Genomic DNA, 55284 nt, shown 5'->3' with positions numbered 1-55284 from the left:
CCCGCCAGCCGCCCACCGAGCGCACCGGCACCACCCCGGGTGTTAAACCGAGCTGGAGCGCGCGTACCAGCACCCAGATCTCCACGGTCAGGGCGGCAAATGCCACCAGTGCCCCCAGCGGGGCGGCGGCGAGGGCCATCAGCACGGTGGAGACAGAGCCAGGCGCGAGTTGGGTAGCGCCTGCCACCACGGTCGCACCACCAGACAGGGCCAGGATGGGCACGAGTCCAAGGAGTAGGGAGGTGAGATAGTACACCGGCACCCAGCGGGCATTGCGCGGCGGCGGCGAATCCGGGAAGTCATCCTTCGGCTTGCCCACCTTTCGGGCCGGCGAGCCCGCCCAGCGGGACCACTTCTTCACCTTCTTATCGCCGGTCACACACGATCCCGGCTCCACCTGGGCGCCTTCGGCGATGCGGGTGCCCGGCAGCAGCACCGAACGGGCGCCCACCCTGGCATAGGCGTCGATGCGCACCGGGCCCACGTGCAGGGTATCGCCATCGAGCCAATAGCCGGATAGCTCTACCTCCGGCTCCACACAGCAAAAATCGCCGAGGCGCAGCAGCCCCGTGACGGGGGCGGGGGTGTGCAGGTTCACGCCCTTGCCCACGCGGGCGCCCAGCATGCGGGCGAAGCTCACCGTGAACGCCGCCGAGGAGATCGACCGGGCGCCACAGACATCCGCTACTCGTTCCGCCGCCCAGATGCGCAGGTGCACACTCCCGCCGCGCGGATAGTCCCCGGCCGTGATGCCGCGGGTGAGCAGCCGAATGATGCCGGCCGCAAGCGGCAGTCGTCCCAGCGGAGTGAGAAAGACCAGCGCGCACAGCAGCGATAGCTGCCAGGGCACCGGCACCGCCCAGTCCACCAGCGGCGTCCCGCTCGGGAGGGAGAGGAGGGTATTGATAATGAAGAGCCAGCTCACCCACTGGGCGGCCCGCAGCGCCATCACCGGGATCTGAATGAGCTCTTGGGCTAGGCGGCTGCGGCGAGACACCGGGGCGCAGGCGCGCCGGGAGCTGGTGTCCTCCGGCACCGGGGTGCCGAGGCTGTCGAGATAATCGGCGAGCGCCCCGAGGCGCGGCCGGTCATAGAGATCCCGTACGGACATGGTGGGGATGCGTTCACGGATCCGGCCCACTAGGGTGGCGGCGGCAAGCGAGGTGCCGCCTAAGGAGAAGAAGTCCGCCTGCGGCCCGTCCACGGCCACGCCGAGCACGTCTACCCACACGGTGGCGAGCCAGCGCTCGGTCTCGCTCATGCCCTCGCTATGCACGGTGGCGCTCGGCAGCGGCCAAGGCAGGGCGCGCTTGTCTACCTTGCCGGCGGTGGTGACGGGCAGCTCCTCCATCACATGCATTCTGGGCACCAGCGCGGCGGGCATGAGCTCGGCGAGCCGTTGCTGCGCCCGCGCCATATCGAATCCGGCGGCGGGATCGTCGAGGGAGACATAGCCCACCAGCACGGAATCACCGCCTCCGGTCTTTTGCACCACCACCGTGGAGGAGCGCACATTCTCCACGCTGGACAGCCCCGCATCCACTTCGCCGAGTTCGATGCGGCGGCCGCCGATTTTCACCTGATCGTCTATACGGCCCACAAAATACAGGCCGTCTTCTTCTAGGCGCACGTGATCGCCGGAGGCATAGGCCCGCTCCCAGCCGAGGGCGGGCAGCGGGGCGTATTTTTCGGCGTCCTTGGCTGGGTCGAGATACCGAGCCAGCCCCACGCCGCCGATGATGAGCTCGCCCACTTCGCCGACAGCCACCGGCTCGCCAGCGCTATCGACCACCGCCAGATCCCAGCCATCCAGCGGCAGCCCGATACTCACGGGCCGGCCGGGTTGGAGCTGGGTGCCGCAGGCCACCACCGTCGCTTCGGTGGGGCCATAGGTATTCCACATTTCGCGCTGCGAGGTGGCGAGCCGCTCGATGAGCTCCTGGGAGCAGGCTTCGCCGCCGACGATGAGCAGGCGCACATTATCTAAAGCCTCATCCGGCCACAGCCCAGCGAGGGTCGGCACGGTGGAAACCACGGTGATGCCGCGGCGAATCAGCCACGGCCCGAGGTCCATTCCGGAGCGCACCAGCGAGCGCGGGGCCGGCACGAGGCAGGCGCCGTGCCCGAAGGCCAGCCACATTTCCTCGCAGGAGGCGTCGAAGGCCACCGAGAGTCCAGCCAGCACGCGGTCCTCGGGGCCGAGCGGGCCGCCCGGGGAGTCCACAAGGAACCAGCGGGCCTCGGCGTCCACGAAGGCGGCGGCGCTGCGATGCGTCACGGCCACCCCCTTCGGGGTGCCGGTGGAGCCGGAGGTGAAAATGATCCACGCATCATCGTCCACGGTGGGCGGGCCGGGCGGATAGGCCTGTGGCAGCGGCGTGACGAGTCGCAGGCCCGCGGCGTCGATAAGCGCATCGATATGCGCCTCGCCAAAGACCAGCGCGGCACGCTCGGCGGGATCATCGGCGTCCACCGGTACGTAGGCCGCGCCGGCCAGCAGCGTGCCCAGAATGGCCACATAGAGCTGGGCGCTTCCCGACGCCATCTGGATGCCCACCCTGGCGCCGCGGCCAATACCGAGAGCCTGCAGCTGCTCGGCGGTGGCACGAACCTCGGTCATGAGCTCCGCATAGGTGAGTACGGTGCCGTCGTCGATAGCGGCAGCCTGCGGATGGGCGGCGGCGGTGGCGCTGAGGATATCAATAAGTGTGCGCGCCTCGGGGGCGCGCACACGGGCACTATATTGGGGCAGCAACACGCCGATTAGTCCTCGTCGGAGGCCTCGGCGGCCATGATGGCCTTGGCCAGTTTACGGAGGTGCTTGAGCTGCTTATTCGTGGATTCGTCCAAGGCGCGATCCTCGGCTGCAGCCATGATCTCGGCGAGGTGATCGCGGGCCTTAGTGCCCTTCTTGGTGGTGGTGACGATCTGGCGGCGGCGATCCTGTTTATCGCGCTCGCGCTTCACCCACTTCTTTTCTTCGAGGGCGTCGATGAGCCGCACCATATCGGAGGCGTCCATGGAGAGGATGTCGCAGAGCTTGGACTGGCTGGAGGCGCTCGCCGTGGCGAGACAGCACAATACCCAGTACTCCCGCAGGTTGGTGTTTTCTTCCTGCAGCGCCGCCTCGACCTCGTCGCGGGTGCGTCTGCGGAGCCGTTCTAATTGAAAAGAGGGGGATTCAAGCAACATCTGGGGGAGGTCAGGATGTATGGCCATAGCCACAAGTGTAGCCAACCGAACCTAAAAAAGGGCGCATAGCAGCAAAAAGGAGCCGGCCCGCCCCCTTCGATCTCCACTTCGAAGGGAGGAACCGACTCCTCATACCTGATCCTAGACAGATCACATCTGTCATACAAGAATGCTCTACTTGCCGTAGCGCTCCACGGAGTCCTGCAGGATCTTCTCGGCCTCGGCCTTGTTGCCCCAGCCGGAGCCCTGAACTTCCTTATTAGGCTCGAGATCCTTGTAGTGCACGAAGAAGTGCTCGATCTCCTCGCGCAGGGACTGCGGCACATCCTCGATATCCTGGATGTCGTCCCAGCGGACATCGTCGATCACGCAGAGCAGCTTGTCATCGCCGCCGGCCTCATCGGTCATCTTGAATACGCCGACGGGGCGGGCTTCCACGATCACGCCGGGGAATACGGGCTCGGGCAGGATCACCAGCGCGTCCATGGGGTCGCCATCCTCGCCCAGGGTGTGGTCAATGAACCCATAGTCCAAGGGGTAGGCCATCGGGGTGAACAGGTAGCGGTCTAGGTACACCTTGCCGGACTCGTGGTCCACCTCGTACTTATTGCGGGAGCCCTTGGGAATCTCGATGGTTACTTCAACAGACATGGTGTGAGCTGCAGCCCCTTTCGGCTGGAAACGTTCGGGTTGTTCATACTGCGACCCTCTGGAGGGTCTGCTCCTATCGTAGCGTGGCCTATAATCGCTCGGGTACGTGCGGCGGATAAGAGTGCGCATAGGAGTTAAAGGGAAGAGATGTCTGCGAAGGCGAAGAGTTCTAAGACGTGGTGGGTCACCTCCATCGTTGTGGCCGGCGCCGCGGTGGGCTCCATCGCTGGGGTGGGCATCGATGCCTATGTGACCGAGCGCGGTCTCAGCCACCCCGAGGTGGTGAGCGCGCACGCCGTGACGGGAAGTTTCCGCGCCGCCGAGCCGAGCACCGAGGTAGACAATGGGCAGCTGGGCGCCCAGGTGGCCGAGCTAGCCAGCGATCCGCGCCTGGGCTCTTTCGCCGGGGTGCTCACCGACACCACCACGGGCGAGCAGGTGTGGTCGCTCAACCCCGATGAGCAGATGCGACCGGCCTCCGCCACCAAGCTGCTCACTGCCGCGGCCGCGCTCATCGCGCTGGGCGAGGATGATCGGCTCAGCACCACCGTTCACGATGCTGGCGAGGGCACCGTGGTGCTCAAGGCCGCGGGCGATGTGATGCTCAATGACGCCATGCTCGACCAACTCGCCGCGCAGCTCTCCGGGGTTCCGGTGGAGGCCGTGGCCATGGACACCTCCGTGTGGCCGGAGGAGGAATTCAGTTCGAAGTGGAATAAGAGCGATATTGGTGGCGGCTATATCGCGCCCATGCAGCCGATGATGCTCAATGGCGCCCGCATGGGGGCCGACTCTGGCGATGTGCCGCGCTCCACCACCCCGGCGGAGGATGTGGCCCACGTCCTGGCGGAGAAGCTGGGCGTGGAGTTTGTAGGCACCGCGGAGGCCACCGGCCCGACCTTGGCGAGCGTGAGCTCCGAGCCGCTGGCGGTGCGGCTGCACACCATGATGGTGCATTCGGACAATGTGATGGCCGAGGCCTTTGGTCGGGAGGTGGCGGTGCACACCGGCTATCCCGCCACCCAGGATGGCTCCCGCGACGCCACTCTGGCGGTGCTGGCGGAGCACGGTATCGACACCAGCGGTATGGATATGGTGGACAATTCCGGTCTGTCCCAACAGAATGCCATCTCCACGGCCGCCTTCGCCCGGGTGCTCACCGCGGTGGCCAGCGACCCCGTGCTGCGACCGCTGCTGGATACCTTGCCGGTGGCCGGCGGCGAGGGAAGTCTCAGTTCCCGTTTCGGCGGCAGCCCCGGCGAGGGCTGGGTGCGCGCCAAGACGGGCACGCTCACCGATACCGCAGCGCTCGCGGGGCTGATCCCCGCCGAGAATGGCCATAGCTATGCTTTCGCGTTCATCTGCAATGATGCCTCCATCCTGCCGGCGCGCGCCGCGATGGATGAGATTGCCTCCTCGATCCGTTCCTTCTAGCCCATGCCCACCCACATCGGCGAGATTCCCCTGCCGCGGCGCAGCCCGCACTTTCTTGCTTGTCGACGCCACGTCCGCGCCTTCACCACCCCCGTGGCGGCCATTGGTCTCTCGGGCGGGCCGGACTCGCTTGCCCTCGTGGCGGCCGCCATCGCCGAGGGGGTGCAGGTGCGGGCGATCTGCGTGGACCATCAGCTACAGCCCAGCTCCCGCGAGGTGGCGGAACGCGCCGCAGCCACCGCTCGCCGCATGGGCGCGAGGGCCGTGGTGGTACCCGTGACGGTGGATGCCCGCGCCGGTGGGATCGAGGCGGCGGCCCGGCGGGCCCGCTATGCCGCCCTGCAGCAGCACGCGGATTCCTGGCCGCTGTGGGTGGCTCACACCCTCGATGATCAGGCCGAGACGCTGCTGCTGTCTGCGCTGCGCGGCCGGGTGACGGGCATGGCGGCGCGAGACCGCCACGTACAACGGCCCTTTCTCGGCCTGCGCCGCGCCGATACCGAGGGCGCCTGCGCGGAGCTGGGCTTATCCCCGTGGCAGGATCCGCAGAATGCGGATACGGGGCTGCGTCGAGTAGCGATCCGCTCTGCGGTGCTGCCGCTCTTGGCTGAGATCACCGGCTCGGATATGGCGCCTGCCCTCGCCCAGGCCGCCGCCACCGTGCGCGAGGATGCGGACTTTCTTGCTACTCAGGTGCCCGAGATCGACGCCGAGGGGGTGAGCGTGGCGCTGGCCACCGAGCCGCGCCCGCTGCGAGTGCGGGCCATTATTGCGTTCTTGCGCCAGCACGATGCAGCCGTCTCAGCGGCGATCATTGACGCCGTCGATGCGCTCTTGGTGGATTGGCATGGCCAAGGTGGGGTAGCGGTGGGGAAAACATCGGAGGGGCTACGATTGGTCGTGCGCCGAAAAAGTGGCACACTCGTCATGGACGAATCCCCCTAATTAGCAGCTAGGAACCATCATGGAATCTGCCAAGGACATCGCCGTTCCCGCGGGCAAGTATCACGACGACATCGAAGACGTGATCATTGACGAAAACACCCTGCAAGCACGCATCCGAGAGCTCGCCGACATGGTGAGCAAGGAGTATGCCGACATTGAGGATGACCTCGTGCTGGTGTGCGTACTCAAGGGCGCGGTGTATTTCATCACCGATTTCTCCCGCGAGCTCTCCATTCCCGCGCAGATGGAGTTCATGGCGGTCTCCTCCTATGGCAACTCTGTGTCCTCCTCCGGCGTGGTGCGCATCCTCAAGGATCTGGACCGCGATATCGCCGGCAAGCACGTGCTCATCGTGGAGGACATCATCGACTCTGGGCTCACCCTCTCGTGGTTGATGAAGAACCTCAGCAACCGCCAGCCCGCCTCCCTCAAGGTGGTCACGCTTTTGCGCAAGCCGGAAGCTGTGTCCGCCAAGGTGGAGCTTCTCGACGTCGGCTTTGACATCATCAATGCGTTCGTTGTTGGCTATGGCCTCGACTATGCCGAGCGCTATCGCGATCTGCCGTATATCGGTTTGCTCAAAGAACGCGTGTATAAGGACTAAACTCAAAGACCTCATATGAAGAACAAAAAGATCCTCAATATCGGGCTCATCGCTGCGGCTGTGCTGGTGGGGCTGTTCCTCATCGTGCAGCTCACGGATGATACCCGCTCCTACCGCGAGGTAGACACCTCCGTGGCGCTCACCCAGCTCACTGACAAGAACGCCAAAGAGGTGCGTATCGATGACCGCGAACAGCGGGTACTCATCGAGCTGAAAGAACCCATCTCCGTGGACAAAACCGAGGGCGTGGAGAAGGTCCAAACCCAGTACCCGGCCCGCACCGCTCCGGAGATCTTCGATCGCGTCACCAAGGCCGAGCCGGAAAAATTCACCACTAAGGTCACGCGGGATTCCTTCATCGGTTCGATGCTGACGATGATGCTGCCGCTGTTGCTCATCTTTGCCCTCATCATGTTCTTCTTCAGCCGCATGCAGGGTGGCGGCATGGGTCCCTTCGGTTTCGGTGGCTCCAAGGCCAAGGAACTCACCAAGGACATGCCCACCAACACCTTCGAGGATGTGGCCGGTGCGGATGAGGCTGTGGATGAGCTCCACGAGATCAAGGACTTCCTGCAGGATCCCAGCATCTACGAGAAGCTGGGGGCAAAGATTCCCCGCGGCGTGCTGCTCTACGGCCCGCCCGGTACTGGTAAAACCCTGCTGGCCCGCGCCGTCGCCGGCGAGGCTGGGGTGCCTTTCTACTCCATTTCCGGCTCCGACTTCGTGGAGATGTTCGTGGGTGTGGGCGCCTCGCGCGTTCGTGACCTGTTCAAACAGGCCAAGGAGAATAGCCCCTGCATCATCTTCGTCGATGAGATCGACGCCGTCGGCCGCCAGCGCGGCGCCGGCATGGGCGGCGGCCACGATGAGCGCGAGCAGACCCTCAACCAGTTGTTGGTGGAGATGGACGGCTTCGGCGACCGCCAGGGCGTGATCCTCATGGCCGCCACCAACCGCCCCGATATCTTGGACCCGGCCCTGCTGCGTCCGGGGCGCTTCGACCGCCAGATCCCGGTGACCAATCCAGACTTGAAGGGCCGCGAGAAGATCCTCGAGGTTCACGCCAAGGGCAAGCCCTTCGCCCCCGATGCTGATCTCAAGGCGCTGGCCAAGCGCACCGCCGGTATGTCCGGCGCGGACCTGGCCAATGTGCTCAACGAGGCCGCCCTGCTCACCGCGCGCGTGGGCGGCAGCGTGATCACCGCCGATGCGCTCGAGGAGGCCACCGATCGCGTGATCGGCGGCCCGCGACGCTCCTCCAAGGTGATCTCCGAGCAGGAGAAGAAGGTCACCGCCTATCACGAGGGCGGCCACACTCTCTCCGCGTGGGCGCTGAAGGATATTGAGCGCGTGTACAAGGTGACCATCCTGGCGCGCGGCCGCACCGGCGGTCATGCCATGACGGCCCAAGAAGACGATAAGGGCATGTACAACCGCAAGGAGCTATTCGCTCGGCTCGTCTTCGCCATGGGTGGGCGCTCCGCCGAGGAACTCGTCTTTGGTGCCCCCACCACGGGCGCGTCCTCCGATATTGAGCAGGCCACCAAGATCGCCCGGGCCATGGTGACCGAGTACGGCATGTCTCCTGAGCTTGGCCTCGTGAAATACGGGGAGGAACAGGGCGATCCCTTCGCCGGCATGGGCCGCGGCGGCTCAATCGAATACTCCGAGAAGGTGGCCGCCACCATCGACGACGAGGTGCGCTATCTGCTGCGCAAGGCGCACGAGACGAGCTACCGCATCCTGCGCGAGCACCGCGACACCCTCGATGCCCTGGCCTATAAGCTGCTGCAGAAGGAAACCCTGCGCCGCCCCGATCTGGAGGCCTTGTTCACCGATATCGAGCCCCGCGGGGTGGAAGAGGTCTTCCCCTCCGAGGACATCGACTTCCCAGCTCAGCTCGACCGCGAACCGGTGAAGACCCCCGTGGAGGAGGCCATCGAGCGCGGTGAGGAACCGCCGCGGCCGTTCTCTCTCCTCGAGGCGTCGAAGGCAGCGAGGGCGCGTCGTGAAGCGGAGATGGCCAAGCGCCAGCAGGAGCTTTCTCCCGTCGCCCCCGAACAGGGCCCGTGGACTCCGAAGTCCGGCTCTACCCCCAACTACGGCACCCCGCCGCCGAAGGGCTGGACCGTGCCGGGGTGGCCGCAGCAACCAGAGCAGCAGCCCGACCCGCAGAAGCAGCACCCGGGTGTGGAAAACTACGGCGAGAACACCGAGGTCATTGGTTTCCGTCTGCCGGAGCGTGAGCGCCCCGATGAGGACGAGCACTATAACGGCAGCCACCGGGCGCAGGAGTAATAAGCGATGAGCGAGCACGAGTTTGATGCCGACCGCATTGAGCGTGCGGTGCGCGAGATCCTGATCGCTATCGGTGAAGACCCGGATCGTGAGGGCCTCGCCGCCACCCCAGGCCGGGTGGCGCGCGCCTATGAGGAGATCTTCGCTGGGCTGCGCGAGGATCCCGCCGACGTGCTAAACACCACCTTTGATGAGGGGCACCGAGAGCTGGTGCTGGTGCGCGATATTCCTATCTATTCGATGTGCGAGCATCACCTCGTGCCCTTCTATGGGCGCGCCCACATCGGCTATATCCCAGGTGCCAGTGGCGCCGTCACCGGCCTGTCCAAGCTGGCCCGGCTGGTGGATCTTTATGCCAAGCGCCCGCAGGTGCAGGAGCGGCTGACCACCCAGGTGGCCGATGCCCTCGTGCAGAAGCTGGGCGCGCACTCGGTGATCGTGGTGATCGAGTGCGAGCACATGTGCATGGGGATGCGCGGTATCCGTAAGCCCGGTGCCATGACCACTACCTCGGCGGTGCGTGGCGGTTTCCAACGCTCCGCCGCCTCGCGCGCCGAAGTCCTCAGCCTGATCCGCGGATGCTAGGAATACTGTCATGACCACCCTCGCTTCCCTTCGTCACCCGCACCGTTCCACGGTGATGGGCATCGTGAACGTCACCGAGGATTCTTTCTCGGATGGCGGCAAGTATCTCGACCCCGAGGTGGCGGTGCAGCACGCCCGCCGGCTCGTGGCCGAGGGCGCGGACATCATCGACGTCGGCGGGGAATCCACCCGCCCCGGCGCCACGCGGGTGGATCCCGTGCTGGAACGTGAGCGGGTGGTTCCGGTGATCGCGGCCCTGCACGCTGCGGGGATCAAGACCTCCGTGGATACTATGCGCGCCAGCGTGGCCGCGGCTGCCGCTGCGGCGGGGGTGGATCTGATTAACGATGTCTCCGGCGGTCTCGCCGATCCGGAGATGCGCGCCGTGATGGCCGAGACAAACCTGCCGGTGTGCCTCATGCACTGGAAGGCCGCGACCTTCGGCAATGCCTCCGGCGCCGCGCATACCCCGGGCAGCGTGGTGGAGGATGTGCGCCGCGCGCTCGCCGAGCTCACCACCGCCGCCATCGACGCCGGGGTGCAGCCGGAGAATATCACGGTGGATCCGGGGCTGGGTTTCGCTAAAACCGCCTTCGATAACTGGCAGTTGCTGCACAACCTGCATGTTTTTACCTCCGGCGAGTTCCCCGTGCTGGTGGGGGCGTCCCGCAAGCGCTTCCTCGCGGCCATTCGCGTCGGCCGTGGCCTCGATTCCGCGCCGGATCCGGCCACGGCTGCCGTCACCGCGATCGCCGCGCAGCAGGGTGCGTGGTGTATTCGCGTGCACGATGTGGCGGTATCGCGCGATGCCGTGGATGTGGCCCAGTTGTGGAATCACCCCGGCGATGTGGAGGAGGGCTAGTGGCTGATCGCATTGAACTCACTGGGTTGGAGGCCACCGGTTATCACGGGGTCTTCGACTTCGAGAAGCGCGAGGGCCAGCGCTTCATCGCCGATATCACCTGTTGGTTGAACTTTCCCCGTGAGGACAAGCTCGCCGGCACCGTGCACTATGGCGAGCTCGCTGAGCTGGCCCACGCCGTGCTCACCGGCCCGCCCGCCGATCTCATCGAGACGGTGGCCTCCACGATTGCCGAGCGCGCCATGGACACCTTCCCGCAGTTGCATGCCATCGAGGTGCGCATCCATAAACCCGAGGCCCCCATCGATCTGCCCTTCCGCGATGTGGCCGTGGTGGCTCGTCGCTCCCGGAGGAAGTAGGTGGCCATGCGTGCGGTGATCTCGATCGGCTCGAACACGGGCGCTTCCCGACAGCATCTGGCCAGCGTCCTTCACGAGTTCGAGGAGGAGCTGGTGGCCTGCTCCTCTCTCTACGCCACCCCGCCCTGGGGTGTGGAGGATCAGCCGGACTTCCTCAATGCCGTGCTCATCGTGGACACCGATTCCTCCCCGCGGGAGTTGCTCGCCCGTGGCCAGACCCTTGAAGCCCGCGCCGAGCGGGTGCGTCTGCGCCGGTGGGGCCCGCGCACCTTGGACGTAGACATCGTGGACATCGACGGCTTCAGCAGCACGGATCCCGTACTCACGGTCCCGCACCCTTATGCCCATCAGCGCGGCTTTGTGCTCATTCCATGGCACGAGATCGCTCCCGACGCCGTCCTCGGTGGTAGCTCCGTGAGCGCGCTTATCGACGCTCTCCCGGCCGCCGACCGCGCCGCCATTACTCCGATCGATAAGGTGATCGCATGAAACGCACCCGCATTTCTTTGCTGCTGGCTGCCGGCGGCTTCACCGCGCTCGCTGGGGCGATCCTGACTTGGGGCCGTTATGGCTCCTTGGTGACCGTCTCGGCGACGGCTTCGGTGACGCTCTGGGCGATGGCGCTGATCTGCGTGGTCTTGGGCAGAAGGGTGCGCGAGAACGTCGATCACAGCAATATCGGCATGGACCGCTCCCAGCTCAACCCCACCACCGCGGCGCTGTGGCTGGTGGTGGCGAAGGCCTCGGCGTGGACCGGCGCGATTGTGGGCGGCTGGTATGTGGGCATGGCCACGTTCGTGGTTCCCAAGGCCGCCACGCTCACCGCCGCCCAGAATGATCTGCCGGGGGTCGTGACCTCCGCCGCGGCGGGCGTGGCTTTGGCCGCCGCCGGAATATATCTCGAGCGTGGATGCAGCGTGCCGCCCTCAGCAGATGGAGAACCCGCCTGACGTGCCGCGCGGGCTCAGCCCACGAGAAGGTAGTTTTAGGTAGATTAAGGACTCATGAGCTCCCCCACCCCTCCTGAAGAACAGCAGCACGCCGAACAAAGTGACAAAGGCCAGATCGCGCTGATCGTGTTGGTGGTGCTGGCACTTGCCGCCAGTTTGCTCATGTTGTTCATGAACAATGACGCGATGATGAAGCTGGCCGTGCTCGCCGCCCTCTGGGCCGCGGTGCTGGGCTTTTTCCTTGTGTTCCGCTATCGCAACCAGGTTGAGGAGGCGACTGCGGCGCTAAACGTGCAGCGGGATCTTTATGAGGAGAAGTTGGAGCGCGAGCGCGCCGATCACCGCGCCGAGCAGCTGGAGATCGAACAGGATTATCTCGAGGCTCTCCGCGAGGAGCGCGACGAGAACATCGCCATTATGCGGGAGCAGCTCGATATCGTGCGGGAGCAGCTGGAGCGGCTGACTGGTCAGGTCTACTACGAGCCGACGACGCTCAGCGCTGCCGCCGAGCGCATCCACGAGATCGAGGAAGCCTCCAGCATCCGCTGGGATCCGCAGCCGGAGCGGCCAAGCAGCTCCTTGCCCTCTGATGCGGAGACCACCGTGTTCGATCGCGTTGAGGAGACCCCGGAGCCCGAGCCTGCACCGGAACCGGAACCGGAACCGGAGCCGGAGCCGGAGCCGGAGCCCGAGCCGCTGTGGGAGCCCGAACCAGAACCGGAACCCAAACCTAAGCCCGCACCGGAGCCCGAGCCCGTGTGGGCCCCTGCCCCCGAGCCGGAGCCGGAGCCCTCGCACCATGGCCGCCGCCGCGCCGATGAGCGCAGCGGGTCGGTGTCTGTGGCTGATCTGCTGAAGAATTTCAATAAATAATGGCTTTTGAACCTGGTGCAGCACGGGTGATCGATTCCCCCGAGATGCTGCGCACCTTCGCTTCCGCTATGCGTAAAACGGGCCGCCCCGTCGTGCTCGTGCCGCTGAGTGAGTCTTGGGCGCCACAGCATGTGGCCTTGGTGCGTGCCGCGCGCACGGTGCCGCGTGCCGTTGTGGTGGTAGTGGGGGACTGCCCCGAAGAGCATGCCCGCGAGCTGGGCGTGGATGCCCTCGCCGCCGAGCTGGCCCCGCCGGCGCTGAGCGTGCGCCTCGATGCCCCGAGTCTTGAGCCGCTGGAAGCGCGCCTGTCTGCGATGCTTCGCCTGCTGGTGCTGGTGAATCCGCATCAGGTGGTGCTCAGCGAACGCGATTTTGAGTTCATGCTGCTCACCCAACGCCTGATCTCCGAGTATGGTTTCGCCACCGCGGTGCGCGGGGTGCCGCCGACTCGTTCCGCTGCGGGCGTGGCTCTGCAGCCCGCCCTGGCCGAGCTGTCTGCGGAGCAGGTTGATCGGGCCACGGTGCTGTCTGCGGCCCTGCTGGCTGCCACGCACCGCGCCGAGGAGGGCGCCGCAGCGGTGCTCGCCACCGCCCGCGAGATTCTCTCGGGGATGGACGTGGAGTATGTGGAGCTGCGCGATGCCCGCACCTTCGGCCCAGCCCCCGAGCGCGGCGAGGCCCGCCTGCTCGTGGCCGCCACTATTGACGGGGTGCGGCTCATCGATAATGTCGGCGTGCCCGTCGGCATCGGGTTCAAGAACCTCAGCGAGGACTAAACACGGAAAAATCGGTGTAAAATCTATAAGGGTATATTCACCTTCCTCTTTCTAGGAGTTACCCATGGATTCCTCCACCGTCGCCCTTGGCGTGCTGAGCGATCTTCCCATCGCCCGCGAAGCCACCACCTCCCGCGTCCTCGTCAATAACGAGCACCTGCGCACTGTCGTCTTCAGCTTCGACGCCGGCCAGGTCCTCACCGAGCACGCCTCTCCCCGCGCCGTCGTCGTGCAGCTTCTCGACGGCCGCCTGAGCTTCACCGTTGCCGGCGAGGAGCACGAGATGCACCCCGGCGACGTGATCTATCTCGCCCCCAATGAGCGCCACGCCCTCGAGGCCCTCGAACCCTCCCATATGAGCCTCGTGATGGTGGATGTCAATGCCGCGTAAAGGGCCCGCCGAAAAATACCTGCAAGGGCACTGGCTGCTGGCCAGCATGGGCAAGCGCGTGCTGCGCCCCGGAGGTATCGAGCTGACCACCCGCCTCATCGAGGCCGCGCAGCCCACCTCCTCCGACCGCATTGTGGAGCTCGGGCCCGGAGTGGGGCGCACCGCCGAGATACTGCTGGCGGCACATCCTCGCAGTTACCGCGGCGTGGACCCTAATCCCGAGGGCAGTGCCCAGCTGGCCGAGGTGCTGCGCGGCCACCCCGAGGCCGAGCAGGTGGTGGCAGATGCCCGCTCCCACGAGCTGCCCGATGGCTCCGCCGATCTGGTGGTGGGGGAGGCCATGCTCACCATGCTCAGCACCGAGGATAAAAAGGCAGTCATGGAGCGAACCTATCGTCTCCTTGCCCCCGGTGGCCGCTATGCGATCCACGAGCTCGCCGTCTCGGGCGACAATGCCACCGAGGTGTCGCGGGAGATTTCGCGCAGCATCAAGGTGGGTGCGCGCCCACTACCGGCTGAGGAATGGCAGCAGCTGCTGGAGGAGGCCGGCTTCGAGGTAGTTGCTACCGACACCAGCCCCATGCGGCTCTTGGAGCCCTCCCGCATCATCGCCGATGAAGGACTTGGTGGGGCACTGCGCTTCTTCTTCCGTGTGCTACGTAACCCCACTGCGCGGCGCCGTATTATGCAGATGCGCTCGGTATTTCGGCGACACCGTGAGCAGCTCTCGGCGGTGGCTTTCGTGGCACGCAAAGGCTGCTAGGCTAAGCATTTGTGACGCAAGCGAATTCTCATCCTGTTGTGGTCGTCGATTTCGGCGCCCAGTATGCACAGTTAATCGCGCGCCGCGTGCGCGAGGCGAATATTTATTCCGAGGTGGTGCCCCACACAGCCACGGCTGAAGAGATCAAGGCCAAGAACCCGGCCGCATTGATTCTCTCTGGTGGGCCCTCCTCGGTGTACGCCGAAGGAGCACCGCGGCTCGATTCCGACATCTTTGAGCTCGGCCTGCCGATCTTCGGCATCTGCTATGGCTTCCAGTACATGACCGCCAGCCTGGGCGGCACCGTGGCAGCCACTGGCGCCCGCGAGTATGGCCGCACCGATCTCACTGCCACCGAGGGCGTGCTTCACGCCGGGCTCGAACCCACCCACAAGGTGTGGATGAGCCACGGCGATGCCGTGACCGAGGCCCCTGCGGGTTTCGCCGTCACCGCCACCACCGCCGGTGCGCCGGTTGCCGCATTTGAGAACGTCGATAAGCGCATGGCCGGCGTGCAATATCACCCCGAAGTCATGCACTCGCCGCATGGCCAGGAAGTGCTCGAACGCTTCCTCACGGAGATCGCTGGGCTGGAGCAGAACTGGACCGCCGAGAACATCGCCACCGAGCTCATCGACGCCGTCCGTGAACAAGTGGGCGAGCAGGGCCGCGCGATTTGCGGCCTCTCCGGCGGCGTGGACTCCGCCGTCGCCGCCGCGCTCGTGCAGCGCGCCATCGGCGATCGCCTCACCTGCGTGTTCGTAGACCACGGGCTTTTGCGCGCCGGGGAGCGTGAGCAGGTAGAGCAGGACTTTGTGGCCGCTACCGGCGCCAAACTGGTGACCGCGCACGAGGCCGATGCCTTCCTGGGCAAGCTCAAGGGCCTCACCGATCCGGAAGATAAGCGCAAGGCCATCGGCCACGAGTTCATCCGTTCCTTCGAGCGCGCCGTCGCCGGTGTGCTGGAGGATGCCCCCGAGGGCTCCAGCGTGGACTTCCTCGTGCAGGGCACCCTGTACCCGGATGTGGTGGAGTCTGGCGGAGGTTCCGGCACCGCCAATATTAAGAGCCACCACAACGTGGGCGGTTTGCCCGATGACGTGGAGTTCCAGCTCGTCGAGCCGCTGCGCCTGCTGTTCAAGGACGAGGTGCGCGCGGTGGGCCGCGAGCTGGGCCTGCCCGAGGAGATCGTGGGCCGCCAGCCCTTCCCCGGCCCCGGCTTGGGCATCCGCATTATCGGTGAGGTCACCGAGGATCGCCTCGAGACTCTCCGCAAGGCGGATCTCATTGCCCGCACCGAGCTCACCGCAGCCGGTCTTGACGCTGAGATCTGGCAGTGCCCCGTGGTGCTGCTGGCCGATGTTCGCTCGGTGGGCGTGCAGGGCGATGGCCGCACCTATGGCCACCCGATCGTGTTGCGACCGGTCAGCTCCGAGGACGCTATGACCGCGGACTGGACCCGCCTGCCCTATGACGTGCTGGAGAAGATCTCCACCCGCATCACCAACGAGGTGGAGGACGTCAACCGCGTGGTCTTGGACGTCACCTCCAAGCCCCCAGGAACTATCGAGTGGGAGTAACGGGCTCATCGTCCTTCGGGACGATCACGCCTGTGCTCAGCGCCACGAGCCGCTTCCTTCCGCAGTGAAGGGGGCGGTTTTCGTGTTCTCTATTCAGTTTTTAGGGTGTGTCAGGCCTAGAAGGGGGCGGGTTCGTTCCGGTCGAAGGGAACGGTGCCGGTGGCGGCCATGACGCGCTCATTCTTATCGCGCTTGGCCTTTTTGCGATTCGTCATTCGGTCGTCCAAGCTGACGCGGCGCATCTTGGCGGAGACGCCCTCTGCGACGGAGCAGGAGATCTCGCCACTCTTAGAGCGCCAGGTGGTGGTGCCCTGCGGATCGACCGTGACGGTGTATTCGCCGAGGGTCTTCATGTTGTGGTGGCGCTTGCATAGTGGCTGCAGGTTCCATGTGGCCGTCATGTCACCCTCCTGCCATTCGGCGATGTGGTCGATCTCGCAGCGATTCGCGGGGACGGCACAGCCGGGGTGGTTGCAGCACCCATAGCGGGCGATGACTTCATGCCGCTGCGCCTCGGTGGGCTGGTAGCCGGGTTTCTCCGAATCGGAGAGCAGCTGGAGGTGTGTGATCCAGTTGAGGATCTCCTCCGTGGCCAGATCCCCCAGCCAGCCGGTGGTGGGGGTCCAGGCGCCCTTGTTGAACCAATCCCCGTAGACGTGCATGACCACGTCGAGGTCGATGGTGTTGAGGATGAGCCCGAGCAGCCCATCGGCGCGGGTGCGCCCGTGCGTCGCCGCCTTAGTGATGGCTTCGGCGACGAGAGTGCCGCGATGGACGTCCAGGTTGGCGGTGATGGTCACTGTGTTGCTCAGCGGATTGTGGTTGATGTCTACCCACTCGCGCTCCTCTCGCTGGGGATCAGGCTCATCTGTTTCTGCGGCCGGCGGGTCGATTATGCGCAGTATCTCCGCGATACGCGAGCTCAGCCAGTAGGGGCCTTTGAGGGCTTGGTGGTCGACGCGGGGGAGTATCCGGTCCAGAAAGCGCACCTCGAATTCCGCGATGAACTCATCCTCTATGGCCTCGACCGCGTAGGTAAAGGCCCACAGATGCGCGTCGTTGAATACTGGCCGGGAGTTGAGAAAGGCGGCGACTAAGGGGAATCGTCTGAGCGTCCGCGCGAGGTCGAGGTGTTTGAGAATATAGCCGTCGGTGCAGCTAAAGCGTTTCGCCATGTGGGAGCAGAAGGCGTCGTAGTGCTCCTCATCGACTTCGTACTGTCGCAGTAAATGCAGGGCGAAGCGGATGCGGCGAGCATTCTCGGCCAGGGGGTCGAACTCGCTCAGCCCCAGTTCGGTGCTCAGCGGGGAATCAGCCTCCCAGTGGCGTTCGTGGCAGAAGCGCCGGGACTCATCGGCCATCCGTTGTCTCACTGAGCTATAGCCAAAGATGCTTCGGTAGTGCTGATCGTCGGGGAGGGGAAACGCTGTGGGATCTATCATGTGCTGTCCTTGTGTCGGGTGGTGGTTTTGGTGGCCTTAGTATGTCATCCACACTGGACACTTCATTGCACTTATTCGAACACGCGTTCTAGTCAAAAAACGGAAAACAACGCCCTAAAACAGGGCTCACACAGCACAAACGCACGCACCATCCTATTCGAACGCTAACCGCTATTGTGCACACTCTCCGTCGCTGCCTAACACCAGCCGCTGCGGCTCGAAAGGGGAGAGGAATTCCTAGTCCGCGGCGTCGGGAAGCGGGTGTCACATCACGCTCAGATCCATTCCCACGGCAGTCGCGGCAGCAAGCTTGTCGACGCTACCCTGCACAATCTCATAGTGCAGGGCAGAAAAGCGGGTGGGAGGTGTAGCTGTCGCGCCGGGCGGCCGGCAGCTGCTGAATACTGAGGGCGGAGTCCACGAGGCTGGCGCGCGCTCCGATTAGCGCAGCACCCTACATACAGCCTCGACCTGGTCGGGAAGCCGTGCATGGTGCACCGCAGGTAGTTCGACCACGCGCCCGAGCCGCGAGGAATACTCCGGCACGGTTGTGTCACGAGTGCTGATTATGGACACCACCTCTACCCCAGCGGGGACCACGGGCGAGAAGGGCTGCATGATGTCAACGAAGCTGCGTCCGAGGAGGCGGGCGATGATGGCTTGGCTCCACCGCGGCTGCGGCGGCACTCCGCGCCAGCAGGCCCCGAGGCCAATGATTTGGCCAATGCGTCCCCGCAGCTCGGGGCAATCGGCGGCGAGGAGCCCCACCAGCCCGCCGAGGGAATGCCCGATGATGTCGAGCTGCGAGTGGGCGTCGATAAGCGTGCTGCGCACCTCGTCGACGCACTCCATGAGCGATGTGGTGCCACGGCGACCATACTCGGGGACGATCACGCGGCGGCCGCGGGCATCGAGCGCGGCGGCGAGGTCGGCGAAGTTGCCGGGCGAGCTGAGCGTGCCATGCAGAAGCACCACGGGACGGCCCGTGCTGTGCAGCTCAGGGAGGCGCCCGCGCCGCGGAATCAGATGTCGAAGCATGCCTTAAGCATGTGCTCTCACCCCCGCTGCGGGCAAATGAAATGGGAATGTCCTGTGGAGGGGTTAAGCTGAGTGGGCCTAGAATCCACGCTTTATATAGGGAGCAAAAACTTATGGCTCGTGTAGTTGTGAACGTGATGCCCAAGACGGAAATTCTCGATCCCCAAGGACAGGCCGTGGTGCGCGCACTCGGGCGCCTCGGTGTTGAGGGAGTGAAGGATGTGCGTCAGGGCAAGCGCTTCGTGCTAGACGTTGAAGACACCGTGACCCCTGAAGATCTGGAAAAGGTGGCTGAAAAGCTGCTGGCCAACACCGTGATCGAGGACTTCGAGGTCCTCGGCGTTGAGGTGGTGTAAGTGAGCGCGAAGATTGGTGTCATTACTTTTCCTGGCACGCTCGATGATGTCGATGCGGCCCGCGCGGTGCGTCTCGCCGGCGCTGAGGCCGTGAGCCTGTGGCATAAGGATGCGGACCTGCGCGGCGTGGATGCCGTGGTTGTGCCCGGCGGATTTTCCTATGGCGACTATCTCCGCTCTGGGGCGATTTCCGCGCTGGCGCCGGTGATGGAATCCGTGATCGAGGCGGCCACAAAGGGCATGCCCGTGCTGGGAATCTGTAACGGTTTCCAGATTCTTACAGAAGCAGGTCTGCTTCCTGGTGCACTCACTAGGAACCAGGGCCTGCATTTTCATTGTGTCGATACCTACCTTGAGGTAGCGAACGCCGATACGGCCTGGACCTCCACGCTGCGCGAGGGGCAGAAGATCCTCATCCCCGCAAAGCACGGTGAGGGCCGCTTCCAGGCCAGCGCGGAAACCATCGCGCAGCTGGAAGATACCGGCCGCGTGGTGTTCCGCTACACCGATAATTTCAACGGATCCATGAACCGCATTGCGGGAGTGTGCTCGGAGAATGGTCGCGTGGTGGGCTTGATGCCGCACCCAGAGCACGCCGTGGAGGAACTCACCGGCCCCTCGCTCGACGGGCTGGAGCTGTTCCTTTCCGCTATCGGACGAGTCGCTGCCTAGGAATAAGGGGAAGTACTACTTATGACGTTCAATGACACAGTGGCCGCCGCCACCAAGGATCCCCACGCCCCGCAGCCCTATGCGGAACTTGGTCTGAAGGATGACGAGTACCAGCGCATCACCGAGATCTTGGGCCGCCGGCCCACCGACGCCGAGCTGGCGATGTACTCGGTGATGTGGTCCGAGCACTGCTCCTATAAGTCCTCCAAGGTGCATCTGCGCTACTTCGGCGAGACCACCACCGAGGATATGGCCTCCAAGATTCTCGCTGGTATCGGCGAGAACGCCGGCGTGGTGGACATCGGCGATGGCAATGCCGTGACCTTCCGCGTGGAATCCCACAACCACCCCTCCTATGTGGAGCCGCACCAGGGCGCCGCTACCGGCGTGGGCGGTATTGTCCGCGACATTATGGCCATGGGCGCCCGCCCGATTGCCGTGATGGATCAGCTTCGTTTCGGCCCCGCCGATGCCCCGGACACCCAGCGCGTCCTGCCCGGCGTGGTGGATGGCATCTCCCACTATGGCAACTGCTTGGGCCTGCCCAACATTGGCGGCGAGACCGTATTTGATCCCTCTTATGCTGGCAATCCCCTGGTGAATGCGCTCTGCGTGGGCACCCTCAAGGTGGATGACCTCAAGCTCGCCTTCGCCTCCGGCAAGGGCAATAAGGTGATGCTCTTCGGCTCCCGCACCGGCCTCGACGGCATCGGCGGCGTCTCCGTGCTGGCCTCCGACACCTTCGAAGAGGGCGCCGAGCGCAAGCTCCCTGCGGTGCAGGTGGGCGACCCCTTCGCGGAGAAGGTCCTCATCGAGTGCTGCCTTGATCTCTACAAGGCGGGCGTGGTCGTAGGCATCCAGGATCTCGGTGGCGCCGGACTCGCCTGCGCGACCTCCGAGCTGGCCGCCTCCGGTGACGGCGGCATGACCATCAACCTGGATGCCGTGCCGCTGCGCGCCGAGAACATGACGGCCGCGGAGATCCTGTCCTCCGAGTCGCAGGAGCGCATGTGCGCCGTGGTCCGCCCCGAGGACGTGGAGCGTTTCCGCGCCATCTGCGAGCACTGGGATGTCACCTGCGCCGAGATCGGCGAGGTCTCCGACGGCGAGCATCTCGTGATCGAGCACCGCGGCGAGGTCGTGGTGGACGCCCCGGCGCACACCATCGCCAATGAGGGGCCCGTGTACGAGCGCCCCTTCGCCCGCCCAGACTGGCAGGATGAGCTGCAGCAGCAGCGGGAGATTCCGCAGGCCGATAACGCCGCCGTGGCCCGCGAGGTGTGGCTGCGCATGGTCGGCTCCCCGGCGCTGTGCTCCCGCGCCTTCATCACCGAGCAATATGACCGCTATGTGCGCGGCAATACCGTCCAGGCCCGCAACGCCAACTCCGGTGTGCTGCGCATCGACGAGGAAACCGGCCGCGGCGTGGCCGTCTCCGCCGACGCCTCGGGCCGCTACACCAAGCTCGATCCGAATACCGGCGCTCGGCTGGCGCTCGCGGAGGCCTACCGCAACGTGGCGGTCACCGGCGCCCGGCCCATCGCCGTCACCAACTGCCTCAACTTCGGCTCCCCCGAGGATCCGGCTGTGATGTGGCAATTCCGCGAGGCCGTGCACGGGCTTGCCGATGGCTCCCGTGAACTGGGCATTCCCGTCTCCGGCGGCAATGTCTCCTTCTACAACCAGACCGGCACCGAAGCCATTTTGCCCACCCCGGTGGTCGGTGTGCTGGGCGTGATCGACGATGTCGCCCAGTCCATCCCGGCGCACATCCCCGCCGACGCCGCCCCCGGCACGCGCCTGCTGCTGCTCGGCGAGACTAAGGAGGAGCTGGGCGGATCCATCTACCAGCAGGTAGTGGCCGAGGCTCTCTCCGGCATGCCGCCGAGCGTTGATCTCACCCGCGAGCAGGCCCTCGCCGAGTTCTTCCACGGCTCCACCGATATCCTCGCCGCCCACGATCTCTCCGAGGGCGGGCTTGCCCAAGCCATCGCGGAGCTGGCCATTCACTCGGGTCGCGGCATGCAGCTCTCGCTTGTCGACGTCGCCCCGCAGCCCACCATCGCACTCTTCTCGGAGTCGGCCTCCCGGGCAGTGATCGCCGTGCGCGAGGAGGACTGCGCAGCCGTGACGGCCCGCGCCGCCGAGTGCGGGGTGCCGGTGACGGAGCTGGGCGCCACGGCAGACACTGACACCGTGGACCTCGAGCTTCCCGGCGGAGAGCACCTCCAGGTAGCGGTGGCCGAGCTGGAGCAGGCGTGGACCTCCACGCTGCCCGATCTTTTCGGCCACGCCGCTGGCGCTAACTCCGTGGTCTAACAGCGCCCCCTGAACCTGGTATCAACCATATGGTTGATACCAGGTTCAGTCTTGTGCACGATGTGCGCTCACCTGCGTCGATGCTGAACTTGAGGGCATGGATGTCACTCGTAGTTTTCGCAGCGCCCGGAATAGCTGGATCAGCCTCGCCCTCATCGCTGGGCTGATCGGTGTGTTCTTTGCGGTGCTCGGCGGCGCCGAGGCCTCGCATGCTCGGCAGGCCGCCCCCAGCGATTCCGAATCCACCCAGGTGGTCCAGCTCCTAGAGCACTTCCCCGGGGCCGATGAGGACACCGTGCTGGCGGTGGTGCAGCAGCGGGATCGCTCTCCGCTGAGCGAGGCGGATCTGCTGGCCGCCGCGCGCGCCATCCCAGGCGCCGAGCAGGCCCGCCCCCTGCTCAGCGATGATGCCCGCGCGGGGCTCATCACCCTGCCGGTGCCCGCCGCCGAGAGCGGCACGGAGATGAGCACCTATCTTGCGGAGCTGCGCGCCGATATCTCCGCCGCGGCCCCGCAGCACCTCGATATCGCCATCACCGGCGGTGCCGCCTTTGGCGCCGATGTGGCCGCTGCCTTCCAGGGCGCGAATATCACTCTGCTGGCCGTGACCGTTCTCATCGTCGCCCTGCTTCTCATCTTCACCTATCGCAGCCCCGTGCTGTGGCTCATCCCGCTATCCGTGGTGGCTCTCGCCGATCGCGTGGCTGCGGTGCTCACGGCCTGGATCGGCGCGGAGTTCGGCCTGGAATTCGATGCCGGTATCGTCTCGGTGCTGGTATTCGGCGCCGGTACGAACTACGCCCTGCTGCTCATCTCCCGCTACCGCGAGGAGCTGGTTCGCCACGAGGATCACCGCGCTGCCCTCTCCGCGGCGTGGACGCAGTCCTTCCCGGCGATCGCGGCCTCTAATCTCACCGTCGTGCTCTCCCTGCTCAGTCTCGGCCTCGCCGTCATCCCCGGCACCCGCGGGCTGGGGATTGTTGCCGCGGTGGGCATTCTTCTCGCCCTCGTGGCCGTACTCGTCGTACTGCCTCCGGCACTATCGCTGGCCGGCCGAAAGGCACTGTGGCCGAGGATCCCCCGGCCGGGTGATCCCGCCGCCGAGCCCCGGATTTATCGCCGTGTGGCCACCGCCGTCATGCGCCGTCCCTTGGCGGTGCTGCTGAGCGGAGTGGTGCTGCTCGGCGGGCTCTCCGCCGGGCTGGCATCGATCACGGTGGGGCTGAATCAGATGGAGAAGTTCCGCACGGAGACCGAGTCCGCTGCCGGTTTCGCCACCCTCGCGGAGCACTTCCCCGCAGGCGAGGCCCAGCCGAACTTCGTGCTCACCCGCGTCTCCCATCAGGACGAGGTGCTGGCCACCATCAACCGCCTCGACGATGTCGTGCGCGCCATGCCGCTCGGCGTCTCCACCGATGGCGAGTGGGCGAGGATCATGGTGAGCACCGACGCCGCCCCCGGCACCCAAGAATCCCTAGATTTTGTGCGATCGCTGCGCACGGCCGTGCACACGGTGCCTGGCGCCGCGGCGAAGGTCGGTGGCGAACAAGCCACCGAGGTGGATGCCCGCGCCGGCACCGTCCGCGACCTGAGGCTGCTGGTGCCGGTGATCCTCGGCATCAACCTGCTGGTGCTCACCCTACTGCTGCGCTCGGTGGCAGCGCCGATCTTCTTGGTCCTCAATGTACTCAGCGCTGGCGCCGCCATCGCCGTGGGCAGCTGGATCTCCAGCCTGGTGTTCGGCGTCTCCGCTCTCGACCTCTCGGTGCCGCTGCTCTCGTTCCTCTTCCTCGTGGCCATGGGCATCGACTACACCATCTTCCTCGCCCACCGCGCCGCCACGGAGCGCGCGCTCCATGGCACCCGCGAGGGCATGGTGGAAGCCATCAGCCACACCGGCGTGGTCATCACCTCCGCGGGCGTGGTGCTGGCCGGCGTATTCGCGGCCCTCGGGGTGCTGCCGCTGGTGACCCTGGGCCAACTGGGCATTATCGTGGGCTTCGGGGTGCTGCTGGATACTATTCTCACTCGCACCATCATTGTGCCGGCCGCTGTTGGCGTGCTGGGCGATGCCACCTGGTGGCCCCGCCGCGCCCCCACCGCCGAGGAAGGAGAAACCGAGTATGTCTGTGCAGCTAACGCCAGCTAAACACCCGTTTGGGGCGCGGAGTTCCTCGCCCGCCGCCATTCTCGTGGTGGGGGAGACGATCACTGCCGGCATCTTGGTGATCGTCGGCGCCCTCGGGGCGCTGCGCGAGGCCTCCCCGCTGCTTATTCTTCCAGCCGTTATCGCCTTCTGCGCCGCCTTCGTGCTGCTGCACCGCCCCCGCCTGCGGCTGGGCGTGTTGTTGCTGCTCTGGGCGGGGCTGGTGTGCCTCAGCTTCTCCTTTACCTGGGTTGCCTTCGTTCTCTTCCTGCTCGCCGGGCACTATCTGCGCTTTCCGCTGCTGCCGGTCTATGCCCTGCTGGTCCTGGCCGGGGTGTGGGGCGCGACGTGGGCCGATAAGGATCAGGTGGGCGTGCCGCAGCTGCTCGGCCCGGCGATCGGGGCCGTGGTGGCTATCGGTATGAGCCGAGGCTATGTGGAATTGTTGCGCATCCTCAACGACCTCGAGCGCGCCCATAGCGAGATGGCCTATTTGCAAGATGAGCTGGCCGCCACGCAGCGCGAGGCCGGAGCCATGGATGAGCGCACCCGCATCTCCCAGGACATCCACGACACGATCGCCCAAGGGCTGAGCTCCATTCGGCTGCTGGCCCAGCCCTCTCATCCCACTCCCGCTGCGGAGAAGCTGGTGCTCATCGAGGAGGTCGCCACGGAGAATCTGGCGGAGGTGCGCCGCATCGTCGCCGATCTGGCCCCGCATGGCTTGGAGAGCACCCCGCTGGCCGTGGCCTTGCAGACCATGGTGGATGGGCTGGCCGCCGGCAGCGGCATCGACGCCGAGCTCGAGGTGCACAGCGCCGCGCGGTTCAGCGACCCGATTGATATCGCGCTGCTGCGGGTGGCCCAATCCGCGCTGGCCAATGTGCGACTCCACGCCGCCGCCTCTCGGGTGCGGGTCAGCCTCGATAGCGATGAGGAGCAGGTGCGTATGGACATCGTGGATGATGGCGTCGGATTCGATGTCGCCGCGTGGGAGCACAGCCGCGCCACTACCAGCTTCGGTCTGAGTTTTATGCGCTCGCGCCTGCAGAAACTGGGCGGCGGGCTGGATATCGAGTCCACTCCGGGCGAGGGCACGGCCATCTCCGCCTGGGTGCCGCTCTAAACTACACAGCATGACCATTGCCGTTGCGCTTATCGACGATCACCCCGTGGTGCGCTCTGGACTCACGGCGATTCTCAACGCCCAGCCGGAGATCCATGTTGCCGCCGCGGCCGGGAGCGTGGCTGAGGCACTCGCCGCTATCGACGCCGCCCAACCCGATGTGGTGCTCTGCGATCTCCGCCTTGGAGCCAGCGATAGCGACGGGGTCGAGGTGATCCGCGGCTGCACCCAGCCCGTGGTCATCCTGTCCACCTATGACCGCGAGCGCGATATTCGCGCCTGCCTCGACGCCGGTGCCGCAGGCTATCTGGTAAAAGACGCCCCCGTGGATACCATCGTGGAGGCCATTCGTGCGGTGGCCCGCGGCGAGGTGTATGTCCAAGCCTCCCTCGCCGGGGCGCTACTGAAGGCCCCTGCCCCCGCCCAGCTCACCGAGCGGGAACGCGATGTGTTGCAACTGGTGGCCACCGGCGCGAGCAATAAGGAGATTTCCACGCGGCTATTTATCTCCCAGGCCACCACTAAGACGCATCTGGTGCATATCTTTAACAAGCTGGGGGTGGATTCCCGCACCCGTGCCGTGCACGTAGCCACGGAGCGCGGGCTGCTCTAGGCGGTGCTAGTCCACAAAGGCGCGCCCCTCGCGCAGCACCAGCGGGTGGGGGCTGTACTTGGCGCGGAGCTCGCGCAGGGTGGTGGCGTGCTCGGCTAGGCGCACATCGTCCTCGGTGCGTGGCTCGAATTGCCGGGCGGGCAGCACATTATTGTCGAGGTCGCTGGCCACATAGGTGAAGGTGGCGTGAATGGCCTGCTGCAATTGTTCTCGGCCGCCGCGGGGATCGCCGCTGCGCACATGCACGGACATCTGCATGCTGCGGGTATCGGTGCGCATCAGCCGCGCATCCACCTCGATGAGATCGCCGATAGAGATCGGCCGGTAGAAGCGAATCCCGCCGGCGTAGACGGCGATGGTGCGCTGCCCCGACCACTCCATAGTGCAGGCCGTGCCCGCTTCGTCGATCCATTCCATCGCGGTGCCGCCGTGCACATTGCCGCCCCAGTTCACATCGGTGGGCTTGGCCAAAAAGCGGGTAATCACCCGCGGCGCATCGCTGGGGCCGTCATAGTTCTGCTTCTCCATCTCCGCCTCGATGGCGTGGCGCAGCTCGATGCGCGAAATGGCGGCCTGTTCCACCCGCTGCTCGTCCTCGGTGGCGGCGTGAAATTTCGGCACCGAGGTGGCGGAGCCGGTCTTGGGGTCTTTGGCGACGAAGATCACCAGGCAGTCGCAGGCGCGGGAGAAGTGGCCATCGCGCGGATCCGCGGAGAGCACCTCGTTTACAATGTGCATCGAGGAACGGCCCGTCATGGCGATCCGGGAACGCACCTCCACCACGTGGCCGGAGGGGATGGGGCGGTTGAAGTGAATATGGCCCACATAGGCGGTCACACAGTAGGTGCCCGACCAGCCCACCGCGCAGGCATAGGCGGCCTTATCGATCCACTCCAACACGCGGCCGCCGGAGACACCCCAGTTGCCGGCCATCACCACATCGCTGGGTGCGGCCATAAACCGTAGTGTGACCTCGGGCGAGGGGGCTCGATTGGCTGCGGATTGATCTCGTTCAGACATAGGTGTGTTCTCCGGGGGACGGGGCTAGTAGCTCATAGGCTACCAACAGTTAAGCTGGGTCACACTATGCCGAAAAAGATTGATCCCGCCGAGATGCGCGCCGCCCTGCGCGAGTATGAACAGCGGATGGATAGCCCGAATGTCCCGCGCGCGCTGGTTGCCCGCGCCGTGCGGTTCAGCGCCCGCACCGTGGAGAACTGCGCCCCGGGCCATAGCGTGGAACTGCGGGTGCCGCCCTTTGTCGCGGTGCAGTGTATCGAGGGGCCGCGCCATACCCGCGGCACCCCGCCCAATGTGGTGGAAATGCGCCCCGAGGTGTGGCTGCGTCTCGCCATCGGGCGCAGCACTTGGGAGCAGGAGCTGGCTGAGGGCAATCTCAGTGTCTCCGGTACCCGCGCCGGGGAATTGGCCCATTGGGTGCCGCTGATCTAGAGCGCGACCAACAGCCCTGAAACAAACATTGGGCGCGCGGGCCGGGTGCTGCTCTGCGCCCCCGCGTGGGGCTAAATATTCGCCATGCCGCCGGTGAAACAACTACGATTAACCCACGTGGCTATTAGAAACCAGCCCCTATCCGCTTTCGATGATCTCGGAGAACACGAGCCGCGCGAAGAGTGCGGTGTGTTCGGTGTTTTCGCTCCTGGGGAAGAAGTCGCCAAGCTCACCTACTACGGCCTGTACGCGCTGCAGCACCGTGGCCAAGAAGCCGCCGGTATCGCGGTGGGTGACGGCGATAATGTGGTGGTGTACAAGGACCTCGGGCTCGTTTCCCAGGTCTTTGACGAGGGCGCCCTCGACGCCCTGCGCGGTAATCTGGCCATCGGCCATACCCGCTATTCCACCGCCGGCGGCGCCTGCTGGGAGAACGCCCAGCCGATGTTCCGCGTCGCCCCGAACGGCACCGACGTGGCCCTCGGACACAATGGCAACTTGGTGAACTATCTCGAGTTGCTCCAGGAAGCCACCGAGAAGGGCTTGGTGGACCCTGCGACACAGCCCTCCGACTCGGACATCATGTGCGCCCTGCTCGCCGAGGGCATCTCCGAAGAGGTGTCGCTTGTCGACGCAGCCCTCAACCTTCTGCCGCGCATCACCGGCGCCTACTGCCTGACGTTTACGGACGGCCATAAGCTCTATGCCGCCCGCGACCCGCATGGTGTGCGACCGCTCTCGATTGGTCGCCTCGAGCGGGGCTGGGTGGTGGCCTCCGAAACCGCGGCCCTCGATATCGTCGGTGCTTCTTTTGTGCGCGAGGTCGAGCCGGGAGAGTTCATCTCCATCGACGATTCCGGTATCCGTTCCCATCAATTCGCGCCCACCAAGCACAAGGGCTGCGTGTTTGAATACGTGTATTTGGCCCGCCCTGATTCCCTGATCCGCGGCCAGTCGGTGAACGATACCCGCGTGGGTATCGGTGCCGCGCTGGCGACGGAGCACCCGGTGGACGGTGATCTGGTGATCCCGGTGCCGGAGTCCGGCACCCCGGCGGCGGTGGGCTATTCCTATGGTTCGGGCATTCCCTTCGCCCAGGGGCTGGTGAAAAATGCCTATGTGGGCCGCACCTTCATCCAACCCACCCAGACCATTCGCCAGCTCGGCATCCGGCTCAAGCTCAACCCCTTGAAGCATGTGCTGGCCGGCAAGCGGCTGGTGGTGGTGGATGATTCCATCGTCCGCGGTAATACCCAGCGCGCGCTCATCCGCATGCTGCGCGAGGCCGGCGCCGCCGAGGTGCATGTGCGGATCGCCTCTCCGCCGGTGAAGTGGCCGTGCTTCTACGGCATTGACTTCGCCTCCCCCGGCGAGTTGATCGCCAATGGCACCGGCGCCCGCACCATGGAGGAGGCCGTGGACGTGATCTGCACCGCGATTGGTGCGGATTCGCTCGGCTTCGTTTCTATCGATCACATGGTGGAGGCCTCGAAGCAGAAGCGCGAGGATCTCTGCTGTGCCTGCTTCGATGGCGAGTACCCGCTGGGTATGCCGGCCGGAAACCCGAACACCGCGCTCGTGGAGGACATGCAGCGCAATCTGAAGAAAGTGACCACGACATGACCGATCACGCTCCCTCTGATGGCGCATCCTATGCAGCAGCTGGGGTGGATATCGCCGCCGGTGACCGCGCGGTAGAACTTATTGCCCCCTTGGCCAAGAAGGCCACCCGTCCCGAGGTGCGCGGCGGCATCGGCGGTTTCGCCGGGCTCTTCGCCCTCGGTAAGTATGAGAAGCCGCTTCTTGCCGCTGGCTCCGACGGCGTGGGCACCAAACTGGCCGTGGCCCAGGCCATGGACAAGCACGACACCATCGGCATCGATTTGGTGGCCATGTGCGTCGATGACTTGGTGGTCTGCGGCGCCGAGCCGCTCTTCCTCCAGGACTATATCTCCGTGGGCAAGGTTGTACCGGAGCATATCGCCGCCATCGTCAGCGGCATCGCCGAAGGCTGCGAGCAGGCCGGCTGCGCCCTGCTCGGCGGCGAAACCGCAGAGCACCCTGGGGTGATGGACGAAAAGGAATACGATGTGTCTGCCACCGCCATCGGCGTGGTGGAAGAGGAGGAGCTGCTCGGGCCGGAGCGGGTCCGCGATGGCGATGTCATCATCGGCATGGCCTCCTCGGGCCTGCACTCCAATGGCTATTCCCTGGCCCGCTATGTGCTGCTGGAATCCGCTGGGCTGCCGCTGGATCAGGAGATCGACGAGCTCGAGCGCACCCTCGGCGAGGAGCTGCTGGAGCCCACTCGGATCTACACCAAGGACTGCCTGGCGCTTGCCGCCGAGTGCGATGTGCGCACCTTCTGCCACGTCACCGGCGGCGGACTGGCCGGCAACCTAGTGCGGGTGCTGCCGGAGAACATGGTGGCAGAGATCTCCCGCTCGGCATGGAAGCCGCAGCCGATCTTCAAACTCATCTCCGAGCTGGGCAAGGTCAGCCGCGAGGAAATGGAGAAAACCTTCAACATGGGCGTCGGCATGGTGGCCGTGGTGTCTGCGGCGGACCGCGACCGCGCCCTCGCCATGCTCACCGCCCGCCACGTGGATGCCTGGGAAATTGGCACGGTGCGCAGCGCTGCCGCCGATACTGAGAAGCGGGTGCTGCTCAGCGGCGAACACCCCCAGTACTAGCCATGAAGAAACCTCCCTGCTCACTGAGCAAGGAGGTTTCTTGAAATAGTGTGCTACTTCTCGTATTCATCCTTGAAGTAGTCGGCCCACTCGGAGTAGGGATCGTCCTCCCGGACATCCTCCTCCGAACGGGAGCTATTGCTGGCGAGTTCACGCTGCAACTGCTCTAAGTCCATCTCAGGAGTTTGGTACTTCAGTTGACGAGCTACCTTAGCCTGCTTAGCCTTCGCGCGGCCGCGACCCATGGCTAGACCCCCTTGGAGTGTGCCTGAAGTGCCTCGGGCGTAGGGCACCCCATTATCGGTTTCTTCAATCTTGTATTCCTGTGAATCCACAATAGCTAATGTGACGAAAAAAGTCGCACCTGGGTCCGTGGCGTGCCGCAAAACCGATCGCGCCCGTACCCCTTTAGAGGGTACGAGAGCGGAAGCGCTGCACCGCCTCCCGGCCGGCCTTAGTGCCATTGTCCTGCGGAATCGTCTCCGGGTCCACGGCCACGGAGCAGTCGCCCACGCGCAGATCCTGGGACTGTAGCGCGGATCTTTTCACCACGGCCAGCGCGATCGGACCGAAATCGCAGTCTTGCACCACAGTGCCCACCCGGCCCACGGCGCGCGGCCGAGTGCCCTTGGTGATGCTATCGCCGGGCACCGGCAGGCTGGGGGCGGAGCCATCGAGGTGCAGCCGCACCAGCACCCGCGGCGAGGATCCCAAATTCTCCACCCGGGCCACCGTTTCTTGGCCGCGGTAGCAGCCCTTGTGCAGATGCACCGCCGTGCCGCCCACCCAGTGCGCCACCTCGTGCGGGATCGACTTATCGTCCAGATCCACCTCCGGCAGCGGCAGGAGATGACGCACCCGCTCTGCGGTCCACGCCATCAGGCCTACACAGTGCACGCCGTTGCTCTCGAGTTCCGTGAGGGTGGCGTCGATAAGCGTCGTGGGAACATAGAGATCGGTGTGGGCGAGGGGAGCGCTGATGCTGCGGCTAAGCCCGGTCGGCGCGTTCGTGCCGAGGAGGGTGAGCAGGCCGAGATCGGTGCGGGAGATCTCCACGGCGGACCAAAAGACCATGCGGCGCAGGAATTCCTCTAGGCTGGCGGCGCTGGGGCGGGGGATATCCAGCAGGAATCCCTCCTCGGTGCGCAGCACCCCCAGCGCGTGCAGGATATGGCCCTGGGCATCCAAATCCAGGGCCTCGGTGCCGGCGCCCACGGGAAGATCATCGAGCTTCTGCGAAAGCAGATTATTCAGAAACTCCGGGGCATCCGCGCCGCTGACCTGCAGCACCACCCGGTTGGAGCGGTCAATCACCACCGGCTGCTCGGCGATCGCCCGCTGCTCTCCTAAAGGATCACCATAATGCCACGCCACGCCTTCATAGGCGGGGTGGGCGTCGGCGTCCTGCGCGGGGCAGGCGCCGGGACGCGTCAGGCCAGGGGAACGATAGGATGTCTCACTCATCCCGCCCATCCTAGAGGAGCGAGGCGAGAGCCTGCGTGGAGGGGCACACGTACCAGCCGCCCGAGAGCGGCGTGGTGAACTCGGTGAGACGATCCGCCGGGCCGCCATCCACCCCGGCCATGCGGCGCAGCATCTCCTCCATGCGCCACTGATCGAAGCTGAAGCCCACGAACACAGTGCCATGGGTAGACATGTCCCCATAAGAGACATTGCGGCGGAAGATCTCCAGCTCGTCCTCGCCGACCTCCACCACGGTGCGGTTGACGTGGGAGGACTCTGGGTTGGTATCCTCGTCCAGCTCCACCGAATCGGATTTGGTGCGGCCGATGATCTGCTCCTGGATATGGGCCTGCAGCGCCTCCCACTCCACGGCCTTGTGCTCCCAGAGCTGGTAGAGCAGCACCGAGCTGCCCGCGCCGGGGCGGCCCTCCGGCACCGCCACCACACTCGGAGCCTCCAGGGCCGGTGGGTTTTCGGTACCGTCCTCAAACCCAGTGAGATCGCGGTTGTGCTGGTAAACCCAGCCGGTGGTTTCCTCCACCAGGTTGGCGCTCTCGCGTACCGTATTAGCGATCGTGCGGGAGATGTCGAATACCTGGGAGCGGGAGGATCCCGCCACCCACAACCATGCATCGTGCTGGGTAGCGGGCATGGACATCGTCGAGCCGCTAATCGGCTCGGAAAAATCGTGCACCTTATCCGGCACATACTCTGCGTCGGCTACCTCGGCCCACAGGCTGGGGCGCACACCCAGCACCACGTTGACGCCGTGCGTGGTGGGCAGATTGATGGCCTCGGCCAGATGGCGCAGCACCGCGCATCCATCCGCGCCGGGGGCAAGATCAAACTCGAGAAAAATATGATCGGTGGTGCCTAGACCAGTGATTCCGCTTTGATGACTCATACCTTTGATTCTGCACCAAAGTTCGCGCCGGCGTGAATAATGAAAGGCATGAGTTCTCGCCCCATTATCGTTCGCCTCGACATAGGCAGCGGAGAGATCGCCGATCACGACCCCGATACGCCTCTAGTTTACTGGGATGATTATGCCGTGACCCGCGGTGACGGGGTGTTTGAAACGGTGCTCGTGCGCGAGGGGCGCGCCTGCAACCTGCAGCGACATGTGGAGCGATTCCACAGCTCGGCCGAGCTATTGCACTTGCCGCCGCCGCAGCAGCAGCTGTGGGACGCCGCTATCCGCCGCGCCGCCGACCGCTGGGAGCAGGAGAATCACTGCGATGGCGCCATGGTGTGGACCTATACCCGCGGCCGGGCCAGCACGGGGCAGCCCTCGGCGTGGATTAGCGTCAAGGCGGTGAGCGTCGAGCAGCTCGCCCAGCGCCAGTACGGGGTGGCGGTGCTGACCCTGCCGCGCGGGGCAGATGATTCCAGCCCCCGCGCCGCCAAGACTCTCAGCTATGCCTCGGCCATGGCGGCGCTACGCCAGGCCGCTGCCCAGGGCATGGACGATGTGATCTACGTGGCAGGGGAGCGGGTACTCGAGGGTGCGACCTCCACGGTGGTGGCGGTGACTGGATCCACGATCCGCACCCCCGAGCCCAAGGGCGATATCCTGCCCGGCACCACCCAGGCTGCGCTGTTTAGCTACGCCGCCGCCCAGGGCTATACCTGCGAGACCGGGGATATCACGGTGAGTGAGCTGGAGGCCGCGGATTCGGTGTGGCTCGTCAGCTCGGTGCGCATCGCCGCCCAGGTCACCAGCATCGATGGCCGGCCCACCCGTGGCCACGGAACAGCAGACGCCGCCGCAATCCAGACAATGATCACGGCGGCGTTGGGGTAGATAAGGTTTAGCCCGCGTAGCGCTGCAGCTGCGCGGAGCGGCGGGGCTTGAGTTCCTGGTCAACCAGACGCTCGTCCACCCAGCCGAGATCGCCATTGGGCAGCAGGCCGTAGAGGCGCTTGCCGGGGCCGAGCGTGGTGAGCCCCGAGGCGGTGGCCATGGTGGAGGCAGAGCTGAGCTCCCAGGCGCGCTCGTTGAGGGGCTCGCCGTACATGATCTCCACCGCGCCGCCGGAATGACAGAGAATGAACTCGATTTCGTCCTTGTCATTGATGCGCAAGAATCCGGTCTCGCGGGACTCGAGGGACTCTGGGGCATCCTTCTTCCAGCACTTGGACTCCACGTTGATGTAATTGCCGCCATCGTGGGAGAAGATCAGCTGGTTGCCGAAGGTGAACTCGCCGTCCTCGGGGGTATCGGCTTGGCCCTCGCCGCGCCAGACACCCACCAGCGGCAGCAGCGCCAACAACCCATCGTGCAGGCTGGGGCCCTCGCGCAGGTTCGCGGTATCGGCGGGAATCGGCAGCTCGCCGAGGCTGGGAATATTCCGCCCGCCGGTGGTCTTAGCGACCTCCGCGGCGCGATTGACGGCCTCGTTGCCATCGAGGCGCGGGCTCAGGTTTTCGGGATGGTTCGTCGATGAATCAGTCACACCGTCCCATAGTAACGAAGCTAGGAACCAAGCTCGGCGATCTCCGCCTCATTACGGCGCTTCCCCTCGGAGGTGATCTCCTGAACCTGCGGTCCGAGTGGCGAGAGATCTCGGATATCCAGGCGCACATTGCGCTGCTCAGACTCGAAGACCACCGACCCGCCGCGCACAAATACTTGCGAGGCCTGCGAGGGCAGGGGCAGCTCGCGCGAATCAATCTGGAAGAAGAACTGCTGCTTAATCTCTTCCTGGCGGGCCGGATCCTCCGGGCCATGGCGCAGCTCGGTGGGAGTCATGGTGATGGTGGTGCCGCTAATGCGCAGCCGCGCCAGCACCGTCACCGGCTCCTCGAGCTCGGCGGGGGTGCCGGTGAGCAGCACTTCCGCCGCGGTGCCGCCGGAGGGGGAGATGTCATAGGGGTGACTGATCTGCAGATCAGTCATCTGCAGATGCTCGCCCAAGGCCACCCCATCGAGGCTCACTGAGCGGGAGATCACCCGCGCTACCACGCCATCGAGATCCCCAGAGAGCACTTGTTCGCGGTTCATGGTGAGGTTAAATACATCGGTGGTGGCGTTGACCACGCCGAAATTGGGCACGTCCACATCCATCACGTGCGTGGAGATCTTCGGCACATTGCCGCTGAGCAGCGCGGCAGTATAGGGGGCGCCGCCGACATAGACTCGCGGCGGCACCGGCAGATGGGTGGTGTCCTCCACCGAGCGGGAGATCGTGCGCTCCACGTTGATGGCCACGGCGGCATCGGCGAGCCATCCGCTCACCCCGAGCGCTGCCACAACGGCGGCGATGCGCAGTAGTCTCCGCTTGCCTTTCACGATCACTACCCTAGTGGATATGCGTTATGAAAAGCTGCATCTGCCCACCCACGCCGCGTTCCGTTCCGCCACCCTGAGCATGCTCGATGCCGTGCAGCGCGAGGACGGCGTCGCAGCCCTCTCGGAGCAGTTCCTGCGGGGCATTGACGACGCCGCCCTCGCCCACACCCACTGGCTGGCCCTCGATGAGGACACGGTGGTGGGAGCGCTGGCCGTCGCCCAGGACTCGGCGGAGCTCGCGGTGCACCCCGCTTATCGACGCCGCCACGTGGCCACCCAGCTTCTCGATCAGGCAGCGGTCACGGACGTGTGGGCGCATGGCGATCTGCCGGCGGCCCAAGCGCTGGCGCAGCGTCGTCACGCGCGCATCACCCGTGAGCTGCTGGTGATGGGCATCGACGGCGATGATCTGAGAGAGTATGTGCGCCGCAGCGCCACCACCCCGCCCGATCCGGAGCTGGAGCTGGTGGACTATGCCTCTGCCTGCGCCCGCTGGGGTGAGGAGCAGGTCCAGCGCGCTTGGCTGGAGGCCAATAACTCGGCCTTTTCCTGGCACCCGGAGCAGGGCGGCTGGGATCTGGCGCAGCTGCGCTCGGGCATGGATACCGACTGGTTCGACCCGGCGGGGGTGCTGTTATATATGCACCGCGAAAGCGGCCAGGTGGCGGGATTCCACTGGACCAAATCCCACGGTGCCGAGCAGGGCGAAATCTATGTGGTGGGAGTGGCTGATGAGTTCCGGGGCCGCGGCCTCGGCGCCCCGCTCATTGCCGCTGGGGTGGCGTACCTCGTGGAGCAGGGGCACAACTCCGTCATCCTCTATGTGGAGGCGGATAACGCCCCCGCAGTCATGGCTTATGAGCAGGCAGGATTCAGCACCAGCGAAAGACATGTGGTGTATTCCAGCGAGCAGTCAGAGTAGTTCGGGCAACTTTTGCTGGCTTTTCACCTTCCGTTAACCGTAGTGCGGTGTGGCGGCCATATCGCTGCCTTAGGTTGTCTCCTTGGGCACGGACGGCCCACCACATCATCCATATGGAAGGACACCCACTGTGACTTACACCTTCAAACGTTCAGCCGCCCTCCTCGGTCTTGTCGCCAGCAGCTCCCTGGTGCTTGCCGCTTGTTCCGAAACCGGAAATAGCAGCTCGGAGGGGGCCGAGTCCCCAGAGAACCTCTCTGGCGCCTCCGGACAGCTGGTAGCAGAGGGCGCCTCCTCGCAGCAAAAGGCCATGGACCTCTTCGGCATCAAGTTCAATGAGTCCACGGGAAATAACCTTTCCTACACTGCCACCGGTTCCGGCTCCGGCCAGAAGCAGTTCATCGCCGGCCAGGTGGCCTTCGGTGGCTCCGACTCCCCACTGGATGAGGAGCAGGTAGCCGCCGCCGCCAAGCGCTGTGAGGGCAATGATGCTTGGCACCTGCCGATGGTGATCGGTCCCGTGGCCGTCGCCTATAACCTCGACGGTGTCGATGGCCTGAACCTCTCAGTGGAGAACGTCGCCAAGATCTTCAAGGGCGAGATCACCACGTGGAATGATGAGGCCATCGCTGCCGAGAACGAGGGTGTGGACCTGCCCGACGACAAGATCGAGGTGGTGTACCGTTCCGAGGAGTCCGGTACCTCCGATAACTTCCAGAAGTTCCTCAAGGCCGCTGTTCCGGATCTGTGGGACACCACCGGCAAGTCCTTCCCCTCCACCACCGGTGCTGGCGCTAATGGCTCCACCGGTGTGGTGGGACAGGTCTCTGACACCCCGGGTGCAATCACCTATGTGGAGGCAGGCTTCGCCACCGAGGCCGGCCTGGGCGTCGCCAATATCGACTTCGGCCACGGCCCCGTGGAATTGAATAACGAGACCGTGGGCAAGGCCCTGGACAATCTCGAGTACGCCGGCGAGGGGCACGACATGGTGGTGGACGCCAACAAGCTCTTCTCCATGGACGTTGAGGGCGCCTACCCGGTGGTGCTCACCACCTACGAGATCGTCTGCTCCGCTGGCTATGACGAGAACACTGCCGGCTTGGTGAAGGACTTCCTCAAGGTTGTCCTCGCCAACCAAGACCAGGATCTCGAGACACAGGGCTACATCCCCGTGTCTGGCGAGTTCAAGAAGAAGCTGGAAGACGCCGTCGACGCACTCCAGTAATAGCCCCTTCTCAGTCAAAGGACGTTTCCTCTCATGTCCAGTACCTCCGTAGTGACTACGCGCGAGCCGGATGTGCGTACTGCACCGCCGAGCGCGCCCGAGCCGGCACCTAAGCCGGTCTCCCGCCCCGGCGACCGCATTTTCAAGACGCTCTCCACGGCCTCGGCGGCGTTGATCACCGTGCTCATCGCGGCCATCGGTCTCTTCCTGCTCTGGCGCGCGGGGCCCGCACTGCTCAACAACGCCGAGGGAATCTCCGGATTCTTCACCTACGCGGGCGATTGGAACACCGCAGACACCTCCGCGATGTACTTCGGTATTCCCAATCTCTTCGCGGTCACCGTGACCGTCTCCCTGGTGGCACTCCTGCTGGCCATGCCGGTGGCGCTGGGCATTGCGATCTTCCTCTCCAACTATGCGCCGGCGCGATGGGTGAAGCCGCTGGGATTCTTGGTGGACCTGCTGGCCGCAGTGCCCTCCATCGTCTACGGCCTGTGGGGTGTAAAAGTCCTCGGGCCGCTGCTCAGCGGACTCTTTGAATGGATCAATAGCTGGGCGGGAGGCTTCTTCCTCTTCGCGCACTACGACAATTCGCCGTCCTTTGCCACCTCCCGCATGATCCTCACCGGTGGCATCGTATTGGCCATCATGATCCTTCCGATCATCGCCGCCACCGCGCGCGAGGTGTTCGTCCAAACCCCCAAGGGGCACATCGAGGCCGCCCTAGCACTCGGCGCCACTCGCTGGGAAGTCGTCCGGATGACGGTGCTGCCCTTCGGTATGTCCGGCTATATCTCGGGGTCAATGCTCGGATTGGGCCGCGCCTTGGGCGAGACCATGGCGCTCTACCTGGTGATCTCGCCCTCCTCGGCCTTCCGCGCCTCGCTCTTCGACGGCGGCACGACCTTCGCCACCGCGATCGCCAACGCGGCCCCCGAGTTCAACAATGACCTCAAGGCTGGCGCCTATATCGCCGCCGGCCTCGTGCTGTTCTTCCTCACCTTCGTGGTGAATGCGGCAGCACGTGGCGTCGTGAAGCGAAAGAAGTAGCATGACACAGATTCAGACATCCAGTTCTTTCCAGCACATCTCCTCCTCCCGCCGCACGAAAAATAGCATCGCCACGGTGGTGATCTATAGCGCCATGGTGCTGGCAATGGTGCCGCTGGTGTGGGTGCTGTGGGAGGTTGTGTCCCGCGGTATCGGTGCGGTGCTGCAGCCGGAGTGGTGGACCGCCTCGCAAATGGGCATCCTCTACAACGTCGAGGGTGGTGGTGCACTGCACGCCATCGTCGGCACCCTGGTACAGGTGGGCATCGCCTCTATCCTGTCCATCCCTATCGGCATCTTCACCGCCATCTACCTGGTGGAGTACAACAACGGCGGGCGGCTCGCGAAGGTCACCACCTTCATGGTGGATATCCTCACCGGTGTGCCCTCGATCGTGGCGGCACTGTTTATCTACTCGGTGTGGGTGGTGCTCTTCGGCTTCGAGCGCTCCGGTATGGCGGTGGCGCTATCGCTGGTGCTGCTCATGATCCCAGTGGTGGTGCGCAATACCGAGGAAATGCTCCGAGTAGTGCCGCACGATCTGCGTGAGGCCTCCTATGCACTCGGCGTGCCCAAGTGGAAGACCATCGCCAGGATCGTGTTGCCCACCGCGCTGTCGGGCATCGTCACTGGCATCATGCTGGCCATTGCGCGCGTGATGGGCGAGTCCGCCCCCGTGCTCATCTTGGTGGGCTCCTTCCAAGGCATCAACTGGGACCCCGCGAGCGGCCCACAGTCCTCGCTGCCGCTGATGATGCTCGACATGTACAAGGCCGGCTCCTCCGATGCGGTGCTGGCCAAGATGTGGGGTGCGGCCCTGACCCTCGTGCTCCTCATCGCCCTGCTCAATATCGCGGCACGGATCGTTTCCGCGAAATTCTCTGTGAAAAACTAGCCCCACCGCTCAGGAGAACTCACTCACATGGCCAAGCGTCTCGACCTTAACGACGTCAATATTTACTATGGCGATTTCCACGCCGTGCAGAATGTGAACCTGCACGTGCCGCCGGAGTCCGTCACCGCCTTCATCGGCCCCTCTGGCTGCGGCAAGTCCACCGTGCTGCGCACCCTCAACCGAATGCACGAAGTGATTCCGGGGGCGCGCGTAGAAGGCAGCATCACACTCGATGGTGAGGACATCTACGGCCCCAAGGTGGACCCCGTATCCGTCCGCAACACCATCGGCATGGTGTTCCAAAAAGCTAATCCTTTCCCCACGATGTCCATCGCCGACAATGTGACGGCGGGGCTGCGGCTGTCCGGTATGAAGGACAAGAAGAAGCTCGCAGAGGTCTGCGAGAAGTCACTGCGCAGCGCCAACCTGTGGGAGGAAGTCAAGGACCGCCTGGATAAGCCGGGTGGTGGACTCTCCGGTGGCCAGCAGCAGCGTCTGTGTATCGCCCGCGCAATTGCGGTGGAGCCCGGCGTGCTGCTCATGGATGAGCCCTGCTCCGCGCTCGACCCGATCTCCACCCTCGCTGTGGAGGATCTGATTCACGAGCTGAAGAAGGACTTCACCATCGTGATCGTCACCCACAACATGCAGCAGGCCGCCCGTGTCTCGGACCAGACGGCATTCTTCTCCCTCGAAGCCACCGGCAAGCCCGGGCGGCTGGTTGAGGTGGGGCCCACCAAGAAGATCTTCGAAAACCCCGACGAGAAGGAAACCGAAGACTATATCTCGGGTCGCTTCGGCTAAACAGCCCGCGCCCCGTCCCGCCTAGTCGCGGGAAAAGCGCCGCTCCAGATCTGCGATGCGGCGCGCAAAATCTTCTTCGCTGCGCTCATCTTCCAGCTTCAGGCGGTACTCCTCCGGTTGCATACCGGAGGTGAGGTACACGATGCGCGCAGCGACATCCACCGTATGGTCGGCGAAGCGCTCATAGTAGCGGGACAGCAAAGTGACGTCCACGGCCTCCAAGGTGGAATATTTCCATTCACGCTGGGTGAGCACGTGCATGATATGGGCGTGCAGATCATCCATAGCGTCATCATCATCACTGAGCACCAGCGCCACATCCGCATCCGGATTGAGAAGAAGCTCGTGAATCTTGTCCGACATCTGCAAAGCGATGCGCGACATTTCCTCGAAGTAGCCCACTAAAATCGCTGGCACGGCATTATTCGGATGGCGGCGACGCGCGACCCGGGCGATATGCATGCCCAGCGCGCCCATGCGATCAAAATGCTCCACAATATAGATGGAAGAAATGATCTGGCGCAGATCCCGCGCCATGGGTCCTTCCAAGAGCAGCAGGGCAACGGCACGTTCCTCGCAGCGCTGTCGCGTCTCCTCCATGGTGGTGGCAGCTGAGAGCGCCTCCTCGGCAGGAGTGAGCTCATTATTAATCAGCGCCTTGCTGGCTAATCTCATCGTCTCGCGGACGTGATCACTTAAGACCAGAAGATCGTAGGAAAAGCCGTCTAGGTGCTCGCGAAAGGCAGTGCGCATACGCTGCACTATAGCTGCTTCTATGCAGCTCTGCTGAGTGCGAAGGGCGGCTAGCCGCCGGAATGCATGATTTCGGCTCCCTCGGGAACGCTGGCGTCCTCAGGGTCATCTAGCCAGCCCTCCGGCAGCAGCACCTTCGCCGGCGAGCCCTGGCGGCCGCGCGGCCCCTCGGCATCGGCGGCTAGCTCGCTGCTCTCAGCATAGGGGGCGAGCAGTTCATTCAGATGCGCTAGGGATGTCACCCGCGAAAGCTGGCTCCGAGCCTCGCCGCCCACGGGAAAACCACGCAGATACCAGCCCATGTGTTTACGCAGGTCGCGGCAGCCCTTCTCTTCGCCTTCGTGGCGCACCATCAACTCGGCGTGGCGCCGGATGATCTGGGTGACCTCGCCCAGAGTCGGCTGCGGCGGTAGCGGCTGGCCCCGCAGCACCGCCGCCAGCTCCGCGAAGAGCCACGGCCGGCCGAGACAGCCGCGGCCAATCACCACGCCATCGCAGCCGGTGCGCTGCATCATGGTCACCGCATCCTGGGCGGCAAAGATATCGCCATTGCCCAGGACAGGAATATCAGCGAACCCGGAGGCCACCATGTGCTGCTTTAATGCCGCGATCTCCTCCAGCCTGGCCGTGCCGGAATAGCGCTGGGCGGCGGTGCGAGCGTGGCAGGCCACCGCGGCCGCCCCATTTTCCGCCGCGATCCGGCCTGCATCGAGGTGGGTGTGATGCTCATCATCAATCCCGACGCGGAATTTCACTGTCACCGGAATATCGGTGCCCTCAGTCGCACGCACCGCGGCGTCCACGATATTGCCAAAGAGCCGGCGCTTATAGGGCAGTGCCGAGCCGCCGCCGCGCCGGGTGACCTTCGGTACTGGGCAGCCGAAGTTCATATCAATATGATCGGCGAGGTCGTTATCCACGATCATCCGCGCCGCCTCATAGGTATAGTGCGGATCCACCGTGTAGAGCTGCATGCTCCGCGGATTCTCTGCTTCATCGAAGGCGATCATGTGCATCGTCTTCTCATTGCGTTCCACGAGAGCGCGGGCGGTGATCATCTCACACACATAGAGCCCCGAGACGCTCCCCATCTTCTCCAACTCTTGTTCGCGGCATAGTGTGCGAAACGCGACATTGGTTACCCCCGCCATAGGGGCGAGTACGACGGGTGATTCGAGGGTGAGTGAACCGATCTGCAGCGGCCGATGATTGCGCAATGTAGTCACCCGCCTAGTGTCGCCTATCCGCAGCGTTCACCGCAATTTCACGGCGTCGTTCCCAGCTCTTCGCGGCGAGGGCCAGTAGTCGATCCTCAGCGAGCTCGGGGGTAGTGGAAAAGAACCTGAGACACGAACCAAAAGTTCGTCTATTGTGGGGTTCGTAACCTAGTTCACAGCGGGTGCGCTGACGCGTGCAAGATCGCACGGTGTTATCAGCCGGCACATTCAACCGCGGGGCTAGGACAAGTACCGCACTCACGGCCTGCGGTGGTGACCCGAATAGGAGTCCGCCCCGCACCGGAATGCACACAGAAATAAGGAGAACTAAGAGTTCATGTCGGATCGTATTGCCAACGCCAAGCTTCGCGGAAAAGTTATGTCTGCGGAGGAAGCTGCCCAGTTTGTTAACCACGGTGACAAGGTAGGTGTATCGGGCTTCACCGGCGCCGGTTACCCGAAGGTGCTTCCCACCGCTATCGCGGAGCGCGCCAAGGAGGCTCATGCCAAGGGTGAGGAGTACATGATTGATCTCTTCACCGGCGCCTCCACCGCCCCCGAGTGCGATGGTGTTCTCGCCGAGGCGGATGCCCTCCGCTTCCGTACCCCGTACCAGTCGGACCCGATCCTGCGTGGCAAGATCAACGACGGCACCACCTACTACGCCGACTACCACCTTTCTGAGTCGGGCATGTACGTCTCCCAGGGCTTCTTCGGCAAGATGAACGTTGCCATCGTCGAGGTCACCCGCATTACCGAGGAAGGCCACCTCGTGCCCTCCTCCTCCGTGGGTAACAACGTGGAGTACCTGGACGCCGCCGACAAGATCATCATCGAGGTCAACGAGTGGCAGTCCCTGAACCTCGAGGGCATGGCCGATATTTACCGCATCGAGCCGCTGCCGAACCGTCAGCCCATCCCGATCACCAAGCCCGGCGATCGTATCGGTACCACCTACATCGACATCGATGTGGACAAGGTGGTGGCTGTGGTCGAGACCAACAACGAGGACCGCAACGCTCCCTTCAAGCCGCTGGACGAGACCTCCAAGCAGATCGCCGGTAACTTCCTCGACTTCCTCGAGGGCGAGGTGGCCGCTGGTCGCCTGACCTATGACGGCTACATCATGCAGTCCGGTGTGGGTAACGTGCCGAACGCCGTGATGTCCGGCCTGCTGGACTCCAAGTTCGAGAACATCAAGGCTTACACCGAGGTCATCCAGGACGGCATGGTGGACCTCATCGATGCCGGCAAGATGACCATGGCATCCGCCACCTCCTTCTCGCTCTCCCCCGAGTACGCCGAGAAGATGAACGCCGAGGCCGACCGCTACGCCAAGTCCATCGTGCTGCGCCCGCAGCAGATCTCCAACCACCCCGAGGTCGTGCGCCGCCTCGGCCTGATCGCCACCAATGGTCTGATCGAGGCCGACATCTACGGCAACGTCAACTCCACCAACGTCACCGGTTCTCGGATGATGAACGGTGTGGGTGGCTCCGCGGACTTCACCCGTAACGGCTTCATCAGCTCCTTCATCACCCCCTCCGAGGCGAAGAACGGCGATATCTCCGCCATCGTGCCCTTCGTCTCTCACGTGGACCACACCGAGCAGGACGTCAAGGTGCTCATCACCGAGTACGGCTACGCCGATCTCCGTGGCCTTGCACCGCGCCAGCGTGTGGAGAAGATCATCGCCATCGCGCACCCGGATTACCGTCCGGTGCTGGAGGAGTACTACTCCCGCGCACTCGAGGCCGCCAAGAAGAACAAGACCCTCCAGACCCCGCACGATCTGGAGACCGCACTGTCCTTCCACCAGCGCTTCCTCACTCACGGCTCCATGAAGCCGCAGAGCTAAGAGCTCACTGAGTCTCGCTGCCACCTCGCCCGCACACGCGGGTGGGGTGGTCTTTTTTCCAAACACCGCACCGCATTGATAAACTACATTTCTCGTACGGGCCTTTAGCTCAGTTGGTAGAGCTACGGACTTTTAATCCGCAGGTCGTGGGTTCGAGCCCCACAGGGCCCACTACAGCAGCACTCCCCAGCCAGATGGCTGGGGAGTGCTGTTTTTATTCTTGGGGGTAGCGCTGCTGTGCCGGCCACCAGATCCGGTTGCCCGCCCACAGGGTGAAGGCGGGGACGAGGAAGGCGCGGATGAGGAGGGCGTCGATAAGCACTCCGAGGGCCACAATCACCGCCAGCTGTACGAGGAACTGGATGGGGATCACGGCCAGGGCGGAGAAGGTGGCGGCCAGCACGACGCCGGCGCTCGTAATCACCCCGCCGGTGGTGATCAAGCCGCGGCGTACGCCGTGGTGGGTGCCGTGCTCGAGTGCTTCCTCGCGGACACGCGTCATGAGGAAGATGTTGTAGTCGATACCGAGGGCCACGAGGAAAACGAAGCCATAGAGCGGCACGGTGGGATCAGCGCCGCTGAAGCCCAAGAGGTGGAAGATGAGCGCGGCGACGCCGAGGGCGGTGCCGAAGGAGAGAATCGTGGTGGCCAGGAGCATCACGGGCGCCAGCAGGGAGCGCAGCAATACCGCCAGCATCACGGTGATCACCAGCAGCACCACGGGGATGATCACCTGGCGATCGCGGATGGAGGTGTCGTTGGTGTCGATGTCCACGGCCGTGGTTCCGCCCACGGCCGCATCGGGAAGCGCGGCGCGCAGCTGGCGCACGGTGTCTTTCGCCGCGGCGGAATCGGCGGGGGCGTCGAGGGTGGCCTGGATCATCACGTGCCCATCCACCACGGTGGCAGTGCCGCGCCCAGGAATCGGGGACTCGAGCGATAGCGCGGCGGGCTGCTCCACCCCAGCAGTCGCGGCGATGGTGGCGATGGTGGTCTCCGCAGCGGACTCATCGGCGAGCACGTACACCGGAGAGCCGGAGCCGCCAGGGAAGTGACGATCCACTATCTCCTGGCCATCGCGGGCATCGCTTTGGCCGAGCACGAAATCGGATTGGGGAACGCCATCGGCGTCGAAGCCGATCAGCCCGAACCAGCCGCAGGCCAAGAGCGCGGACATGCCGAGGGCAAGGGCGCGAGGATGGCGCTCAGCCACATCGGCCACCCGCGTCCACGTGGGCGATTCCTGGCTCTCCTGGCTGGGGCGGGGGCGACGCGGCCAGAAGGCCACGCGGCCGAGAAGCAGGAGCAGGGCGGGGAGGAAGGTAAGGGAGGAAGCCACCGCGGCGGCGATGCCGATCGAGGCCACCGGCCCGAGCGCGGCCGTCGACGCCAGATCGGAGAGCATGAGGCACAGCAGGCCCGCCACGACGGTGCCGGCCGAGGCCGCAATCGGCTCCCAGGTGCCCGTGATCGCCCGAAGAGTGGCCGTCCAGGGCCGGGTGTGCTTCGTGAGTTCCTCGCGATAGCGGGCGGTATACAGCAGCCCATAGTCGGTGGCGGCGCCGATCACCAAGATGAAGAGGATGCCTTGGACCTGGCCGTTGATGGTGACGATGTCGGCCCGTGCCAAGGCCACGTTGATCGCCACGGCCAGACACAGCGCGGTGAGCGCGGAGAGCAGCACCAGCAGCGGCAAGATGGGGGAGCGGTAAACCACAACCAAAACCAGCAGCACGGCGATGACGGTGACGAGTAGGAGCTGGGAGTCGATACCGGCGAAGGCGGCGGAGAGATCGGCAGTGAAGCCGGCGGGGCCGGTAATCCACATCTCATCCGCGGCAGGGAGGCGTTGCTCGATCGCGCTGTCGAGCTCGGCCACCACCTCGGTGATGGCGGCGTCGCTGGGAATGGCAGCCACCAGCTGCACCGCCTCGCCGTCTTCGGAAGGCAGGAGGGGGCTGAAGCTGAGTTCGGGGAACTCAGACGCGAGTTCCTCGGGGAGCGAGCCGAGGGCCTCTGGGGTGGCAGAGTCGCCGCTGATCACCACGACGGCGGGGATGGAGTCGCCGTCGCGGAAATCGCTGAGCGCTTTCTGTACGGTCGTGGACTCCGCGGTTTCGGGGAGGAAGGAGGCGGGGTCTGTGGAGGAGACCTCACTGATGGCGCCAAACTGGGGGCCGCCGAGGCCCATAATGGCGATCCACAGTGCCACCAGTACTAAGGGCAGTCCTGTGCGCAACCAACGGGAGGGAGCAGAGGTGGTCATAGGCCATGAGTGTAGTCTGAAGCCCTGCTGAGAAAGGGCGTAGGAGCTGAGGTTTTGTGCGATCTCATGGTTCATGTATGATTCATCTCAGTCCGCACGCGGACTACGCCCCCATCGTCTAGCGGCCTAGGACACCGCCCTTTCACGGCGGCGGCACGGGTTCGAATCCCGTTGGGGGTACTTTCCACTCATTGTGGAAAGACATAACAAAATATGGCCCTGTGGCGCAGTTGGTTAGCGCGCCGCCCTGTCACGGCGGAGGTCGCGGGTTCGAGTCCCGTCAGGGTCGCCATGGATAAGCGGCTATCGATGCTTTGAGGAAGCACTCGGTAGCCGCTTTTTCTGTGTCTCAGTGCAGCCCCGTAAAATAGGGTATGAGCAGCGGATTTGCGGGTATGTAAGAGTGTTATGTAGAGTATCCACTCGTGCACAGCGCACTGCTTAGCCAGTAGCTGGTACACAATAAAATATGGCCCTGTGGCGCAGTTGGTTAGCGCGCCGCCCTGTCACGGCGGAGGTCGCGGGTTCGAGTCCCGTCAGGGTCGCAGATCGTTGCTTAGGCAAGGATCGTGGCCAGATAGCTCAGTCGGTAGAGCGTCCGCCTGAAAAGTGGAAGGTCAGCAGTTCGATCCTGCTTCTGGCCACAACATGAAAAGCAGTCTCCTCGCAATAGTGAGGGGGCTGCTTTTTACATCTGCGCTATCCTCGGCTCCACAGAGATACATACTCTATGGAGAAAGGAAGGCACCGCCCATGAGCGCTGCACAGCACGTACACCTCGACGAGGGATCGCAGACCTACGTGATTGAGGTCGATGGCCAGATGGCCGGCTACGCCGAGTTTCAGGCGGTGGATGAGACGGTGCGCGACTTCAACCACACCGTGGTGCTCAACGACTATCGCGGCCAGGGCCTATCCTCGCCGCTGATTCGCTACGCCCTCGATGATTCGATCCGCGAGGGCATGAAGATCGTGCCGAGCTGCTCTGCGGTGGAGCACTTCATCTCCAAGAATCCCGAGTACCGGGAGCACCTCGCCCGCTAGCCACGGCGCGAGCCAGCTGGGGCACGCGCCGCAGCCGAGGCACAGAAAAACTCCCAACGGGTAGCACCGTTGGGAGTGTGTGTGTCTTTAAATCGTGTAATCGTTGCCCGGCACGTAGCGGTCGGGGTCCACCAGCTTCACGCACTCGGAGGACTCGCGGGGCCGCATCTTCGCGGGCACGCCCACGGCGATGTGCTCGCAGGGCACGTCCTTGGTGACGACCGCGTTGGCGCCGATCGCCGAGCCCTTGCCGATGGTGATCGGGCCCAGGACCTTCGCCCCAGCGCCCACCACCACATCGTCTTCGAGGGTGGGGTGGCGCTTGGTTTGGGTGAGCACCTGCCCGCCTAGGGTGACGCCGTGATAGAGCATGACGCCATCGCCGATCTCCGCGGTTTCGCCGATGACGATGCCCATGCCGTGATCGATGAAGAAACGGCGGCCAATGGTGGCGCCTGGGTGAATCTCCACCCCGGTGAGGAAGCGGGCGCATTGCGCGAGCACGCGGGCGGGGCCGCGGTAATTGCGCACCCACAGGGCGTGGGCGACGCGGTGCGCCCAGATGGCGTGGAGCCCCGAATAGACGATGGCGTTTTCCATGTCCCCGCGGGCGGCGGGGTCGTGCTCGCGGGCATTGCGGAGATCTTCGCGCATGTGGGAGATGGCGGTGGAGATGACAGCGATCATGAGGGTCGATCCTACCTCAGAGTGTGCTAGTTGAACTCTGCGCGCACATCCTCGAAGAGGACGGTGGAGGCGTAGCGCTCGCCGTAGTCGCACACGACGGTGACGATGGTCTTGCCCTTGTTCTCCGGCTTCTTGGCCTCGCGCAGTGCGGCGAAGACGTTGGCGCCGGAGGAGATGCCGCCGAGGATGCCCTCCTGCTCGGCCAGGGCGCGGGCGGTGGCGATGGCATCCTCGTTGGTGACGGTGACGATCTCATCGATCACCTTGCGATCCAGCACCTCGGGGATGAAGTTCGCACCCAGGCCCTGAATCTTATGGGAGGAGGCCTTGCCCTCGGTGAGCAGCGGGGAATCAGCGGGCTCCATGCCGATGATCTCCACCTCCGGCTTGCGCTCCTTGAGCACGGTGCCCACGCCGGTGATGGTGCCGCCGGTACCGAAGCCGGCGAGGAAGATGTCTAGCTTGCCGTCGGTGTCGTTCCAGATCTCTTCCGCGGTGGTCTCGCGGTGGATCTTCGGGTTGGCGGCGTTGGAGAACTGGCGCGCCAGGATAGCTCCCTCGCGCTGCTCCACTACCTCGTGCGCCTTATCGACGGCGCCCTGCATGCCGGCCGAACCCGGGGTCAGCACGATTTCCGCGCCATAGGCACGCAACATGATGCGGCGCTCCATAGACATTGTCTCGGGCATGGTGAGCACTACGTTATAGCCGCGGGCGGCGCCGATCAGGGCCAGGGCGATACCGGTGTTGCCGGAGGTGGCCTCCACGATGGTGCCGCCTGCCTGTAGCTCACCGGACTGCTCGGCGGCGTCGATAATGGCCTTACCAATGCGGTCCTTAACGCTATTGGCCGGGTTATAGAACTCGAGCTTGACCAGTACCTTGGCGTCGAGGCCCTCGGTGAGGCGATTGAGGCGAACCAGCGGGGTGCCGCCGACGAGCTCGGTGACGTTGTTATAGATGCGCGACATGAGTCAGGCACTCCTTTAAAAGTCGATAATTAAGTTACCGCTCCCCAGCATAATGTCCCGTTCGCACAATTACCAGACAGGATAGTATTACACAGATAGACAAAGGGGTCTATCGACGTACCCCTATATGGGGAGTAAATCCCCGCGTAGCAGCGCACGGCGTTATGGTGAGTAAGTCGCGGAGAACGGGAATGCGGTTCAGCGTCATGCCACGCCGCAGCGGACCTCGCCACTGTAGGGCTCGCCTCAGCATTTATTGAGACGCAGGCTCTCGGAGAACAATCGCCGGATACACACCCCGGCTTACCACTGCAGCAGCCGCTGCGGGAAGGTGCATCCGAGATGCCTAGAGCCAAGCCAGGAGACCGGCCGCGACACGATAGCCGAACACATATCGATCAGCCCAGTTCGGCGCAAACCGGTTCTGGTGCGAGGACTCACCCGGACATGAGTCAAAGAAACGAGCGTTTCTTCCACCATGCATATTGCAGAAGGATTCCTGCCTATTGAGCAGGCCGTGGGCTGGGGTGTGGCTGCCGCACCTTTCGTGATCCACGGAGCAATCCGCGTAAACAAGCAACTGAAGGAAAAGCCGGAAACAGGACTTCTTCTCGGCGCCGCCGGCGCCTTCACTTTCGTGCTTTCAGCACTGAAGATCCCCTCCGTGACCGGCTCCTCCTCCCACGCCACCGGCACCGGGCTCGGAGCGGTCCTTTTTAAACCGCCCGTCATGGCGTTTCTGGGCAGTATCGTGCTGCTCTTCCAAGCGCTCCTGCTCGCCCACGGCGGCATCACCACCCTAGGCGCCAATATCTTCTCCATGGCCATCGTTGGTCCCTGGATCGGCTATGGCGCGTGGATAGCGGTTCGTAAGGCCGGCGGTAGTGCCACCATTGGCATCGCACTGGCTGCGTTCTTTGCCGATCTTTCCACCTATGTGGTCACCGCCTTTCAGCTGGCCGGTGCCCACCACGCCAATGGCTTCTTTAACTCGGCCATGACCTTCCTCGCGCTGTACGCGCCCACGCAGCTGCCGCTTGCAGTCGTGGAATCCATCATCACGGTGCTGATTTTCCGTTCGCTGCGCACCATCGCGGCCCGCGAGCTTTCCCTGCTGGGAGTGCTGGGCGGCCGCGAGGAGGCCAGTGTGCAGCAGGAGAGCGTCGATAAGCCAAAGGAAGGGCAGAAGGCATGAAAAAGAACAACACTGGCGTGACTATTGCGCTCATCCTCGCGGCCATCTTCATCGCCGCATTTCCCATGTTCTTCAACGTCGGAGACAAGGACGCGGAGGAGCACTTCGTTGGCACCGACTCCAGCGCAGAAACCATCGTGGAGGAAGTCAATCCCGGCTATGAGCCGTGGTTCGAGCCGCTCGTCGGCGAGCTGCCCGGCGAGGTGGAGTCCGGACTCTTCGCCCTCCAAGCTGCCCTCGGCGCCGGCCTACTCGGCTATGTGATTGGGTTATACCGCGGACGCACGAAGTGGGCGCAAGAGCAGGCGCAGAGTTCCACGCCACGATGAATCCACTCGACATCGCTGCCGCCCGCTCTCCCTGGGCACAGCACAGCGTGTCGGAAAAGGTGTTTGCCTTCGGCGGCGCACTAGTCTTAGCCCTCGCGCTGCCGCCGCTTCCCGTATTGCCAGTGCTATTGGTGATCGTTCTGCTCGCGGCGGCGCGGGCGCAAGTGGACTGGCGGCTCTATATCGGGCTCGTGCTCGCCCCCTTCGGGTTTATCGTGCTCGGTATCTGGCCGCTGATGATCAACCTGACCCCCAGCGGTCTCGTGCTGGTCGAGGGCGGCGTCGCCCACGCTGCGGTTGTCGCAGGCCGCAGCTTGGTGGGCATGAGTATCACCATGCTTTATGCCCTCAGCACCCCCATTGCCGCCCAGCTCACTTGGGCGCGGCGGATCGGGATCCCCGAGACTCTCGTCGTGGTGAGCATGCACATCTACCGCTTTTCCTCGCTCCTCTACACCCAGTCGCAGGCGATGTGGCACGCGCAGGCACAGCGGTTGGGGCATAGCTCCTGGCGGCGCTTTCTGCGTTCGGTCGCCGATCAGGCAGCCAATCTCTTCCTGGCGGCCTTCCAGCGGGCCCAGCGCTTGCAGGAGGGCCTCGAGCTGCGCGCCGATAACGCCGCGGCAGCCGTCTACGGCACCTTCACTCCCGCCCGGCCCGCGCGCCTGGCGATCATCCTTGTCTGCCTGGCCGCGGTCTGTGCCGTGGGCCTAATCCCCGTTGTGTGGTGAGACCTTTGACAACCCCCCATCCTCTCCTCGGCCTCGACGCCGTCAGCTTCGCCTACCCGCACGGGCCCGCGGTGCTGCACGATGTGCAGCTGCATATCGAGCGCGGCGACGCCGTGGCCCTGCTCGGCGCCAATGGTTCCGGAAAATCCACCCTGATGAAGCTCATGGCGGGGGCACTGCAGCCGCAGCGTGGGCAGGTGCTTATCGACGCCGCCCCCGCAGCCTATGATCGCGCCGGCCGCAACCGCGCCCGTTCGGTGATTCAGCTGGTGCTCCAAGAACCAGATGACCAGATCTTCGGCGTCTCCGTGCGTGCCGACGTTTCCTATGGCCCCACCAACCAGGGGCTCTCCGAGAAGGAGATCGCGGCGCGGGTGGAATGGGCGATGGAGCGCGCCGAGATCACCGACCTTGCTGAGCGCGTGCCGCAGCAGTTGTCCTATGGGCAGCGCAAGCGGGTGAGCTTGGCCGGGGCATTGGCCATGCGGCCACGGGTGCTCCTGCTGGACGAGCCCACCGCGGGGCTCGATCCGGCCGGCTCTGCCCAGCTGCTGCGCACCCTCGCGTTGCTGCGTGAGGAGGGTACCGCCATTGTGCTCTCGACCCATGACGTGAACCTCGCCTATGCCTTCGCCGATACCGCGGCAGTGCTCACGGGCGGGGTGGTGCGCAGCGGGGCCTGCGCGGAGATCATGACGGATACCGACCTCATCGAGCAGGCGCGCCTAGAGCTTCCGTGGGCGCCACTGGTCTCGCGAGCACTGGGTCGTGACGTACTCACGGCCGCCGATGTCCTCGCACAGCCCCACCGTCCAGAGTGATATATGTCACTCTAAATGGCGCTAAACCCACGTGCGTGTTTGTTCTAACTTGTTTCGCAATTGGGCGCTCTTAACCCCCTGATCTCACCACGCGGGACGTAATAGCGGATCTGCTGCAGTGGGGTGGGGAGGGTGTACTGACGGGGGTAAATGACCTGTCTGAGTCTCCAGAAGGGCTTTTACCTGCAGATTTAGTGGCGGGGGTGGGGTGCGAGATTTGTGGCGTAAAGCTGAGAGGGAGATAAATATTTACCGAGAAAATGGCGCGGCGGGGGAGGTGGAAGGACTAAAGGCGGGTGCACCCATAAAGGGGGATAAAGGGGGAGATTGTGAACTTTTCATCTCAGGCGGTGCGGAAAACTTCCCCTAAGTACTTATGATTACCCCCGTTTCTTGTTTATAATCCTGTCCTACGAGCAACCTAAGCGAGGCGGGTGTGAACAGGGGCACCCACTACCTCCCCGTAGCTACATGCCATGGGAGGTGCCGATCCCCCGGACCGGCATTAGGTGAACAACGCAGGAAGAAGAGTATGGATCCGCAGCGTCTCAAGGATGACGAAGAAGCGATTCGCGCAGCACTCACCACACTGAAGACCGCCACCGGTATTCCGGTTACCATGTATGCCACGGTGCTACCCGATAGCCGGCTCCAAATCAGTGCCTGGGTAGGGCTGCGCACCCCGGCTCTGCAGAATCTCGTGATTGAGCCCGGCGCCGGCGTCGGCGGCCGCGTTGTCTCCTCCCGCCGACCGGTGGGCGTCTCTGATTACACCCGTGCCTCCATCATTTCTCATGAGCACGACAAGCCCATCCAGGACGAGGGCCTGCACTCCATCGTGGCTGTGCCCGTGATCGTGCAACGCGATGTGCGCGGCGTGCTCTACGTGGGCGTGCACTCTCCCGTGCGTCTGGGCGACAAGGTGATTGAGGAAGTCACCATGACCGCCCGCACTCTCGAACAAGACTTGGCCGTCAATAGCGCGCTCCGACGCGGCGATGCCGGCGGCAGCGGGGCCAAGCCCGGGCGCGTGATGAACGGTGCCGAATGGGAGCAGGTGCGCTCCACCCACTCCAAGCTGCGCATGCTGGCCAATCGCGTGGGGGATGAAGACCTGCGCAAGGAGATCGAAAGCCTCTGTGACCAGCTGGTCTCCCCGGTGCGCGTAAAGCAGACCACCAAGCTCTCCGCCCGCGAGCTCGACGTGCTGGCCTGCGTGGCCCTGGGGCACACCAATGTCGAGGCTGCCGAGGAAATGGGCATCGGCGCCGAAACCGTGAAAAGCTACCTGCGCTCGGTCATGCGCAAGCTCGGCGCTCACACCCGGTATGAGGCCGTCAACGCCGCCCGCCGCATCGGCGCGCTGCCCTAAAGCCTCGTGCTGCTTTTAGCGCTCGCCGCCGGGAACCCAGCGCACATCCCGGCCCTGGTTTTCCACCCGGCCCAAAATAAAGAGCGCATCACTGAGACGATTGAGATATTTCGCCGGCAGTACCGACATCGTCTCGCCGTGCTCGGCGATGGCCGCCCAAGCGGCCCGCTCGGCGCGGCGAGCCTTCACCCGCGCGGTGTGCAACAGCGCCGAGGCAGGCGTGCCACCGGGAAGAATGAAGGAATCGAGAGTCGGCAGCTCCTTATTGAAACGATCGCAGTCCTGCTCGAGGCGCTCGATATAATCCGGCTCCACGCGCAGCGGGGGATACTTCGGATTCTCCACGACGGGGGTGGCGAGGTCCGCGCCGCAATCGAAAAGCTCATTTTGTATCCGGCGCAGCACCGCACTCACGTCCTCGCTCGGGGAGGCCAGCGCCAGCACCTCCCCGATGGCGCAATTGGTTTCCTCGCAGTCCGCATACGCCTGGAGGCGAGAATCATTTTTGGGTACGCGGGAAAAATCCGACAGACCCGTGGTGCCGTCGTCTCCGGTGCGGGTATAGATCTTGGTCAAATGAACACTCATAGTTCTCGATTCTAGGGAAAAGTCGCCGCCAAGCAGGTAGCGCACAACCGCCCCCAAGGCACTAGGCTGGTGCACTGTGAAAGAACATTTCTTGGTTGAAGGTGGCGCCCGGCTGCAGGGCGCTGTGAAAGTCCACGGCGCGAAGAACAGCGTGCTCAAGCTCATGGCCGCCGCGTTGCTGGCTGAGGGCACGACGACGCTCACCAACTGTCCCGAGATCCTCGATGTCCCGCTCATGCGCGATGTTCTAGAAGGCCTGGGCTGCACCGTGGATATTGACGGACCCACCGTGCGCATTAGCACCCCGGCACAGCCGCAGAGCAATGCCGACTTCGAGGCCGTGCGCCAATTCCGCGCCTCCGTATGCGTGCTCGGCCCGCTCACCGCGCGCTGTGGCCATGCCGTGGTGGCACTGCCCGGTGGCGATGCCATTGGTTCGCGCCCGCTCGATATGCACCAATCTGGGCTGGAGAAGCTCGGGGCGCGCACCTATATCAAGCACGGCTGTGTGGTCACCGAAGCCGAGTCGCTGCGCGGCTCCTATGTGCAGCTGGACTTCCCCTCGGTGGGGGCCACAGAAAATATCCTCACCGCCTCGGTGCTGGCTGAGGGCCGCACCGTCTTAGATAATGCCGCGCGGGAGCCGGAGATCGTCGATCTCTGCGTGCTGCTCAAGGAGATGGGTGCCCAGATCACTGGTGAAGGCACCTCTACTATCACCATCGATGGCGTAGATAAGCTGCATCCCGCCGAGCACGAGGTGATCGGCGATCGCATCGTCGCCGGCACTTGGGCCTATGCGGCAGCGATGACGCGCGGCGATATTACTGTCGGCGGCATTAACCCGCAGGCGCTGCACATCGCGCTGGAAAAGCTCAAGATCGTCGGTGCCGAGGTGGAAACCTATGACACCGGTTTCCGCGTCCGCATGGATTCTCGCCCCTCGGCCGTGGACTACCAGACCCTGCCCTTCCCGGGATTCCCCACGGACCTGCAGCCGATGTCGATCGGGCTGGCTGCGGTCTCGGAAGGCATGAGCGTGATTACAGAGAACGTCTTTGAATCCCGCTTCCGCTTCGTGGACGAGATGCAGCGCCTCGGCGCGGACACCTCCGTGGATGGACATCACGTCGTGGTCCGCGGGGTCGAGCAGCTCAGCTCCACCCCAGTGTGGTCCTCCGATATCCGCGCGGGTGCCGGGCTGGTGCTGGCGGCCTTGTGCGCCGATGGGGTGACGGAAGTGCATGACGTCTTCCATATCGATCGCGGCTATCCGCAGTTCGTGGAGACCCTCAACCAGCTGGGCGCCCGGATCACTCGTGTCTCGGCATCGCGCCACGGCAAGGATTAAGACGGTTATAGATCCTTCTAAAATCCCCTCCTAGCAGGGGATTTGCGTGTATCCAGCGATCTATGTAGATTTATCTCCTGTCAGCGCGACCGACAGCGCCCCACGTTGTGAGAGAACAACGAAGAGTGGCGAAAAGAAAACAGCGTTGATACCAAGCCTTCCGAAACAGTCAGGATTCTGACTCGATTGGTTGTGCCTGTGTTGTTTGAGAACTCGATAGTGTGCCAGCTTTGTTTTGTTGATGTGTGCTGCTTTTGTTGTGGTGTGCGTGTTTGGTTGTGTGTGGATCAGGTGCCCTTGTGATTGGGGTTTGTTTGGTCGCATGT

Annotated in this window: 55 protein-coding genes, 5 tRNA genes and 1 riboswitch (1 of these 61 only partly in view); of the genes, 42 read left to right on the top strand and 18 right to left on the bottom strand. The window is 64.3% G+C overall.

All coding sequences use genetic code 11. The features are described from left to right. The 3 genes from GBB11_RS09995 to GBB11_RS09985 form a co-directional block, all read right to left on the bottom strand. Positions 1-2758 carry the 5' portion of a Pls/PosA family non-ribosomal peptide synthetase gene (locus tag GBB11_RS09995; protein ID WP_151549990.1) on the bottom strand. 1130 nt of this gene lie to the left of the window's left edge, so the window shows 2758 of its 3888 coding nt (coding positions 1-2758); the start codon lies at positions 2756-2758; its stop codon lies beyond the left edge, outside the window. A gap of 5 nt (positions 2759-2763) precedes the next feature. Next, positions 2764-3219: a MarR family winged helix-turn-helix transcriptional regulator gene (locus GBB11_RS09990; protein WP_151549991.1), complete on the bottom strand. Its 456-nt coding sequence runs from the start codon at positions 3217-3219 to the stop codon at positions 2764-2766. 147 nt (positions 3220-3366) lie between these two features. Next, positions 3367-3843 (bottom strand): inorganic diphosphatase, encoded by a 477-nt coding sequence (locus GBB11_RS09985; protein ID WP_151549992.1) that lies wholly within the window; start codon positions 3841-3843, stop codon positions 3367-3369. Positions 3844-3990: 147 nt separating this feature from the next. Between GBB11_RS09985 and dacB the strand changes: the two genes are divergently transcribed. From dacB to guaA, 14 genes are all read left to right on the top strand, one after another. Beyond that, complete coding sequence (gene dacB / locus GBB11_RS09980) at positions 3991-5277, top strand: D-alanyl-D-alanine carboxypeptidase/D-alanyl-D-alanine-endopeptidase (RefSeq protein WP_151549993.1); 1287 nt, start codon at positions 3991-3993, stop codon at positions 5275-5277. A gap of 3 nt (positions 5278-5280) precedes the next feature. Next, positions 5281-6222, top strand: a complete 942-nt coding sequence (tilS, locus tag GBB11_RS09975) for a tRNA lysidine(34) synthetase TilS (RefSeq protein WP_151549994.1) — start codon at positions 5281-5283, stop codon at positions 6220-6222. A gap of 19 nt (positions 6223-6241) precedes the next feature. After that, entirely contained in the window at positions 6242-6826 is a 585-nt protein-coding gene (hpt, locus tag GBB11_RS09970) for a hypoxanthine phosphoribosyltransferase (protein WP_151549995.1), read from the top strand. Between the two features lie 15 nt (positions 6827-6841). Next, positions 6842-9124, top strand: coding sequence for an ATP-dependent zinc metalloprotease FtsH (ftsH, locus tag GBB11_RS09965; RefSeq protein WP_151549996.1), 2283 nt, complete (start codon positions 6842-6844; stop codon positions 9122-9124). Positions 9125-9130: 6 nt separating this feature from the next. Further along, positions 9131-9709 carry a GTP cyclohydrolase I FolE gene (folE, locus tag GBB11_RS09960; protein ID WP_151549997.1) on the top strand — a complete coding sequence of 193 codons (579 nt, stop codon included), beginning with the start codon at positions 9131-9133 and terminating at the stop codon, positions 9707-9709. A gap of 10 nt (positions 9710-9719) precedes the next feature. Beyond that, positions 9720-10571, top strand: a complete 852-nt coding sequence (gene folP, locus GBB11_RS09955; protein ID WP_151549998.1) for a dihydropteroate synthase — start codon at positions 9720-9722, stop codon at positions 10569-10571. After that, complete coding sequence (folB, locus tag GBB11_RS10885) at positions 10571-10930, top strand: dihydroneopterin aldolase (RefSeq protein ID WP_151549999.1); 360 nt, start codon at positions 10571-10573, stop codon at positions 10928-10930. The genes folP and folB overlap by 1 nt, the downstream gene beginning before the upstream one ends. A 6-nt stretch (positions 10931-10936) precedes the next feature. Beyond that, positions 10937-11419, top strand: a complete 483-nt coding sequence (gene folK / locus GBB11_RS10880) for a 2-amino-4-hydroxy-6-hydroxymethyldihydropteridine diphosphokinase (protein WP_151550000.1) — start codon at positions 10937-10939, stop codon at positions 11417-11419. Next, positions 11416-11880 (top strand): DUF3180 domain-containing protein, encoded by a 465-nt coding sequence (locus GBB11_RS09945; RefSeq protein WP_151530201.1) that lies wholly within the window; start codon positions 11416-11418, stop codon positions 11878-11880. The genes folK and GBB11_RS09945 overlap by 4 nt, the downstream gene beginning before the upstream one ends. 54 nt (positions 11881-11934) lie before the next feature. Continuing rightward, a complete protein-coding gene (locus tag GBB11_RS10875) occupies positions 11935-12753 on the top strand; it encodes a DUF6779 domain-containing protein (RefSeq protein ID WP_192796376.1) in 819 nt (272 codons plus the stop codon). After that, the gene (locus tag GBB11_RS09930) at positions 12753-13529 is read left to right on the top strand and encodes a pantoate--beta-alanine ligase (RefSeq protein WP_151550002.1); all 777 of its coding nucleotides are present in this window, start codon (positions 12753-12755) and stop codon (positions 13527-13529) included. The genes GBB11_RS10875 and GBB11_RS09930 overlap by 1 nt, the downstream gene beginning before the upstream one ends. Positions 13530-13593: 64 nt before the next feature. Then, the gene (locus tag GBB11_RS09925) at positions 13594-13920 is read left to right on the top strand and encodes a cupin domain-containing protein (RefSeq protein ID WP_151550003.1); all 327 of its coding nucleotides are present in this window, start codon (positions 13594-13596) and stop codon (positions 13918-13920) included. Beyond that, positions 13904-14683, top strand: coding sequence for a class I SAM-dependent methyltransferase (locus tag GBB11_RS09920; RefSeq protein ID WP_151550004.1), 780 nt, complete (start codon positions 13904-13906; stop codon positions 14681-14683). The genes GBB11_RS09925 and GBB11_RS09920 overlap by 17 nt, the downstream gene beginning before the upstream one ends. 11 nt (positions 14684-14694) lie before the next feature. Then, the gene (guaA, locus tag GBB11_RS09915; RefSeq protein ID WP_151550005.1) at positions 14695-16263 is read left to right on the top strand and encodes a glutamine-hydrolyzing GMP synthase; all 1569 of its coding nucleotides are present in this window, start codon (positions 14695-14697) and stop codon (positions 16261-16263) included. A gap of 116 nt (positions 16264-16379) precedes the next feature. Here guaA and GBB11_RS09910 read toward each other — a convergent pair whose 3' ends face one another. Together GBB11_RS09910 and GBB11_RS09905 are read right to left on the bottom strand one after the other, a co-directional pair. Next, entirely contained in the window at positions 16380-17624 is a 1245-nt protein-coding gene (locus GBB11_RS09910) for an HNH endonuclease signature motif containing protein (protein ID WP_151550006.1), read from the bottom strand. A 522-nt stretch (positions 17625-18146) separates the two neighbouring features. Beyond that, complete coding sequence (locus GBB11_RS09905) at positions 18147-18743, bottom strand: triacylglycerol lipase (RefSeq protein WP_151550007.1); 597 nt, start codon at positions 18741-18743, stop codon at positions 18147-18149. Positions 18744-18856: 113 nt separating this feature from the next. Here GBB11_RS09905 and purS point away from each other — a divergent pair, with 113 nt between their 5' ends. The 6 genes from purS (at position 18857) to GBB11_RS09875 (ending at position 25975) form a co-directional block, all read left to right on the top strand. Then, on the top strand, positions 18857-19099 hold the full coding sequence (gene purS, locus GBB11_RS09900; protein WP_151530208.1) for a phosphoribosylformylglycinamidine synthase subunit PurS: 243 nt from the start codon (positions 18857-18859) through the stop codon (positions 19097-19099). Next, positions 19100-19771, top strand: coding sequence for a phosphoribosylformylglycinamidine synthase subunit PurQ (purQ, locus tag GBB11_RS09895; RefSeq protein ID WP_151530209.1), 672 nt, complete (start codon positions 19100-19102; stop codon positions 19769-19771). Between the two features lie 21 nt (positions 19772-19792). Continuing rightward, entirely contained in the window at positions 19793-22090 is a 2298-nt protein-coding gene (gene purL / locus GBB11_RS09890) for a phosphoribosylformylglycinamidine synthase subunit PurL (RefSeq protein WP_151550008.1), read from the top strand. Between the two features lie 97 nt (positions 22091-22187). Next, the gene (locus tag GBB11_RS09885) at positions 22188-24239 is read left to right on the top strand and encodes an MMPL family transporter (protein WP_151550009.1); all 2052 of its coding nucleotides are present in this window, start codon (positions 22188-22190) and stop codon (positions 24237-24239) included. Next, on the top strand, positions 24214-25362 hold the full coding sequence (locus tag GBB11_RS09880; RefSeq protein ID WP_192796375.1) for a sensor histidine kinase: 1149 nt from the start codon (positions 24214-24216) through the stop codon (positions 25360-25362). The genes GBB11_RS09885 and GBB11_RS09880 overlap by 26 nt, the downstream gene beginning before the upstream one ends. A 10-nt stretch (positions 25363-25372) precedes the next feature. Beyond that, on the top strand, positions 25373-25975 hold the full coding sequence (locus GBB11_RS09875; RefSeq protein ID WP_151550011.1) for a response regulator transcription factor: 603 nt from the start codon (positions 25373-25375) through the stop codon (positions 25973-25975). 6 nt (positions 25976-25981) lie between these two features. Here the strand turns inward: GBB11_RS09875 and GBB11_RS09870 are convergent, their stop codons facing one another. Continuing rightward, on the bottom strand, positions 25982-26995 hold the full coding sequence (locus GBB11_RS09870; protein WP_151550012.1) for an acyl-CoA thioesterase: 1014 nt from the start codon (positions 26993-26995) through the stop codon (positions 25982-25984). Positions 26996-27061: 66 nt separating this feature from the next. On the opposite strand from GBB11_RS09870, the gene GBB11_RS09865 reads away from it, so the two are divergent. From GBB11_RS09865 to purM, 3 genes are all read left to right on the top strand, one after another. Next, the gene (locus GBB11_RS09865; protein ID WP_151550013.1) at positions 27062-27427 is read left to right on the top strand and encodes a sterol carrier family protein; all 366 of its coding nucleotides are present in this window, start codon (positions 27062-27064) and stop codon (positions 27425-27427) included. Positions 27428-27511: 84 nt separating this feature from the next. Continuing rightward, positions 27512-29050: an amidophosphoribosyltransferase gene (purF, locus tag GBB11_RS09860; RefSeq protein ID WP_370513264.1), complete on the top strand. Its 1539-nt coding sequence runs from the start codon at positions 27512-27514 to the stop codon at positions 29048-29050. After that, positions 29047-30120 (top strand): phosphoribosylformylglycinamidine cyclo-ligase, encoded by a 1074-nt coding sequence (gene purM, locus GBB11_RS09855; protein WP_151530216.1) that lies wholly within the window; start codon positions 29047-29049, stop codon positions 30118-30120. The genes purF and purM overlap by 4 nt, the downstream gene beginning before the upstream one ends. Positions 30121-30173: 53 nt before the next feature. Here purM and GBB11_RS09850 read toward each other — a convergent pair whose 3' ends face one another. From GBB11_RS09850 to GBB11_RS09840, 3 genes are all read right to left on the bottom strand, one after another. Then, positions 30174-30365, bottom strand: a complete 192-nt coding sequence (locus GBB11_RS09850) for a DUF3073 domain-containing protein (protein ID WP_151550035.1) — start codon at positions 30363-30365, stop codon at positions 30174-30176. 163 nt (positions 30366-30528) lie between these two features. After that, on the bottom strand, positions 30529-31584 hold the full coding sequence (locus tag GBB11_RS09845; RefSeq protein ID WP_151550014.1) for a folate-binding protein YgfZ: 1056 nt from the start codon (positions 31582-31584) through the stop codon (positions 30529-30531). 10 nt (positions 31585-31594) lie between these two features. Beyond that, the gene (locus GBB11_RS09840) at positions 31595-32488 is read right to left on the bottom strand and encodes a Dyp-type peroxidase (RefSeq protein WP_151550015.1); all 894 of its coding nucleotides are present in this window, start codon (positions 32486-32488) and stop codon (positions 31595-31597) included. A 48-nt stretch (positions 32489-32536) separates the two neighbouring features. Between GBB11_RS09840 and GBB11_RS09835 the strand changes: the two genes are divergently transcribed. After that, positions 32537-33388: an aminodeoxychorismate lyase gene (locus GBB11_RS09835; RefSeq protein WP_151550016.1), complete on the top strand. Its 852-nt coding sequence runs from the start codon at positions 32537-32539 to the stop codon at positions 33386-33388. Between the two features lie 7 nt (positions 33389-33395). Here the strand turns inward: GBB11_RS09835 and GBB11_RS09830 are convergent, their stop codons facing one another. Then, positions 33396-34040, bottom strand: coding sequence for an FABP family protein (locus GBB11_RS09830; protein ID WP_151530221.1), 645 nt, complete (start codon positions 34038-34040; stop codon positions 33396-33398). A 20-nt stretch (positions 34041-34060) separates the two neighbouring features. Then, complete coding sequence (locus GBB11_RS09825) at positions 34061-34876, bottom strand: DUF2993 domain-containing protein (RefSeq protein WP_225979256.1); 816 nt, start codon at positions 34874-34876, stop codon at positions 34061-34063. A gap of 19 nt (positions 34877-34895) precedes the next feature. Here GBB11_RS09825 and mshD point away from each other — a divergent pair, with 19 nt between their 5' ends. From mshD to pstB, 5 genes are all read left to right on the top strand, one after another. Beyond that, the gene (gene mshD / locus GBB11_RS09820; protein ID WP_151550018.1) at positions 34896-35798 is read left to right on the top strand and encodes a mycothiol synthase; all 903 of its coding nucleotides are present in this window, start codon (positions 34896-34898) and stop codon (positions 35796-35798) included. A gap of 130 nt (positions 35799-35928) precedes the next feature. After that, positions 35929-37026 carry a phosphate ABC transporter substrate-binding protein PstS gene (gene pstS, locus GBB11_RS09815; protein ID WP_151550019.1) on the top strand — a complete coding sequence of 366 codons (1098 nt, stop codon included), beginning with the start codon at positions 35929-35931 and terminating at the stop codon, positions 37024-37026. Positions 37027-37059: 33 nt separating this feature from the next. Next, positions 37060-38076 (top strand): phosphate ABC transporter permease subunit PstC, encoded by a 1017-nt coding sequence (pstC, locus tag GBB11_RS09810; RefSeq protein WP_151550020.1) that lies wholly within the window; start codon positions 37060-37062, stop codon positions 38074-38076. A gap of 1 nt (position 38077) precedes the next feature. Beyond that, positions 38078-38971 (top strand): phosphate ABC transporter permease PstA, encoded by an 894-nt coding sequence (pstA, locus tag GBB11_RS10870; protein WP_151550021.1) that lies wholly within the window; start codon positions 38078-38080, stop codon positions 38969-38971. A gap of 27 nt (positions 38972-38998) precedes the next feature. Beyond that, positions 38999-39775, top strand: a complete 777-nt coding sequence (pstB, locus tag GBB11_RS10865) for a phosphate ABC transporter ATP-binding protein PstB (protein ID WP_151530227.1) — start codon at positions 38999-39001, stop codon at positions 39773-39775. A gap of 21 nt (positions 39776-39796) precedes the next feature. Here the strand turns inward: pstB and GBB11_RS09800 are convergent, their stop codons facing one another. After that, on the bottom strand, positions 39797-40528 hold the full coding sequence (locus GBB11_RS09800; RefSeq protein WP_151550022.1) for a PhoU domain-containing protein: 732 nt from the start codon (positions 40526-40528) through the stop codon (positions 39797-39799). Positions 40529-40578: 50 nt separating this feature from the next. Then, positions 40579-41754 carry a tRNA dihydrouridine synthase DusB gene (dusB, locus tag GBB11_RS09795; protein ID WP_151550023.1) on the bottom strand — a complete coding sequence of 392 codons (1176 nt, stop codon included), beginning with the start codon at positions 41752-41754 and terminating at the stop codon, positions 40579-40581. A gap of 328 nt (positions 41755-42082) precedes the next feature. Here dusB and GBB11_RS09790 point away from each other — a divergent pair, with 328 nt between their 5' ends. Together GBB11_RS09790 and GBB11_RS09785 are read left to right on the top strand one after the other, a co-directional pair. Further along, positions 42083-43603: an acetyl-CoA hydrolase/transferase family protein gene (locus GBB11_RS09790; RefSeq protein ID WP_151550024.1), complete on the top strand. Its 1521-nt coding sequence runs from the start codon at positions 42083-42085 to the stop codon at positions 43601-43603. A gap of 98 nt (positions 43604-43701) precedes the next feature. After that, positions 43702-43774: transfer RNA gene (locus GBB11_RS09785), tRNA-Lys, on the top strand. A gap of 43 nt (positions 43775-43817) precedes the next feature. Here GBB11_RS09785 and GBB11_RS09780 read toward each other — a convergent pair. After that, positions 43818-45869: an MMPL family transporter gene (locus tag GBB11_RS09780; RefSeq protein ID WP_151550025.1), complete on the bottom strand. Its 2052-nt coding sequence runs from the start codon at positions 45867-45869 to the stop codon at positions 43818-43820. Between the two features lie 107 nt (positions 45870-45976). Between GBB11_RS09780 and GBB11_RS09775 the strand changes: the two genes are divergently transcribed. The 5 genes from GBB11_RS09775 to GBB11_RS09755 all read left to right on the top strand — a co-directional run bounded on the left by GBB11_RS09775 (position 45977) and on the right by GBB11_RS09755 (position 46913). Continuing rightward, positions 45977-46049 (top strand) — tRNA-Glu (locus tag GBB11_RS09775). A 35-nt stretch (positions 46050-46084) separates the two neighbouring features. After that, a tRNA-Asp gene (locus GBB11_RS09770) sits at positions 46085-46161 on the top strand. 179 nt (positions 46162-46340) lie between these two features. After that, positions 46341-46414 (top strand) — tRNA-Asp (locus GBB11_RS09765). A gap of 26 nt (positions 46415-46440) precedes the next feature. Beyond that, positions 46441-46513, top strand: a tRNA-Phe gene (locus tag GBB11_RS09760). Positions 46514-46622: 109 nt separating this feature from the next. Then, positions 46623-46913, top strand: coding sequence for a GNAT family N-acetyltransferase (locus GBB11_RS09755; RefSeq protein ID WP_151550026.1), 291 nt, complete (start codon positions 46623-46625; stop codon positions 46911-46913). 87 nt (positions 46914-47000) lie between these two features. Here GBB11_RS09755 and epsC read toward each other — a convergent pair whose 3' ends face one another. Both epsC and cysK read right to left on the bottom strand, forming a co-directional pair. Then, positions 47001-47600 carry a serine O-acetyltransferase EpsC gene (epsC, locus tag GBB11_RS09750; RefSeq protein WP_192796374.1) on the bottom strand — a complete coding sequence of 200 codons (600 nt, stop codon included), beginning with the start codon at positions 47598-47600 and terminating at the stop codon, positions 47001-47003. Positions 47601-47626: 26 nt separating this feature from the next. After that, positions 47627-48571, bottom strand: coding sequence for a cysteine synthase A (cysK, locus tag GBB11_RS09745; RefSeq protein ID WP_151550027.1), 945 nt, complete (start codon positions 48569-48571; stop codon positions 47627-47629). A gap of 148 nt (positions 48572-48719) precedes the next feature. Then, positions 48720-48960: riboswitch (cobalamin riboswitch) on the top strand. 89 nt (positions 48961-49049) lie between these two features. Between cysK and GBB11_RS09740 the strand changes: the two genes are divergently transcribed. The 5 genes from GBB11_RS09740 to ramA all read left to right on the top strand — a co-directional run bounded on the left by GBB11_RS09740 (position 49050) and on the right by ramA (position 53019). Continuing rightward, positions 49050-49766 (top strand): energy-coupling factor ABC transporter permease, encoded by a 717-nt coding sequence (locus GBB11_RS09740; protein ID WP_151550028.1) that lies wholly within the window; start codon positions 49050-49052, stop codon positions 49764-49766. Continuing rightward, positions 49763-50095, top strand: a complete 333-nt coding sequence (locus tag GBB11_RS09735) for an energy-coupling factor ABC transporter substrate-binding protein (protein ID WP_151550029.1) — start codon at positions 49763-49765, stop codon at positions 50093-50095. Before GBB11_RS09740 ends, GBB11_RS09735 begins: the two co-directional genes overlap by 4 nt. Continuing rightward, positions 50092-50826, top strand: a complete 735-nt coding sequence (locus GBB11_RS09730) for a CbiQ family ECF transporter T component (protein WP_151550030.1) — start codon at positions 50092-50094, stop codon at positions 50824-50826. Before GBB11_RS09735 ends, GBB11_RS09730 begins: the two co-directional genes overlap by 4 nt. Positions 50827-50831: 5 nt before the next feature. Next, positions 50832-51647 carry an energy-coupling factor ABC transporter ATP-binding protein gene (locus tag GBB11_RS09725; RefSeq protein ID WP_151550031.1) on the top strand — a complete coding sequence of 272 codons (816 nt, stop codon included), beginning with the start codon at positions 50832-50834 and terminating at the stop codon, positions 51645-51647. A gap of 532 nt (positions 51648-52179) precedes the next feature. Further along, positions 52180-53019 carry an acetate metabolism transcriptional regulator RamA gene (gene ramA / locus GBB11_RS09720; protein ID WP_151550360.1) on the top strand — a complete coding sequence of 280 codons (840 nt, stop codon included), beginning with the start codon at positions 52180-52182 and terminating at the stop codon, positions 53017-53019. 15 nt (positions 53020-53034) lie between these two features. On the opposite strand, the gene GBB11_RS09715 is transcribed toward ramA, so the two are convergent. Further along, complete coding sequence (locus GBB11_RS09715) at positions 53035-53607, bottom strand: cob(I)yrinic acid a,c-diamide adenosyltransferase (protein WP_151550359.1); 573 nt, start codon at positions 53605-53607, stop codon at positions 53035-53037. Positions 53608-53683: 76 nt separating this feature from the next. On the opposite strand from GBB11_RS09715, the gene murA reads away from it, so the two are divergent. Then, the gene (gene murA / locus GBB11_RS09710; protein ID WP_151550358.1) at positions 53684-54958 is read left to right on the top strand and encodes a UDP-N-acetylglucosamine 1-carboxyvinyltransferase; all 1275 of its coding nucleotides are present in this window, start codon (positions 53684-53686) and stop codon (positions 54956-54958) included. Positions 54959-55018: 60 nt separating this feature from the next. On the opposite strand, the gene GBB11_RS10965 is transcribed toward murA, so the two are convergent. Further along, the coding region (locus GBB11_RS10965) for a hypothetical protein (RefSeq protein WP_225979318.1) at positions 55019-55284 on the bottom strand (266 nt) is incomplete at its 5' end.

This window comes from Corynebacterium sp. 74A, from assembly GCF_008930665.1.
GTDB lineage: Bacteria > Actinomycetota > Actinomycetes > Mycobacteriales > Mycobacteriaceae > Corynebacterium > Corynebacterium megadyptis.
Note: the sequence above shows the minus strand (reverse complement) of the source record. Positions and strands in the feature narration are given on the sequence as shown.

Excerpts from the sequence above, each read along its gene's own strand:
- folE (WP_151549997.1), top strand. The coding sequence starts at position 9,131 with ATGAGCGAGCACGAGTTTGATGCCGACCGCATTGAGCGTGCGGTGCGC.
- GBB11_RS09870 (WP_151550012.1), bottom strand. The coding sequence starts at position 26,995 with ATGTCTGAACGAGATCAATCCGCAGCCAATCGAGCCCCCTCGCCCGAG.
- GBB11_RS09930 (WP_151550002.1), top strand. The coding sequence starts at position 12,753 with ATGGCTTTTGAACCTGGTGCAGCACGGGTGATCGATTCCCCCGAGATG.
- GBB11_RS09790 (WP_151550024.1), top strand. The coding sequence starts at position 42,083 with ATGTCGGATCGTATTGCCAACGCCAAGCTTCGCGGAAAAGTTATGTCT.
- purF (WP_370513264.1), top strand. The coding sequence starts at position 27,512 with ATGCCGCCGGTGAAACAACTACGATTAACCCACGTGGCTATTAGAAAC.
- GBB11_RS09985 (WP_151549992.1), bottom strand. The coding sequence starts at position 3,843 with ATGTCTGTTGAAGTAACCATCGAGATTCCCAAGGGCTCCCGCAATAAG.
- GBB11_RS09880 (WP_192796375.1), top strand. The coding sequence starts at position 24,214 with ATGTCTGTGCAGCTAACGCCAGCTAAACACCCGTTTGGGGCGCGGAGT.
- pstC (WP_151550020.1), top strand. The coding sequence starts at position 37,060 with ATGTCCAGTACCTCCGTAGTGACTACGCGCGAGCCGGATGTGCGTACT.
- ftsH (WP_151549996.1), top strand. The coding sequence starts at position 6,842 with ATGAAGAACAAAAAGATCCTCAATATCGGGCTCATCGCTGCGGCTGTG.
- pstA (WP_151550021.1), top strand. The coding sequence starts at position 38,078 with ATGACACAGATTCAGACATCCAGTTCTTTCCAGCACATCTCCTCCTCC.
- cysK (WP_151550027.1), bottom strand. The coding sequence starts at position 48,571 with ATGTCGCGCATCTATAACAACGTCACCGAGCTCGTCGGCGGCACCCCG.
- pstB (WP_151530227.1), top strand. The coding sequence starts at position 38,999 with ATGGCCAAGCGTCTCGACCTTAACGACGTCAATATTTACTATGGCGAT.
- GBB11_RS09875 (WP_151550011.1), top strand. The coding sequence starts at position 25,373 with ATGACCATTGCCGTTGCGCTTATCGACGATCACCCCGTGGTGCGCTCT.
- GBB11_RS09885 (WP_151550009.1), top strand. The coding sequence starts at position 22,188 with ATGGATGTCACTCGTAGTTTTCGCAGCGCCCGGAATAGCTGGATCAGC.
- dacB (WP_151549993.1), top strand. The coding sequence starts at position 3,991 with ATGTCTGCGAAGGCGAAGAGTTCTAAGACGTGGTGGGTCACCTCCATC.
- folP (WP_151549998.1), top strand. The coding sequence starts at position 9,720 with ATGACCACCCTCGCTTCCCTTCGTCACCCGCACCGTTCCACGGTGATG.
- GBB11_RS09755 (WP_151550026.1), top strand. The coding sequence starts at position 46,623 with ATGAGCGCTGCACAGCACGTACACCTCGACGAGGGATCGCAGACCTAC.
- purS (WP_151530208.1), top strand. The coding sequence starts at position 18,857 with ATGGCTCGTGTAGTTGTGAACGTGATGCCCAAGACGGAAATTCTCGAT.
- GBB11_RS09800 (WP_151550022.1), bottom strand. The coding sequence starts at position 40,528 with ATGCGCACTGCCTTTCGCGAGCACCTAGACGGCTTTTCCTACGATCTT.
- tilS (WP_151549994.1), top strand. The coding sequence starts at position 5,281 with ATGCCCACCCACATCGGCGAGATTCCCCTGCCGCGGCGCAGCCCGCAC.
- GBB11_RS09835 (WP_151550016.1), top strand. The coding sequence starts at position 32,537 with ATGAGTTCTCGCCCCATTATCGTTCGCCTCGACATAGGCAGCGGAGAG.
- GBB11_RS09850 (WP_151550035.1), bottom strand. The coding sequence starts at position 30,365 with ATGGGTCGCGGCCGCGCGAAGGCTAAGCAGGCTAAGGTAGCTCGTCAA.
- folK (WP_151550000.1), top strand. The coding sequence starts at position 10,937 with ATGCGTGCGGTGATCTCGATCGGCTCGAACACGGGCGCTTCCCGACAG.
- GBB11_RS10875 (WP_192796376.1), top strand. The coding sequence starts at position 11,935 with ATGAGCTCCCCCACCCCTCCTGAAGAACAGCAGCACGCCGAACAAAGT.
- GBB11_RS09715 (WP_151550359.1), bottom strand. The coding sequence starts at position 53,607 with ATGAGTGTTCATTTGACCAAGATCTATACCCGCACCGGAGACGACGGC.
- GBB11_RS09730 (WP_151550030.1), top strand. The coding sequence starts at position 50,092 with ATGAATCCACTCGACATCGCTGCCGCCCGCTCTCCCTGGGCACAGCAC.
- GBB11_RS09990 (WP_151549991.1), bottom strand. The coding sequence starts at position 3,219 with ATGGCCATACATCCTGACCTCCCCCAGATGTTGCTTGAATCCCCCTCT.
- GBB11_RS09925 (WP_151550003.1), top strand. The coding sequence starts at position 13,594 with ATGGATTCCTCCACCGTCGCCCTTGGCGTGCTGAGCGATCTTCCCATC.
- ramA (WP_151550360.1), top strand. The coding sequence starts at position 52,180 with ATGGATCCGCAGCGTCTCAAGGATGACGAAGAAGCGATTCGCGCAGCA.
- mshD (WP_151550018.1), top strand. The coding sequence starts at position 34,896 with ATGCGTTATGAAAAGCTGCATCTGCCCACCCACGCCGCGTTCCGTTCC.
- GBB11_RS09865 (WP_151550013.1), top strand. The coding sequence starts at position 27,062 with ATGCCGAAAAAGATTGATCCCGCCGAGATGCGCGCCGCCCTGCGCGAG.
- GBB11_RS09905 (WP_151550007.1), bottom strand. The coding sequence starts at position 18,743 with ATGCTTCGACATCTGATTCCGCGGCGCGGGCGCCTCCCTGAGCTGCAC.
- epsC (WP_192796374.1), bottom strand. The coding sequence starts at position 47,600 with ATGATCGCTGTCATCTCCACCGCCATCTCCCACATGCGCGAAGATCTC.
- GBB11_RS09845 (WP_151550014.1), bottom strand. The coding sequence starts at position 31,584 with ATGAGTGAGACATCCTATCGTTCCCCTGGCCTGACGCGTCCCGGCGCC.
- purM (WP_151530216.1), top strand. The coding sequence starts at position 29,047 with ATGACCGATCACGCTCCCTCTGATGGCGCATCCTATGCAGCAGCTGGG.
- hpt (WP_151549995.1), top strand. The coding sequence starts at position 6,242 with ATGGAATCTGCCAAGGACATCGCCGTTCCCGCGGGCAAGTATCACGAC.
- GBB11_RS09780 (WP_151550025.1), bottom strand. The coding sequence starts at position 45,869 with ATGACCACCTCTGCTCCCTCCCGTTGGTTGCGCACAGGACTGCCCTTA.
- GBB11_RS09735 (WP_151550029.1), top strand. The coding sequence starts at position 49,763 with ATGAAAAAGAACAACACTGGCGTGACTATTGCGCTCATCCTCGCGGCC.
- GBB11_RS09910 (WP_151550006.1), bottom strand. The coding sequence starts at position 17,624 with ATGGCCGATGAGTCCCGGCGCTTCTGCCACGAACGCCACTGGGAGGCT.
- GBB11_RS09740 (WP_151550028.1), top strand. The coding sequence starts at position 49,050 with ATGCATATTGCAGAAGGATTCCTGCCTATTGAGCAGGCCGTGGGCTGG.
- purL (WP_151550008.1), top strand. The coding sequence starts at position 19,793 with ATGACGTTCAATGACACAGTGGCCGCCGCCACCAAGGATCCCCACGCC.
- GBB11_RS09840 (WP_151550015.1), bottom strand. The coding sequence starts at position 32,488 with ATGAGTCATCAAAGCGGAATCACTGGTCTAGGCACCACCGATCATATT.
- GBB11_RS09920 (WP_151550004.1), top strand. The coding sequence starts at position 13,904 with ATGTCAATGCCGCGTAAAGGGCCCGCCGAAAAATACCTGCAAGGGCAC.
- GBB11_RS09945 (WP_151530201.1), top strand. The coding sequence starts at position 11,416 with ATGAAACGCACCCGCATTTCTTTGCTGCTGGCTGCCGGCGGCTTCACC.